The 51,091-nt window shown below is 60.9% G+C and carries 49 protein-coding genes and 2 pseudogenes; 28 read left to right on the forward strand and 23 right to left on the reverse strand.

What is annotated here, in order from left to right; translation table 11 throughout:
- The 7 genes from IVB47_RS27775 to IVB47_RS27810 form a co-directional block, all read left to right on the forward strand.
- Positions 1 to 124 (forward strand): alpha/beta hydrolase (locus IVB47_RS27775; RefSeq protein WP_247466120.1); only part of this gene is annotated, 124 nt, incomplete at its 5' end.
- Entirely contained in the window at positions 125 to 1,285 is a 1,161-nt protein-coding gene (locus IVB47_RS27780) for a PAS domain-containing sensor histidine kinase (RefSeq protein ID WP_247466043.1), read from the forward strand. It abuts the gene before it with no gap.
- Between the two features lie 210 nt (positions 1,286 to 1,495).
- The gene (locus IVB47_RS27785) at positions 1,496 to 1,804 is read left to right on the forward strand and encodes a hypothetical protein (protein ID WP_247466122.1); all 309 of its coding nucleotides are present in this window, start codon (positions 1,496 to 1,498) and stop codon (positions 1,802 to 1,804) included.
- Between the two features lie 149 nt (positions 1,805 to 1,953).
- Positions 1,954 to 2,154, forward strand: coding sequence for a hypothetical protein (locus IVB47_RS27790; protein ID WP_247466045.1), 201 nt, complete (start codon positions 1,954 to 1,956; stop codon positions 2,152 to 2,154).
- Between the two features lie 558 nt (positions 2,155 to 2,712).
- A complete protein-coding gene (locus IVB47_RS35575; protein WP_247466048.1) occupies positions 2,713 to 4,131 on the forward strand; it encodes a PAS domain S-box protein in 1,419 nt (472 codons plus the stop codon).
- The gene (locus IVB47_RS35580; RefSeq protein WP_346730815.1) at positions 4,074 to 4,913 is read left to right on the forward strand and encodes an ATP-binding protein; all 840 of its coding nucleotides are present in this window, start codon (positions 4,074 to 4,076) and stop codon (positions 4,911 to 4,913) included. Before IVB47_RS35575 ends, IVB47_RS35580 begins: the two co-directional genes overlap by 58 nt.
- Before the next feature lie 220 nt (positions 4,914 to 5,133).
- Positions 5,134 to 6,300, forward strand: a complete 1,167-nt coding sequence (locus IVB47_RS27810; protein ID WP_247429187.1) for a histidine kinase dimerization/phosphoacceptor domain -containing protein — start codon at positions 5,134 to 5,136, stop codon at positions 6,298 to 6,300.
- 508 nt (positions 6,301 to 6,808) lie between these two features.
- Here IVB47_RS27810 and IVB47_RS27815 read toward each other — a convergent pair.
- From IVB47_RS27815 to IVB47_RS27825, 3 genes are all read right to left on the reverse strand, one after another.
- Positions 6,809 to 7,549, reverse strand: a complete 741-nt coding sequence (locus IVB47_RS27815; RefSeq protein ID WP_247466053.1) for a Crp/Fnr family transcriptional regulator — start codon at positions 7,547 to 7,549, stop codon at positions 6,809 to 6,811.
- Positions 7,550 to 9,052: 1,503 nt separating this feature from the next.
- On the reverse strand, positions 9,053 to 9,292 hold the full coding sequence (locus tag IVB47_RS27820) for a hypothetical protein (RefSeq protein WP_247466056.1): 240 nt from the start codon (positions 9,290 to 9,292) through the stop codon (positions 9,053 to 9,055).
- On the reverse strand, positions 9,289 to 9,750 hold the full coding sequence (locus tag IVB47_RS27825; RefSeq protein ID WP_247429178.1) for a Crp/Fnr family transcriptional regulator: 462 nt from the start codon (positions 9,748 to 9,750) through the stop codon (positions 9,289 to 9,291). The genes IVB47_RS27820 and IVB47_RS27825 overlap by 4 nt, the downstream gene beginning before the upstream one ends.
- Positions 9,751 to 10,174: 424 nt before the next feature.
- Here IVB47_RS27825 and IVB47_RS27830 point away from each other — a divergent pair, with 424 nt between their 5' ends.
- The 5 genes from IVB47_RS27830 (at position 10,175) to IVB47_RS27850 (ending at position 17,373) form a co-directional block, all read left to right on the forward strand.
- Positions 10,175 to 10,906 carry a Crp/Fnr family transcriptional regulator gene (locus IVB47_RS27830; RefSeq protein ID WP_247466060.1) on the forward strand — a complete coding sequence of 244 codons (732 nt, stop codon included), beginning with the start codon at positions 10,175 to 10,177 and terminating at the stop codon, positions 10,904 to 10,906.
- Between the two features lie 512 nt (positions 10,907 to 11,418).
- Positions 11,419 to 14,847 carry a response regulator gene (locus tag IVB47_RS27835; RefSeq protein ID WP_247466064.1) on the forward strand — a complete coding sequence of 1,143 codons (3,429 nt, stop codon included), beginning with the start codon at positions 11,419 to 11,421 and terminating at the stop codon, positions 14,845 to 14,847.
- Complete coding sequence (locus IVB47_RS27840) at positions 14,844 to 15,683, forward strand: CheR family methyltransferase (RefSeq protein WP_247466067.1); 840 nt, start codon at positions 14,844 to 14,846, stop codon at positions 15,681 to 15,683. The genes IVB47_RS27835 and IVB47_RS27840 overlap by 4 nt, the downstream gene beginning before the upstream one ends.
- On the forward strand, positions 15,680 to 16,258 hold the full coding sequence (locus IVB47_RS27845) for a chemotaxis protein CheB (RefSeq protein WP_247466070.1): 579 nt from the start codon (positions 15,680 to 15,682) through the stop codon (positions 16,256 to 16,258). The genes IVB47_RS27840 and IVB47_RS27845 overlap by 4 nt, the downstream gene beginning before the upstream one ends.
- Positions 16,255 to 17,373: a response regulator gene (locus tag IVB47_RS27850; RefSeq protein ID WP_247466074.1), complete on the forward strand. Its 1,119-nt coding sequence runs from the start codon at positions 16,255 to 16,257 to the stop codon at positions 17,371 to 17,373. The genes IVB47_RS27845 and IVB47_RS27850 overlap by 4 nt, the downstream gene beginning before the upstream one ends.
- Before the next feature lie 239 nt (positions 17,374 to 17,612).
- Here the strand turns inward: IVB47_RS27850 and IVB47_RS27855 are convergent, their stop codons facing one another.
- The gene (locus tag IVB47_RS27855) at positions 17,613 to 18,659 is read right to left on the reverse strand and encodes an HD domain-containing phosphohydrolase (RefSeq protein WP_247466077.1); all 1,047 of its coding nucleotides are present in this window, start codon (positions 18,657 to 18,659) and stop codon (positions 17,613 to 17,615) included.
- Between the two features lie 1,293 nt (positions 18,660 to 19,952).
- On the opposite strand from IVB47_RS27855, the gene IVB47_RS27860 reads away from it, so the two are divergent.
- The 3 genes and pseudogenes from IVB47_RS27860 to IVB47_RS27870 all read left to right on the forward strand — a co-directional run bounded on the left by IVB47_RS27860 (position 19,953) and on the right by IVB47_RS27870 (position 20,821).
- Positions 19,953 to 20,162, forward strand: a complete 210-nt coding sequence (locus IVB47_RS27860; RefSeq protein ID WP_247466080.1) for a hypothetical protein — start codon at positions 19,953 to 19,955, stop codon at positions 20,160 to 20,162.
- A gap of 16 nt (positions 20,163 to 20,178) precedes the next feature.
- Positions 20,179 to 20,578 (forward strand): annotated as a pseudogene (locus tag IVB47_RS27865) (response regulator).
- A gap of 12 nt (positions 20,579 to 20,590) precedes the next feature.
- Positions 20,591 to 20,821 carry a hypothetical protein gene (locus tag IVB47_RS27870; protein WP_247466083.1) on the forward strand — a complete coding sequence of 77 codons (231 nt, stop codon included), beginning with the start codon at positions 20,591 to 20,593 and terminating at the stop codon, positions 20,819 to 20,821.
- A 120-nt stretch (positions 20,822 to 20,941) separates the two neighbouring features.
- On the opposite strand, the gene IVB47_RS27875 is transcribed toward IVB47_RS27870, so the two are convergent.
- Both IVB47_RS27875 and IVB47_RS27880 read right to left on the reverse strand, forming a co-directional pair.
- Entirely contained in the window at positions 20,942 to 21,307 is a 366-nt protein-coding gene (locus IVB47_RS27875) for a response regulator (protein WP_247426242.1), read from the reverse strand.
- Positions 21,300 to 23,483: a PAS domain S-box protein gene (locus tag IVB47_RS27880; protein WP_247466085.1), complete on the reverse strand. Its 2,184-nt coding sequence runs from the start codon at positions 23,481 to 23,483 to the stop codon at positions 21,300 to 21,302. Before IVB47_RS27880 ends, IVB47_RS27875 begins: the two co-directional genes overlap by 8 nt.
- A 696-nt stretch (positions 23,484 to 24,179) precedes the next feature.
- Here IVB47_RS27880 and IVB47_RS27885 point away from each other — a divergent pair.
- The gene (locus IVB47_RS27885) at positions 24,180 to 24,428 is read left to right on the forward strand and encodes a hypothetical protein (protein ID WP_247429031.1); all 249 of its coding nucleotides are present in this window, start codon (positions 24,180 to 24,182) and stop codon (positions 24,426 to 24,428) included.
- Positions 24,429 to 24,459: 31 nt separating this feature from the next.
- On the opposite strand, the gene IVB47_RS27890 is transcribed toward IVB47_RS27885, so the two are convergent.
- From IVB47_RS27890 to IVB47_RS27900, 3 genes are read right to left on the reverse strand one after another with little or no spacing between them, the layout of a single operon-like run.
- On the reverse strand, positions 24,460 to 25,677 hold the full coding sequence (locus IVB47_RS27890) for a cyclopropane-fatty-acyl-phospholipid synthase family protein (protein ID WP_247427401.1): 1,218 nt from the start codon (positions 25,675 to 25,677) through the stop codon (positions 24,460 to 24,462).
- Positions 25,678 to 25,687: 10 nt separating this feature from the next.
- Positions 25,688 to 26,470: a DUF1365 domain-containing protein gene (locus tag IVB47_RS27895; protein ID WP_247427404.1), complete on the reverse strand. Its 783-nt coding sequence runs from the start codon at positions 26,468 to 26,470 to the stop codon at positions 25,688 to 25,690.
- A 3-nt stretch (positions 26,471 to 26,473) separates the two neighbouring features.
- Positions 26,474 to 27,787 (reverse strand): FAD-dependent oxidoreductase, encoded by a 1,314-nt coding sequence (locus IVB47_RS27900; protein WP_247466087.1) that lies wholly within the window; start codon positions 27,785 to 27,787, stop codon positions 26,474 to 26,476.
- A 200-nt stretch (positions 27,788 to 27,987) separates the two neighbouring features.
- Between IVB47_RS27900 and IVB47_RS27905 the strand changes: the two genes are divergently transcribed.
- The 3 genes from IVB47_RS27905 to IVB47_RS27915 all read left to right on the forward strand — a co-directional run bounded on the left by IVB47_RS27905 (position 27,988) and on the right by IVB47_RS27915 (position 29,850).
- Positions 27,988 to 28,794: a DUF1295 domain-containing protein gene (locus IVB47_RS27905; RefSeq protein ID WP_247466090.1), complete on the forward strand. Its 807-nt coding sequence runs from the start codon at positions 27,988 to 27,990 to the stop codon at positions 28,792 to 28,794.
- A 151-nt stretch (positions 28,795 to 28,945) separates the two neighbouring features.
- Positions 28,946 to 29,347, forward strand: coding sequence for a DUF2177 family protein (locus tag IVB47_RS27910; protein ID WP_247466092.1), 402 nt, complete (start codon positions 28,946 to 28,948; stop codon positions 29,345 to 29,347).
- Positions 29,348 to 29,349: 2 nt separating this feature from the next.
- Positions 29,350 to 29,850 (forward strand): TspO/MBR family protein, encoded by a 501-nt coding sequence (locus IVB47_RS27915; RefSeq protein WP_247466093.1) that lies wholly within the window; start codon positions 29,350 to 29,352, stop codon positions 29,848 to 29,850.
- A 53-nt stretch (positions 29,851 to 29,903) separates the two neighbouring features.
- Here IVB47_RS27915 and IVB47_RS27920 read toward each other — a convergent pair whose 3' ends face one another.
- The 6 genes from IVB47_RS27920 to IVB47_RS27945 all read right to left on the reverse strand — a co-directional run bounded on the left by IVB47_RS27920 (position 29,904) and on the right by IVB47_RS27945 (position 34,672).
- Positions 29,904 to 30,206 (reverse strand): hypothetical protein, encoded by a 303-nt coding sequence (locus IVB47_RS27920; RefSeq protein ID WP_247466095.1) that lies wholly within the window; start codon positions 30,204 to 30,206, stop codon positions 29,904 to 29,906.
- A 20-nt stretch (positions 30,207 to 30,226) separates the two neighbouring features.
- Positions 30,227 to 30,808 carry a sigma-70 family RNA polymerase sigma factor gene (locus IVB47_RS27925; protein ID WP_247466097.1) on the reverse strand — a complete coding sequence of 194 codons (582 nt, stop codon included), beginning with the start codon at positions 30,806 to 30,808 and terminating at the stop codon, positions 30,227 to 30,229.
- Positions 30,809 to 30,887: 79 nt separating this feature from the next.
- Complete coding sequence (locus IVB47_RS27930) at positions 30,888 to 31,535, reverse strand: ChrR family anti-sigma-E factor (RefSeq protein WP_247466099.1); 648 nt, start codon at positions 31,533 to 31,535, stop codon at positions 30,888 to 30,890.
- Positions 31,532 to 32,077, reverse strand: coding sequence for a sigma-70 family RNA polymerase sigma factor (locus tag IVB47_RS27935; protein ID WP_247466125.1), 546 nt, complete (start codon positions 32,075 to 32,077; stop codon positions 31,532 to 31,534). Before IVB47_RS27935 ends, IVB47_RS27930 begins: the two co-directional genes overlap by 4 nt.
- 247 nt (positions 32,078 to 32,324) lie before the next feature.
- The gene (locus IVB47_RS27940) at positions 32,325 to 33,467 is read right to left on the reverse strand and encodes a helix-turn-helix transcriptional regulator (RefSeq protein WP_247466102.1); all 1,143 of its coding nucleotides are present in this window, start codon (positions 33,465 to 33,467) and stop codon (positions 32,325 to 32,327) included.
- A gap of 59 nt (positions 33,468 to 33,526) precedes the next feature.
- Complete coding sequence (locus tag IVB47_RS27945) at positions 33,527 to 34,672, reverse strand: helix-turn-helix transcriptional regulator (protein WP_247427446.1); 1,146 nt, start codon at positions 34,670 to 34,672, stop codon at positions 33,527 to 33,529.
- Positions 34,673 to 35,138: 466 nt separating this feature from the next.
- Here IVB47_RS27945 and IVB47_RS27950 point away from each other — a divergent pair, with 466 nt between their 5' ends.
- The 4 genes from IVB47_RS27950 to IVB47_RS27965 all read left to right on the forward strand — a co-directional run bounded on the left by IVB47_RS27950 (position 35,139) and on the right by IVB47_RS27965 (position 38,165).
- Complete coding sequence (locus IVB47_RS27950) at positions 35,139 to 35,318, forward strand: hypothetical protein (RefSeq protein WP_027565700.1); 180 nt, start codon at positions 35,139 to 35,141, stop codon at positions 35,316 to 35,318.
- A gap of 160 nt (positions 35,319 to 35,478) precedes the next feature.
- Positions 35,479 to 36,153: a heme-binding beta-barrel domain-containing protein gene (locus tag IVB47_RS27955; RefSeq protein ID WP_247285716.1), complete on the forward strand. Its 675-nt coding sequence runs from the start codon at positions 35,479 to 35,481 to the stop codon at positions 36,151 to 36,153.
- A 19-nt stretch (positions 36,154 to 36,172) separates the two neighbouring features.
- A complete protein-coding gene (locus IVB47_RS27960) occupies positions 36,173 to 36,883 on the forward strand; it encodes a dihydrofolate reductase family protein (protein ID WP_247466127.1) in 711 nt (236 codons plus the stop codon).
- A gap of 10 nt (positions 36,884 to 36,893) precedes the next feature.
- Complete coding sequence (locus IVB47_RS27965) at positions 36,894 to 38,165, forward strand: NAD(P)/FAD-dependent oxidoreductase (RefSeq protein WP_247466105.1); 1,272 nt, start codon at positions 36,894 to 36,896, stop codon at positions 38,163 to 38,165.
- Between the two features lie 58 nt (positions 38,166 to 38,223).
- Here IVB47_RS27965 and IVB47_RS27970 read toward each other — a convergent pair whose 3' ends face one another.
- Positions 38,224 to 38,544, reverse strand: a complete 321-nt coding sequence (locus tag IVB47_RS27970; protein WP_027565696.1) for a hypothetical protein — start codon at positions 38,542 to 38,544, stop codon at positions 38,224 to 38,226.
- Positions 38,545 to 38,797: 253 nt separating this feature from the next.
- On the reverse strand, positions 38,798 to 39,145 hold the full coding sequence (locus IVB47_RS27975; protein ID WP_027565695.1) for a DUF3088 domain-containing protein: 348 nt from the start codon (positions 39,143 to 39,145) through the stop codon (positions 38,798 to 38,800).
- Between the two features lie 198 nt (positions 39,146 to 39,343).
- On the opposite strand from IVB47_RS27975, the pseudogene IVB47_RS27980 reads away from it, so the two are divergent.
- Positions 39,344 to 40,902: pseudogene (locus tag IVB47_RS27980) on the forward strand (oleate hydratase).
- Positions 40,903 to 40,937: 35 nt separating this feature from the next.
- On the opposite strand, the gene IVB47_RS27985 reads toward IVB47_RS27980, so the two are convergent.
- The 5 genes from IVB47_RS27985 to IVB47_RS28005 all read right to left on the reverse strand — a co-directional run bounded on the left by IVB47_RS27985 (position 40,938) and on the right by IVB47_RS28005 (position 46,841).
- Complete coding sequence (locus IVB47_RS27985) at positions 40,938 to 42,788, reverse strand: sensor histidine kinase (RefSeq protein ID WP_247466108.1); 1,851 nt, start codon at positions 42,786 to 42,788, stop codon at positions 40,938 to 40,940.
- 168 nt (positions 42,789 to 42,956) lie between these two features.
- Positions 42,957 to 43,547 (reverse strand): hypothetical protein, encoded by a 591-nt coding sequence (locus IVB47_RS27990; RefSeq protein WP_247285727.1) that lies wholly within the window; start codon positions 43,545 to 43,547, stop codon positions 42,957 to 42,959.
- 197 nt (positions 43,548 to 43,744) lie between these two features.
- Complete coding sequence (locus IVB47_RS27995; RefSeq protein ID WP_247466110.1) at positions 43,745 to 45,058, reverse strand: tetratricopeptide repeat protein; 1,314 nt, start codon at positions 45,056 to 45,058, stop codon at positions 43,745 to 43,747.
- 13 nt (positions 45,059 to 45,071) lie between these two features.
- Entirely contained in the window at positions 45,072 to 46,082 is a 1,011-nt protein-coding gene (locus IVB47_RS28000; protein WP_247406901.1) for an aldo/keto reductase, read from the reverse strand.
- Positions 46,083 to 46,415: 333 nt separating this feature from the next.
- Positions 46,416 to 46,841, reverse strand: a complete 426-nt coding sequence (locus tag IVB47_RS28005; RefSeq protein WP_027565689.1) for a PaaI family thioesterase — start codon at positions 46,839 to 46,841, stop codon at positions 46,416 to 46,418.
- 68 nt (positions 46,842 to 46,909) lie between these two features.
- Here IVB47_RS28005 and IVB47_RS28010 point away from each other — a divergent pair, with 68 nt between their 5' ends.
- Together IVB47_RS28010 and IVB47_RS28015 are read left to right on the forward strand one after the other, a co-directional pair.
- The gene (locus tag IVB47_RS28010) at positions 46,910 to 47,536 is read left to right on the forward strand and encodes a CoA pyrophosphatase (RefSeq protein ID WP_247466112.1); all 627 of its coding nucleotides are present in this window, start codon (positions 46,910 to 46,912) and stop codon (positions 47,534 to 47,536) included.
- Positions 47,537 to 47,606: 70 nt separating this feature from the next.
- A complete protein-coding gene (locus tag IVB47_RS28015) occupies positions 47,607 to 48,821 on the forward strand; it encodes a hypothetical protein (RefSeq protein WP_247466114.1) in 1,215 nt (404 codons plus the stop codon).
- Between the two features lie 150 nt (positions 48,822 to 48,971).
- On the opposite strand, the gene IVB47_RS28020 is transcribed toward IVB47_RS28015, so the two are convergent.
- Positions 48,972 to 49,274, reverse strand: coding sequence for a hypothetical protein (locus IVB47_RS28020; protein ID WP_247466116.1), 303 nt, complete (start codon positions 49,272 to 49,274; stop codon positions 48,972 to 48,974).
- Between the two features lie 194 nt (positions 49,275 to 49,468).
- Here IVB47_RS28020 and IVB47_RS28025 point away from each other — a divergent pair, with 194 nt between their 5' ends.
- Together IVB47_RS28025 and IVB47_RS28030 are read left to right on the forward strand one after the other, a co-directional pair.
- Positions 49,469 to 49,948 (forward strand): hypothetical protein, encoded by a 480-nt coding sequence (locus IVB47_RS28025; protein WP_247357747.1) that lies wholly within the window; start codon positions 49,469 to 49,471, stop codon positions 49,946 to 49,948.
- A gap of 164 nt (positions 49,949 to 50,112) precedes the next feature.
- Complete coding sequence (locus IVB47_RS28030) at positions 50,113 to 51,060, forward strand: TAXI family TRAP transporter solute-binding subunit (protein ID WP_027565684.1); 948 nt, start codon at positions 50,113 to 50,115, stop codon at positions 51,058 to 51,060.
- The last annotated feature ends 31 nt before the right edge of the window (positions 51,061 to 51,091 follow it).

Here is a 51,091-nt window from a genome sequence, read left to right on the forward strand (position 1 = left end):
GGTGGGTGCGTACGTGCAGCGCAACATCCCGAACAGCAAAATGGTGGTCCTGAAGGCAACCGGCCATTGTCCCAACCTGAGCGCGCCCGAGGAAGTCGTTGCCGCAATCCGAGATTTCGTCTGAGTGAACAACAATCATCCCGCCGATAGCGATTTCGAAGACCTCTACGAAAACGCGCCGTGCGGGTACCTCTCCGTTCGCCCGGACGGCCGCATCGATCGTGCCAATCGGACCCTGGCGGATTGGATGGGCTACCTGCCCGATGACCTGTCCGGGATGCGGCTCAGCGACCTGCTCAACATGGCCGGTCGCATATTCCTGGAGACCCATGTCGCGCCGCTGCTCCGGATGCAGGGTTTCTTCGACGAGTTCGCGCTCGATCTCCTGACCAAAAACGGAACGCGGCTGCCGGCGATCGCCAATGCGCGCGAGCGACGATCCGATGCCGACGCGCTCCTATTCACGCGCCTGACAATCATGCGCGCCACGGATCGGCGGCGCTATGAGCGCGGGCTCATCGACGCCCGCAACGAGAGCGACGAGCTCAAGACCGCTCTGGAGGAGCGTCTGCGACAGGAGCGCGAGAACGCGGAGCTGCGCGAGCAGTTCATCGCCGTCCTCGGCCATGACCTGCGCAATCCCCTCGCGTCGATTGCGGCGGGCGCCAGGCTGATGCTGAAGGCCAAGACGCCGGAGGACGCGCTGCGGCTCGAGGCCATGATGCAGAGCAGCGTCGGCCGAATGGCCAAGATGATCGAGAGCGTCATGGACTTGGCACGAGGCCGCCTTGGCGGAGGCATCTCGCTGTCCAAGTCAATTACGGCGATTGAACCCGTGCTCGACCAGGTCGTCGCCGAATTGACGGCGGCTCATCCGGAGCGCCGCATCGAAGCCAGCTTCGAGGTCGAGACACCGGTCTTCTGCGATCCGGCCCGTATCGCGCAATTGTTCTCGAACCTGCTCGGTAACGCAATCAGCCACGGCGCGCCCGATCAACCAGTGCGGGTCGAAGCTACCGCCAAAGCAGAAATGTTCGAACTCTCGGTGGCCAATGGAGGTGCGGCTATTCCGGAGGAGGCTCGGACGCGCCTATTTCAGCCGTTCTACCGAGGAAAGGCGCACGGCCCTTCTCAAGGGTTGGGACTTGGTCTGTACATCGCGTCTGAAATAGCGAAGGCGCACGGAGGTTCAATCGAAGTCGACTCGACCGACACAGAAACCAAGTTCACCTTGCGGATGCCCCTCGAAGGCGATGGATCCCTCCGGCCGCATTCCGCTCGCTGAGACCAGCGGCCTCCGGCGCGGTGGGCCGTCGATGCGAACGAATTCTACGGCAGCAACCGGCGGGCCTCGTGCATAGGAACACGGGCTGGCTTCTCGGCATCTCTCACTGGGTTTTCGTCCACCCTCCAGATGAACGAGAGTGATTTGGTCAATTTCCATCACCTCAGCCTCTTCCGGCGTCGGGCTTGCCAAACCTTCTACCGAAGCTGTCTGGAGGAGAGGCGGAAAAAGGGCGTGCGCCTGCTCCGCAGCTGGCTCACTGCGCAGCAGCGCGCACAGTTCGATCGGGATGGCTATTTCGAAGTGGTCGGGTGCGACACGGGTACGCGCTATCGCATCCGTCGTGGCACGTCGGCCAATATCCGCGAGGTCGATGCTTCCGGTCGGCTGGGAATGGGATGGTGCTTTGTACCCGCCGGCGAGCTCGTCGAAGGAGACGTGATGCTGGTACAAAAGATTGCCTTGGAGACGAGTGAACTTGAGACGCTGAACATCGCCAAGAACTTCTACGGGTGGTGACGCACGCGGCCCAAGACAATCCCTGCGCCTGCTTTCTCCCAGTCGTGCGCAACCAAAGTTCCGTGTGCACTTGTGTACAAAGCGCCGAATCCTTAAATCACAGTGCAGTACCGACGATCGCGCTACCCGCCAACCGCAGGAGCTGCGCCGTGGCCTACAACAAACCTTTCAATATTGCCGTCATAGGAGCTGGCGCAACAAAGCTGTCGGTGGTCGCTCTCGATCTGGAAAACGCGGAAGCTGCGTGCGACGTTGCCAGGCGGATGGCTGATGCGACTGGACGAACTGTCACCGTTCGCGATGCAGAAGGCGAGGTCCTCGGCATCTTTCCGGGCGCCAAGAAGAACTAGGAACGGCAACGGCACCCGGCGTTTGACGCTCATGCCGAGGTTCTTCTTCGAGTTTGATGAAAGGCGCGCCCCCAAGGACGGGGATGGTGAGGCTGAGGCCTTGGACAAAATCGAGAGCTGTGAACTGCAGCCTCTTGAAGGAAGCGAGGCGGCGAGCACCCAAATCGACGCGCTTGGGGGATCTTCGAGCAGCAGAGAAACACTAATCAATAACGTCACCCAGCCAGCCTCAAAGCCTTAGACCTCCTTTCCGGCTCGTCGCTCGATCATGGCGGGCCAAGCCTCCCGGCCCTTTTCAGTACCTGCCGCGAGTGCGCGGCTCGAGAGAGTTCAACGGGTAAAGGGCTCTCGACGAGGCGCCTCAATGACAAAGCGCCATCTCCGCGGGAAAAATCTCCTGGGTCATGACGAGGCTCGCCAACGTTGCGCTGTGCCGGTAGCGAACACCCCGCTGCAGGCCACATGGGTCCTTCTGGACTCAAATGGAGGGGGCAATCCTTCGACCTGCGGCGATACCGACATGTCGGCGCCAGAAGACTATGGCCCGCTGGGAGGCTCATGACGCGAGATAGCGAACCTCGAAAGCCGGAAATTGCCGCATGGCAGTGGAGGCAAATCGTCAACGGCGCGACCGATACCGCCATCATCACCACCGACCTGCGTGGCCGGGTGACGAGTTGGAACATTGGCGCGTGCAACATTCTCGGCTGGACGGAAGAGGAGATGATCGGCCGCTCCTTGAGCCGCGTCTTTGCGGAGGAGGACCAAGAAGCCCAGCTTAGCCGCGAAATCGCCGACGCGATGAAAAAGGGCAAGGGTGGCGGCGAAGAAGGCTGGCGCCTTCGCAACGATGGCTCACGTTTTTGGGCTGTTGGAGAACTCAGCCCGATCCGGGATAAATCGAATGTCGCAGGATTCATCAAGATCCTGAGGGACCGCACGGCGCAACGCGAGGCCGAAGAAGCCATCCGAGAAGAGCGGCACGCGCTCGAAGTCCTCAATCGCGCCGGTTCGGCTCTGGCCGCCGAGACCGACATCCAGCGCCTGGTCCAAATCGTTACTGACGCCGGCGTCGAACTGACGCGCGCAGAATTCGGCGCCTTCTTCTACAACGTCATCAACAGCGCCGGCGAGAGCTACATGCTCTATACCCTGTCCGGAGCGCCGATAGAGGCATTCTCGAAATTCCCCATGCCGCGAAATACGGAGGTGTTCGCACCGACCTTCCTGGGGCAGGGCATTGTTCGTTCTCACGATATCACAAAGGATCCGCGCTACGGTAAGAACTCGCCCGGCAAAGGGATGCCTGAAGGTCACCTGCCGGTCCGAAGCTATCTCGCCGTCTCCGTCATATCCCGGACGGGTGAAGTGCTCGGTGGTCTTTTTTTCGGGCACGCCCGAACCGGCGTGTTCAACGAACGCTCCGAGCGGGGTCTGTCCGGGCTTGCCGCCGAAGCAGCAGTCGCCATCGACAACGTCCGCCTCTCGCAAGCCATGCACCGAGAAATCGAGGAGCGGAAGCGGGCGCAAGAGGCGCTGGTCGAACTCAACGCCACTCTGGAACGGCAAGTGACGGAGCGGACCGAACAGCTGCGCAAGAATGAGGAGGCCCTGCGACACTCGCAGAAGATGGAGGCCGTGGGCCAACTGACGGGCGGCGTGGCGCACGATTTCAACAATCTGCTGCAGATCATTCTGGGGAATCTGGACACCCTGCAGCGCAATCTGCCGGCTGAATCTGGTCGGCTCCAGCGGGCGGCGAGAAACGCGATAACGGGAGCGCAACGGGCTGCCACGCTAACCCAGCGGCTCCTGGCGTTTTCGCGTCGTCAACCGCTCGATCCCAAGCCGCTCGATGTGAACGCACTTGTCAACGGACTGTCGGACATGATCCATCGACGCTCGGCGAAACGATCGACGTGGAAACTGTCCTCGGTGCAGGGGTGTGGCGAGTCGAAGCCGACCCGGCCGAATTAGAGGCGGCGATCATCAATCTCGCTGTCAACGCCCGCGACGCTATGACGAACGGCGGTCGACTGACGATCGAGACCAGCAATGCGCACATCGACGAGGCGTACGTCGCCGCGCACACCGAAGTCGTGCCGGGCCAGTACGTTGCCATCGCGGTCACGGACACGGGCGTCGGCATGGATTCGAAAACGGTCACTCAGGCTTTCGAGCCCTTTTTCACGACCAAAGCTGTCGGCAAGGGCACCGGACTGGGGCTCAGCCAAGTGTATGGCTTCGTCAAGCAGTCCGGCGGTCACGTCAAGATCTACTCGGAAGTGGGACAGGGAACGACGGTGAAGCTGTACTTGCCGCGGCTCGCGACGCAGGCGGCGGGTGCCGAGCAAGTCGAGTCCAATCCAAGTCCCGAAGCCGCACAGGAAGAGACCGTCCTCGTCCTCGAGGATGACGACGAGGTGAGAGCATATTCGGTCGACAGCCTCCGCGAGCTCGGCTACCGCGTCATCGAGGCCCATGACGGTCCATCTGCCCTGAGGCTGCTCGAGCGCCAGCCTCGGGTCGACCTCCTGTTCACGGATGTCGTTCTGCCCGGCGGCCTGACCGGCGCACAAGTCGCGGCTCAGGCAAAAACGCTGCGGCCCGCGCTCAAAGTGCTCTTTACAACCGGATACGCGCGCAACGCCATCATTCACCATGGCAGGCTCGATAAGGGCGTGCAGTTGATCGTCAAGCCATTCAGCTTCAGCGATCTGGCCACCAAGGTGCGCGATGTGCTGGACAGCTCGGGCTGACGCACTCCGCCGCAGCGAGCAGCAGGTCAATCACTGCATCTGCCGGCAGTAACGGCTCCAGGACAGCCCGAGCGGCGCGTCAATCCCGACAGATCTACCTTCCTACGGGCGACCAAAACCCGGGCAATACCGCAAGCCCGATCGGCCAGAACTCGGCGCGCGTGCGCCGGTTCCTCACGTGCGCATTGGCACTGGGCACTAGGTCCAGAGTTAAACAGCAATGGAAAATCCGTCCGATCCCGCTGAAAGCGAATTGCTGGACAAGCTTCGGCACCATATCCGAATCCTGGTCGAAATCGGCCGGCTTAGCGCGCGCGCCGACCTAAGCCGGTTCCTTGATCAGGTCGTTGTCCAGGTCGCGCGTGCCGTGGAGATATCCCACGTTAAGGTCCTTTGCTATCGACCGCGCGAGGCCGACCTTCTTGCTCTTGCGGGAACTGGATGGAAGGACGGACTGGTTGGTAGCGCCACCTTTTCGGTCGACCTGCGTTCGCCCCCGGGACGGGCGTTCCAGACGGCAGAGCCCGTGACCATCAAGAATGTGGCTGAGCAGGAGGAATACGACTATTCCGAGTGTTTGAAGGAGCACGGCATCGTCTCTCTCACCAACGTACCGATTCTGATTGAGGGTGCGGCGTGGGGTGTATTGGAGGTGGACAGCACTACCCTGCGCGACTTCAGTGAGGACACCACCGATTTTCTCATAGCTGCGGCCGCGATGATAAGTGCAGCAGTACGGCACCACAATGCAGAACCGGACGAAAGAGAACGCTTGATAGCCGCTGCTGCGGAAGCGCAAAGTCGCGAAATTCTGCTTCGCGAAATGCAACATCGCGTCAAGAATAATTTTCAACTGGTTATCGCCGCGATCTCCAATCAGAAACGTCGACGCCCTGCGGAAGATGTTCATCAGGCGCTCGACTACGTCGCAAGCCGCATCAGTGCAATTGCTATTGCCCATGATCAGCTCGCACCTCGACAAGACGGCCGTATCGTCAAACTATCTGACTACATCAGGGCTCTGTGCGGCGCGATACGTCAACAGGCTGACGGCGTCGACGTCGATGTGCAATGTGACGAGCTGGAACTGAGCATCGATAGGGCATTGCCGGTCGGGCTGGTTCTGAATGAGATCGCGATGAATAGCATTAAGCATGCGTTCGGACCGAGCGGGGGGAGAATCAGCGTGAGCTTGGTCGGAGGAATTGGCTATGGCGAGGCGCGCCTGACAGTGGCGGACAACGGGAGGGGTATTCGTGACATCAACGAGCATGGGTCTGGCTTAAAGCTCATCAACTCTCTGGCAAAACAGATTGGCGGGTTAGTTGAGCAAGCAAGCTCTGATTCCGGCACGGTCACCTCGCTTAGATTCCCGTTGATAACCTAATCGATTGCGAGCCATTTGATTGGCTATCTGCGATGTAGCTCCAGCGATGACCGTTGGCTTCAGATCTGCTGACTTCGATCTCTGTGTGGCTGCAAGGAGCTAGCTCCAAGCGCTGCAACGGCGAGACGTCGCGCTAGATGGTCTGTCGCCGGGTTCGCGTCTCGTCGTAGGGGCCACGTCCGCCTGAGCAAAAAAGGCTCCGGCGCCTGAGGGGCTTCTAGAGGAGAAAACTGCCGGGGCTGCTGGCCGTTCAAGCAAGTAGGCCGATGATGGCGAAAACAGAAATGGTCGCACTAAACTCATGTGAATAGCGTGCCGATGGTAGAATTGCTTTAATCGCAGAGAGCTCAGAGCACTAAACTGCCTGTTGCGAAGCCTCGCTTCATTCAACTCAAACGGCTCTTGAGCGTGAGTCTTAGTGCTGCGATCCAGTTTCACGACAATCGAGGTGAAATGCCGCTACGCACCCAATCCGAACCGATGGCGGGTCCTCAAAAGCCGGTTTGGCCTAGGAGTCCTTGTCAATGGCCGAGGGTGGCGTGACCAAGGCATGAAGATAGCCTGGGTCGAAGTCCGCCACATCTTCCAGCTTTTCCCGGTTGAGCAACTGAAAGTGTTGATGCTGCCACTCGATCATTCCTCCTTTCCTGAGCTCTTGGAGGGTCCGGTTCACGTGCACTATCGAAAGCCCGCACGCGTCGGCGACGTTCTGTTGCGTTAAGGGAAGTCGGAAGCAGTCGTTGTCGAGCAGCCCCACGAGCTGCAATCGAGTGGCGAACTCGCAAAGAAGATGAGCGACCCTGCCCAGGGCCTGCCGTGATCCCAAATTTTCGACCCATTCGCGATAGATGGCCGCGTGAATCAACGTCTCTCGCCAGAACGCCTGAATGAAAGCGGGTGAGTCTTTCATGAGCTCCCTCAGATAGGAATGCGGCACAAAGGCGATCTTGGAGCCGCCAACGCTGCAAAGGTCATGATCTACCAGCGGCAATTGCAGCGTATGTACGTCGGGCATGTCGCCCGCCACATAGAACGACGAAATTTGATTACGGTCTCCGATGACCCGTTGGCGCGACAAAAAACCACTGATCACGACCAAACAGCGGCCCGGCCTGTCGCCTTGGCGAACCGCATATTCCCCATGAGCGAGGGAAGTCACGGTATGCGGCATGTGCGCGAGCTTGGCTTGCTCTGGCTCAGCAAGAGACATGACTGCTTGCAGACGTGCAATGAGTTTGCGGTGTGGCAAGCGTGTGCTCCCCCGTTTGCAGGCGGGAGCGCGACGCGTCTCTCAGCCACCGACGCCCACGGATAGAGCCAGATCGGTGATCCCTGATTACGGCATAATATCTTGCGCTTATCCAGTAAATTGTGTCGCCCTCCGAACTCCATCGAGGCGGTCAGGCAGGTTGCCTCGCATTCGAGTCAGCAGAATTGCAGGCGCGATGTCCTGCATTCGTTGCCGTGATTGAACCAAGCAGCGCCAAGCTCAAGGGGCTCTTCATCTTCTGTTTCGGCAACATCCGGCCCTCATGGACTTCGTGAGTGACCGCCAGTTCGGCGTTCCGAGGGCAGCAGCCGCCGCACCAGCCGTTCCCCGCTCCAAAGATCGCCTGGTAGTACAGGCGATGGCATCTTCGACGCTTTCGACCTTGCCTTCCGAATTCCAGATTGTAAGCGCGATATTCAGTCATTTCGATAACATCTGCTGGCTTGTGACACTACTATCGCAGTCTGAACGGATAGTGCTGGGATGCCGGCGCGGCGATGCTCCAAGCTTAACGGGCTGACCGCGTGCGTCTCATCGATCCACAAACGCATCGAACCGCTGGGGCAGCGAAGTCTTGAGCACAGCGGCTTTGCAGTTCGGTGTTCGGCCGATAGATAAGCCGATGAAGAGCTCAAGCCGCGGCTCGAGCAAACGGTGCCGAAGGCTCTCGTTCGATGGAATTCGAGTAGGCCACGCACTACACCGGCGTTGTGAAACTGCCGCTCGTAGCTGTCCGGCCGCGAGGGCCAAACTTGCATGAGTTCCATCTCGCCGTCCCAATCTGAAGGGCGGCTATCGTACCGGTGTCTAGATGCGTCGCGTCCTGCTTCCAACATGGCGCTCTCACCAACATAAATGGCACCGCCCGTGCTTCGCATCCTTGGAGCGACGCGGTAGACCCAACGCCGGAATGACGGAGGCAATCCGGTCCTCGAACCGGGGAAGAGCCATGCCGGCCTGCGAAAACCTGCGGCAAGGACACGACAAGGCCTTTCAGTCGTAATGAGGGAAATACGCATGTCTCGATAGCTTCGAGTGCGAGATCAAGGCGTTGGGGCCGACGTGCAAATTTTCCGGCACGCGGATTCGGTCATGATCTTGAGGCCAGCGAGATCATTTTGCAATCACTGCGCCAGGAGAGACGTTGTCGTCGAGCTTTCCGTTTCGTGAGACGAACGGCAGCCAGATCCCAGCTAAGCCAAGTAAAGCCCAAATCGGATACGTCGCGATTACGCAACCGAACTGTCAAGAGATGAGAGCGAACAACCCTGTCGGACATGCAGCTCGAGAAGTTCACGCAATGCGAAAGACTCGCTCGCCCAGTCGTATCATCCGTCCCAGCTCACAAATGCAGCATCCCGGATCGTGCCGTCTGAGATGTTCCACGCGGCTGCACGTGCTGAGCCAGGAGAGCCGCGGCGCAATCAGAAGGTGCCGTACGACTCATGCTCTCGAATATGCGTGACTCTATCAATCCCAATCTTATGAAGGTCTCCAGCGCGATGCGATGTACTTCTCTGCCTCTGCCAGATCCGGGAAAGTAGGGTGATTCGGTGCGCCAAGCGGGCCAAAAGCGGCTTCGATGAACCAACGACCAGCGAGCTCACCATGTTGCTCAGAGAGGCGTACCAGCACTGCAGCGAGTCGGTCATCCACGAAGGCGAGAAAGCCCTCCTCGTCGTAACCGTTCGCGACGCGCACTGGCTGCAGTTTGAGGCTCACGGTTTGTCCGCTTCGGTCGGGTCGAGATGCAGGTGTTTCGGGTCAAACTCTCCGGCCTCTCTGAGGCCCGACCAGTTCAACACGGCAAGCACCCCTCCGCTGAGGCTAATGAGATCTGCACCTCGAAGTTCCTGGAGTGATCGATTGACGTGAACGGTCGAAAGCCCAGGCGCATCGTCGATTTCAGCCTGGGTCACCGGCGACTCGCATTCTCGTTCGTCCGCGGGATCCACCGCTCGAAGGCGCACGAATATCTCGTAGAGAACGTGAGCGATGCGGGTAGCGGCCGACCGACGGCCCATGCCCAGAATCCATTCGCGAAACACGGCGGCATCGATCAGCGTATTGCGCCAGAACACCTTGGCCACCCGCGGACACATTTGCATCAGGTGTTGCAGCGCTTCGTGCGGAATGAACGCCAACCGCGCATCGGTCAGCGCGCCAAGGTAATGGTCCATGACCTTTAGCTGGAGGCTTTGGAGGTCTGGAATGTCGCCCGGAAAATGGAATGAGAAGATCTGCCGACGCCCCTCGGCGGTGAACTAGTAGCGGCAGAGCAAACCTTGGATAACCAGGCAGCATTCTGACGGCCAGTCCCCTTCTGACGCGACATCGTGATCCGCGTGACCTGCCTGACCCTCAGCGGCAGGCTCAACACGGACCTGATCTCAAGTCCCGTTAGAGGCGCAATGCTGCGCAGCTTCGGAGCAGTGTTTGTGCTCCGGGCCGAGGTTGGTAAGGTCATTCAAAGTGTGGCTCCCATCCGCAGGCGCACGTATGCTTTGCGCCGCGAACTGTTCGGCGCCTGTGATCAGTCGGTAGCAGAAATTTGCCGAATGGGCGCCCTAACATAAGCTGGTTTACGCACTCCGAGGAGGAACAATGGGTTCATCGACATTGGAACCATTCATCCGCAAGCTCGAAATTGGGGCGGAGCTATCGGCTGAGGATCGTCAAAGGCTTAGCCAGCTCACCTTCCAGACAAAAGCGATCGGGTCCCACGAAGACGTCATCAAGGAGGGCGACAGGCCAGACCACGTTCACCTGGTCCTTTCGGGCTTCGCGTGCCGCTACAAAGTCCTGCCCGGCGGTGATCGTCAGATCCTGGCCTGGCTGGTGCCGGGCGACATGTGCGACCTGCATATCTCGATACTGGGCGAGATGGATCATACGATCGGCACGCTATCGCCTTGCCAGATGGCATTCATCCCACGCGACATCATCGAAGAACTTACGTTGGCGGGCGGCACCATCTGCCGCGCGTTATGGTGGGCTACTCTCGTCGACGAAGCGATCTTGCGGGAGTGGCTGGTCGGGCTCGGCCGGCGAACGGCCGATCGGCGCATGGCACATCTATTTTGCGAACTTAATCTGCGGCTCTTGAGTGTCGGGGCGGCGACCGGCGATAGCTTCGATCTTCCGGCGACTCAGGACGAGCTCGGCGACACCTTGGGCCTATCCACCGTGCACGTGAACCGGACATTGCAGCACCTACGTGAGGACAAGTTTCTCACCTTGACGAGCAAACGGCTGACCATCCTGGACCGCCTGCGTCTGGAGGAGTTCGCCGAGTTCGACCCCAATTATCTCCATCTAGACAAGCGCCCCCATTGAACGACTGACGAAGGCAATTCGAGAGAAAGTGCCTCGCCAACAGTAGGCGTCAGGCAAGCGAGGGGCATCTGTGCGACATGGATCAGCTTGCGTACCAGTGAACCTGGCGGCTTAGTCTGTAAACGGGGGCCTACCGGGTCGTCGCTGTAAATGGTTCGTGGCCTGCACCCCGCAAATGCATCAACTATTTCGCCCCGTCACGAAGCGCCAAATCATGAAAGGCTTAATCATGGAGGCCGATCCGAGCGCGCCTTCTGACGGGGTCACCAGCAAGCCTCACGATCACTCCGTCGCGCCATTGCATTTTCCGACCAGCCCGAGCTATATCGGCCCCGGCTGCCTCGCGGACGAACTATCCCGCGCCATGAGCGGAAAGTTTTTGCAAGATAGGACCGGCGAAAGCCGTCGAGAAAGCGGGTGAGCTCGTAGCCACTAGCCGGCGTTTCGCTAGCGAACCAGTCTTTTACGCGATAGAAGTCTTACCATTCCGGTCCGTCCTGCTGAGACAAATCATGAAGAAGGCGTCCGCCCCGAACATTGACAGGGTGAGGTTAGGTCTCGATCCCCTGGTTGCAATAAGCCTGACGGGCGCTGTGCTCTTCTTCCTGATCAGCGGAGCCGTTGCCTCCTTCAACCTCGAAGCGTTGCGAGAGGGCAATCAAAAAATCACTCAGTCGCACAGGGCAATCATCGCGCTCGATGAGTTGCTAATAGGCATGCAAGACGCGGAAACGGGCCAACGCGGATTTATCATCACCAACAACGAAGATTATCTTGTTCCCTATAACTCGGCTCTGACGGCAATTCCGACGAAGCTGGATGAAGTCCGCGCATTGGTCATCGATGATCCCGCCCAGAAGCAAAGGCTCATATTTCTCAAAGCTCATGTCGATGCGAAACTCATAGAGCTCAAGAGAGCCATCGACCTTAGGCGCGCCCAAAGCCTTGAAGCGGCGATAGCAGCCGTGAACTCCAATCGGGGCAAGATCGAGATGGACGCGATCCGAGCTCAAATCGCGGGCATGGCCGGAGAAGAAGCGAGACTGCGCGCGGCCCGCCGCACAGAAATGACGGCTGCTCAAAATACGGCCCTTGTCAGCGGTCTCCTGTCCGGGCTCCTCGGCATTCTCCTGACGGGCATGATAGCCTTCTTAGTTCGCAGAGCGACGCTTGCTCGGCGTCGCGAGGAATGGTTGCAATCCGGTCTAATGGGATTGGCCAGGGCGATCATGGGGGATCAACCAGTCGGCCATCTTGGTAACAGCATCCTAGATTACCTCGCTGGCTATCTCGGCGCGGTAGCCGGCGCCGTGTTCGTTGGATCTGGCGAAATTTTCCGGCGTACGGCGACATATGCAGTCCCGGAGGACGCGGTCATTACCACGCAGTTTAAGCTAAGAGAGGGTTTACTCGGCCAAGCTGCTGCCGAGGGTCGAACTGTGTTGATCGGCGAGATCCCCGATGGCTATCTCTCATTCGGTTCCGCTCTGGGTCGGGCCAAGCCAAGCTATCTCGTCGTCTTTCCTGGAATGAACGACGGAGTTGTGAACTCAGTGATCGAGCTCGGCTTTCTGCGCCCTGTCGACGAGAGCGCTCTTGCTCTCCTGGAGCAAGCCTCCACTGCGGTCGCGATAGCTGTCCGCTCTGCAAATTATCGTGCCGAATTACAGAGCCTTCTCGAGGAAACGCAGCGTCAATCCGAGGAGCTACAGACGCAAAGCGAAGAGCTGCGCGTTTCGAACGAAGAATTGGAGGAGCAGAGCCGTGCTTTGAAAGAGTCTCAGTCACGGCTCGAACAGCAGCAGGTCGAACTTGAGCAGACAAATTCACAACTTGAGGAGCAGACGCAGCAACTCGAGATGCAGCGCAACGATCTAGAGCGAGCAAACGCTTCCGTTCATTTGAAGGCTCGAGAGCTGGAGCAGGCGAGCCGATACAAGTCGGACTTTCTTGCCAACATGTCTCATGAGCTGCGAACGCCCCTCAATTCTTCGCTGATCCTTGCGAAACTGCTGGCCGACAACCGAGAGGGAAACTTGACCGATGAGCAGGTCAAGTATGCGGAGACCATCCAATCCTCTGGGAATGATCTGCTGAGCCTAATCAACGATATTCTGGATCTTTCAAAAATCGAGGCAGGCCATGTGCAAATCCGGCCTGACACCATAGCGGTGGATCGTCTGACCAATAATATTCGAAAGATATTTGAGCCGGTGGCTAAGCAGAAGAAATTGGATTTCGTACTGGAAGTCGCGCCGGGAAGCCCCGCGAGCATCGAGACGGATGGCCAGCGGCTTGAGCAGGTGCTCAAGAATCTGCTGTCAAATGCTTTCAAGTTCACTGAGTCTGGCCGCGTGGGCGTCGTAATACGACCAGCCGGTGACGGCAATATCGTTTTCGCGGTGTCGGATACTGGGATTGGGATTGCCGAGGAGCAGCAGGAAAGCGTGTTCGAGGCGTTCCACCAAGCCGACGGCACAATCAGCCGGAGATTCGGCGGGACGGGTCTTGGCCTATCCATCTCGAGGCAGCTCGTCCGCTTGTTGGGCGGCTCCATTCACCTTAAGAGCCAGCAAGGACAGGGTAGCACGTTCTCGATAACAATTCCCCAGACCTACGATCCTGCACGGGTCGCGCCGCGCGACGCCCCGCCACACAACACGCTTGCAGCTGTTGTTACTCCCGCCGAACCAACCAGGGCACCAAGGCGTAGCAGCAAAGTTGCTGACGATCGGGACGCGCCTTCCGACGGCAAGAAGGTCCTGTTGGTGATTGAGGACGATGAGACATTCGCCGCCATTCTACGTGACCTGTCTCGCGAAAGTGGGTTTAGATGCCTGGTCAGCGACACCGCGGAAGAGGCGCTGGAAATGGCTAGGCTGTACAAGCCTAGTGCTGTCGTTCTCGATGTCGGCCTCCCCGATCAATCTGGTCTTGCCGTCCTCGATCGTTTGAAGCGGGACGAACAGATGCGGCACATCCCGATTCACGTTGTCTCTGCAGCCGACCACGCTGAAACTGCTCTTACGCTTGGTGCTGTCGGGTTTCTTGGCAAGCCGGTTAGGCGGGAGGACTTGATCGACGTTCTACAAAAGCTTGAGGCCAAGCTTTCGCAGCGAGTGCATCGCATTCTCATCGTTGAAGACGACGCGGTACAACGCGACGCAGTCGCCAAGTTACTTACCTCCCATAATGTCGAAACCGTCACAGCAGGCACTGCAGCCGACTGCTTGCGGCTTCTTAAGGAAGAGACCTTTGACTGTATGGTTCTGGATCTTTCACTGCCTGACGCCTCAGGCTATTCCCTTCTCGAAACATTGAGCAGTGAGAGCGCTTACTCTTTTCCACCGGTGATCGTCTATACGGGCCGCGAACTCACAGCTGACGATGAACAGCGGCTGCGTCGCTACTCCAAGTCGATCATCATAAAGGGCGCGAAGTCTCCCGAGCGGTTAATCGATGAGGTTAGCCTATTTCTGCACCAGGTGGTGTCAAACCTGCCGGACGAGCAGCAGAAGATGATCCGTCAGGCGAGGAGTCGCGATGCGATGCTTGAGGGTAGGCGTATTCTCGTGGTCGAAGACGACGTCCGGAACGTCTATGCGCTGACGAACATACTCGAACCTCGTGGTGCGACCATCGATATCGCGCGGAACGGTCGAGAGGCCATAGAGGCGCTCAATAAAGCTGCGAAACAACCCGGTTCGGCAATCGACCTCGTTTTGATGGACGTAATGATGCCGGTCATGGATGGGCTGGCGGCAACGAAGGAAATCCGCAGCAACCCGGATTGGAGGAAGCTTCCGATCATTGCTTTGACAGCGAAAGCGATGCCTGACGATCAGCAGCGCTGCATCGACGCCGGTGCCAACGACTACATGGCCAAACCGCTTGACGTCGAGAAGCTCCTCTCTCTCGTGCGTGTTTGGATGCCGCGGTGAGCAGTAGTCCAATTCCCGAGAAGATTGAAGATATCGAGATCAGGCTCCTTCTCGATGCCCTGTATTTCAAGTATCACTACGATTTTCGAAATTATGCGATGGCTTCAATCAAGCGACGCCTCAAGCAGGCTCGTGAGCAGCTCGGCTTCAAAACATTCTCCGCAATGCAAGAAAGCCTCTTGCACGAACCATTGATGTTGCCACGCATTCTCGGCTATCTCACGGTTCAAGTCAGCGAAATGTTTCGCGATCCAAGTTATTTCCGAGCCATTCGGGAAAATGTGATCCCGCACCTTCGCACTTATCCGTCGCTAAAGGTTTGGATTGCGGGCTGCAGTAACGGGGAAGAGTTATATTCGTTCGCCATTCTCTTTTGCGAAGAAGGGCTCTTGGAGCGTACGCTATTCTATGCCACGGACATCAACGAAGATGCATTGCATGCCGCAGAGGCGGGAATCTTCGGACTCGACCGCATTCAGCTCTTCACTGAAAACCACCGGAAATCAGGCGGCCACTCTTCATTGTCCGATTACTATCAGGCGGCATACGGTAGGGCCTCCTTCGACAAGAAGCTGCGTCAAAGGGTCGTCTTCTCTGACCATAGCTTGGTGACCGACTCCGCTTTTGCTGAGGTGCAACTGATCTCCTGTCGGAATGTTTTAATATATTTCGATCGAGATTTGCAGGATCGTGCCCTTGGCCTCTTTAAGGACTCGCTGGCGCGAAAAGGCTTTCTCGGACTTGGCGCCAAGGAAAGCCTTCGCTTCTCGAAGCATTCCGGAGCCTTCACAGACTTTGTGCGCGAGGAAAAAATCTATCAGAGGCGACGGGAATGATGGAGGAGAAATCCGATGCCATAGTCATTGGAGCGTCAGCGGGCGCCCTTGAAGCGTTATCCGTTCTGCTCATGGCACTGCCTGCCGAGTTCAGTCTACCCTTGATGGTGGTGGTACACCTGCCGCCCGACAGGCGAAGCGTTCTAGCCGAACTCCTTCAGCAAAAGTGCCGGATTTCCGTTCGTGAAGCCGAGGACAAGGAGCCGGTCAGTGGAGGGACTGTGTACCTCGCGCCACCAGACTATCATCTCCTGGTCGAGCCGGATAAAACTCTAGCTCTCTCCAGCGACGAGCCTGTCCTCTTTTCAAGGCCTTCAATCGACGTCCTGTTCGAAAGTGCAGCCGATGCGTATGGATCCGCCTTGATTGCCATTGTTCTTACCGGCGCAAACTCGGATGGCGCCAAGGGAATGTGCGCGGTTGTTGCAGTTGACGGCATTGCCATCGTTCAGAACCCGGAGAGCGCGTTCGCTTCGACGATGCCGAGAAGCGCGCTTGAACTCACCCCAAGTGCGCGGGTCATGACCCTCGATGCGATTGCAGCTTATTTGCGAGAAGTGGGAGTTTCAACGTGAGCCCCGTGAAGTTCTTGTTGGTCGACGATCTGGAGGAGAATCTGCTTTCGCTAGGCGCGCTCCTTCAGCGTGATGGCCTCATTCTAGTGAAGGCACGCTCGGCGGATCAAGCGCTTGAGCTCCTGCTCGAGCATGATTTCGCATTAGCGCTGATTGATGTGCAGATGCCTGGCATGAACGGCTTTGAGTTGGCTGAGCTGATGCGTGGAAATGAGCGCACCCGCCGAATTCCAATCATTTTTGTGACAGCCGGCAGCGCCGACGGTCAACGTCGGTTCCATGGCTATGAAGCTGGTGCCGTCGACTTCATTCAGAAGCCGATTGAGACCGATATTCTGCGCTCTAAAGCGGAGGTGTTCTTCCAGCTTTATCGCCAGTGGCAACAGATCGCCGCACAGAGGGACGAAATCAAACTTCAAGCTCGAGCTCTCGAAGAAGCGGGCCGTCGCAAAGATGAATCCCTTATAAGCCTCACGCACGACATCAGCCTGCAGAAGAATGCCCGTGCGCAGCAAGACGTGCTGCTGAAGGAGATCAATCATCGTATCAAGAATCTTTTCAGCGTCACTGCAGGATTGATTGCTCTAAGCGCACAATCGGCCACAACAGTCGAAGAGCTTGCGATGGATCTCCGGTCCAGACTGCTAGCACTGTCTCGTGCGCATGATTTGACCCTGCCGGATCTGAGCAGTGGCGGTACAGCTAAAGCCGCCACTTCCGTCAGAGCGTTGCTCAGTGCGATCTTGGCTCCTCACGAGGATGAGCAAGCGTCTCGTATCGCCATCAGTGGATCGGACGCTCCGCTTTCAGGTAACGCATTGACATCTCTTGCGCTGCTACTTCACGAACTTACGACGAATGCGGCGAAGTATGGCGCTCTGTGTTTCCCAGATGGCCGACTCATCATTGCGATTGAGGCAACGCAAGAGCTGTTTCGGTTGAAATGGGAGGAAAGCGGGTCTACGCCGATGGCCGAGGTCGCGTCGCGCGAAGGGTTTGGAACAGTCCTCGAGAAAGCCGCTCTCAACGGGTTGGGCGGGCACATATCCAGACATTGGAGGAATAATGGGCTCTCTTTGTTTCTCGAGATCCCCCTGGCGAACCTTGCGACATGATCAGGACGGAAGGCGTATGCGGTGCGGCTTCACCGTTCAGGAGATCAATCGGCTCGTCCGCTATCGTGATGGGCGCGGAGAACGAAGTAATGGAACGGTTAATCGCCGTTCTGCGCCCGCCAAGTCATGACACCGAGAGAAAGGCTCCTCTCGGGCAGCAGATTAAGGGCTCCATCATAGTAGATGCTGCGCAATTTTCAGCAGGGAAGTAGCCGACCTTCTATGTATCGAAAGTCGCGCTAACGATGGAGCGCGACCGGACGAAATGCGTCGACCAATGGTTTCTCTAACCTGCCCTTCATCGAGCGGAGAACATCGTATGCATTGTCACGCGGCATTGGCTGCTTGTAAGCCCGCTGCTCGATGAGTGCAGCAAAGATGTCGGAAATTGTCAGCATCCTCACAATGTCGGCAATGCTATCTCCGCACAGACCATCCGGATAGCCGCTGCCATCAAGATATTCGTGGTGGTGGCGAACCGCATCGAGAATTTCGGTCGTGATATCTCGTGTGCTTTTAAGCGCTTCGTATCCCACTTCCGGGTGTGTCTCGATCAATGCACGCTCCAAGTCATCGAGTTTGCCTGGCTTGTCTAAGATCGCTAATGGAACGCGCGCTTTCCCGATATCGTGGAACATCGCAGCCGTGTGTAGACGTTCGATGTCAAGCGGTTTCATGCCTAGGCTTAAGCCGAAGTCGACGGCGATGCCCGTGACCAGCAGACAGTGTTGGTAAGTACCCTCGTGGTGGCGACGAACTGTGTTGAGCCAATCGGTAAGCCCGTGTTCAGCAATGCTTTGCGCAATCGCTTCCCCGGCTTGCCTGACGTTCCGAAGATCGGTAGGCCCTCCACTAAGAACAGCCGAGAACATCGAGGCGATGCTGGCGGCGCCCTCAGACGCTGCGTCCGCTGGCCAGGCGTGAGATTGATCGGTTAAAGGTCGCGCCGACTGCCCGGGAGAGAGATGCCAAAGCAAGAGTGCTGGCTCGACAGGCTTGAACAAGACGTGCGTTGCGCCAAGCGCCAATGCCTGCACTTGACAGAGCCGTGTGCGTTGGTCGACCAGGAAGATACGGATAGGAATATGGGAAAGTCGGTTTGAGAGCGCTTTCAGATCGAGAATGTTTTTCGGGACTCGTAAATCGGCATCAATGACTATCACGTCGAAGCTTTTGCCAACCAGACCGAGTTGGCTTAGAAGTTCGCATTCGACGTGCTTATGTTCAAGCAGTTTGCCTAGTTTGTGAAGTTTCTCTGGCGTTTCAGCGATGACGTGAACCAGCATCTCAGCGATCGTCCGGGGTGATGCGATGGTGGTCCTCCGAGCAAGCTCTGCATCACTCTGCCAAGTTGGAGCTGCGGGAAGTTAGTTGAATTGTTCTGCTAACAGATCATCGAATGGCAGCGTTTCAGTTCAGAGTTAAGGATCCTTGACAGGATCCGCCTGTACTCTGGCCATAATGCTGCATCCTGCGCTTCAATCGTTGCTACGGCACTAACAAAGCCCTCCGCAGAGATGCAGACAGACGCTCACGAAAGATTATCCATCTTGCTAAGGGCTAGAGATAGATCGCCGTAGCTGGCGCGACGCGCTTACTCTACGCCCCGTCAAAGCACTTGGTCGTCACCCTCTATTTACCAGACGAATGAGGGCCGGGCGCCGTCCAAGCTCAGTCTCAACTGACTCACGACGGACCGAAGAATCCCAAGTGTCCGGATTTCGGGAACAACAGTCCGGTACCCGGCCTAGGAGTCGTACAAGCTGGTAGAGGAGCGTAGCGTTAGGACATGGGCCAACTGACAGGTTGTGTCTCGACTCCGACGAAGCTCTCTTGCCTCACCATCTGCTGTCAATGGCGGGGTCTTGCGAGGTCTGGCTGTCTGCCGTACTTCTGGACGGCCTCCGGGTAAGCAACCGGGCTGGAGGAAGGGCCGTGAGCTCGGGCCTATGCAGTGCTTGCCCCGGCTCTGAGGAAGCCCAAACGGTTAACGTCCGCGCTTCCGTGAACCGTTGTCGCCGCTTTGCGATAGTGCACGCTGACGATCCGAGCGATCCAGTGTTGTCTGCCCAGTGACGCAGAACGAGTACTGAGCATCAGGCGTGCCAAACATGAAGCGGATCCTTGAGAAGTGTCGCTGTTTTGCCCGAAGTGTTTCGGATGCTCGACGTCAGCTTGAGGTCTGCAGCGATGGCTTTTGAAATCGGCAGTCACATCGCGTTTACCTCAATTTCCCGAAAGGGCCTGTTCGCGCAAAAACCGTCCCAAACGATCTCCAGTGAGCAGCAGCAGGGCGCTTTTGAAGCACCTCGCGCGTCTCGCGGCATATCCAGAACGGACTATCGTAAGGGAAGAAAGTGCCCAGAAGGTAGGCCTCCAGAGCGGAAGCCCTGCAGTCCGCACGATACTAGGCTGCCGCTCCATCGCGACCAGGTTGCCGGCGATCCGGACATTCGGCCCGTGGCCCCGAGACGGGATCTAGGGCGAAGGAGCGCTCGCCGCTAGAGCCCGAAGTTGACGGTGCCCGGCCTTCAGTTCCATATTATCGGCATTCCAAACTAAGCCCCTGAGGAAGCAGGATGACGCTGTCGGATCGCCGGAAGTCGAATATGGAAGTCGTGTTGGAAGAGACGTGCCGGGAGCTTCCGAGCGGCGGCGATCATGAGAGCCGCAAGCTAATTGCCGAACAGCTTCTCGCAGCTGCCGAAGCCGGGCACATCACATTTAATGAGCTACGGGCCGCTGCGCTCCGAGCATTTCCTGGTGCAGCAAAACTGGCGCGTTCATAGGGCTTGGAGTTGGCTCATGGCCTCGGTATTTCTGGTAGAGGATGAAGCACTTATTCAGATGATGATAGCCGATATGCTGGCAGAGCTAGGCCCACTCGGTTGTGGCCGAAGCCGGTGATCTGGTCTCCGCCCTAGAGCACGCCAATACCATCGATTTCGATTTTGCTGTGCTGGACGTCTTGCTTGGCCGCACCAGTAGTGAGCCAGTTGCCCAAGTTCTCGCACAACGCAACGTTCCGTTCGTTTTCGCGAGCGGGTATGGCACCGACGGAGTACCTGCCCGATTTCAGGAGCGACCGCTCCTCACCAAGCCTTTTCAAATGATCAACTCAATGGGTGTATCGCCAACCTGTTGGATCGAACCTGAAGGCGGAACGGCGAACACGCCCAGAAGTTACGGAAGTACCTGTAAATAGAGGTCATTCGTGATGCCGCGCTACTATTTCAATGTTACTCACGAACACACGGAGATTGACCGCGTCGGCGAGGAGTTGCCGGACAAACGTGCAGCCTGGAAAGAGGCGACTGTGATGGCCGGTCAGACATTGCAGGGCATTGACGGAAAGCTGGCGCCTGGGCGGGAGTGGCGGATGGAAGTTACAGACGAATTCCGAAAAACGCTCTTCATCCTGCACATCAACGCCGAAAAACCTGAGTGACGGTCGTAGATTGGTATCAGAGGAGCGGCCGGTTTTGATGAACCCTCGAAGCTTACCCTCGCAGCAAGGCGTTGTAAGGAACGGTTTGGAGCTTGCCATTACGAGGATGCTTCGGACGGCCTAGGGAGGCGGCAGAAGCGTTCGCAATTTATCGCTCAGCTGGTCGACGGAGAAGGGCTTCCCGATGGCGGGGGCATTCCTGAACTCCTCCTCGAGGGCAGGCCCGCCGTAGCCAGTGCTGAAGAGAAAAGGAATACTCCGCTCGCGCAGGATCCGAGCTGCCGGGAAGACAAGCTCTCCAGCCAGATTTACATCAAGGAGCGCGACATCGATGGATGCGGTCGTCGCAAGTTGGCACGCCTTTTTCAGATGGGCAGCCGAGGCCACGACCTTCAACCCCAATTCCTCGAGCATGTCTTCGATCATGAGCGCCACCAACCCTTCGTCTTCGACGAGGAGAACCCTGGCGCCCGACATGTCAGCCATTAGATGCTGGGACCTTAACGGGGAATGCAATGCTGCAGCTTGTGCCCTCCGGCTCGAAGACCAATTCGAAATCCCCGGCGAGGTCATGTTCTATGCAGCGCTCCATCAACCGTGTCCCGAATCCTCGCCGCTTGGGCGGCACAACAAGGGGGCCCCCGCGTTCACGCCACGCGCATTCGAGCACGCCTTGCGATCGTTCACCCTCGTTGACGCTCCAGGTGAGTGAGACGGAACCACCCGGCGCGGAGAGTGCGCCGTATTTGGCGGCATTGGTCAAAAGCTCGTTGAGTACCATGGTAACACTCAGGGCCGTACGCGGGTCCAGATCGACGTGCGGCCCGCTTGCCACCACGCGCCCGCCCGACACCGGAGCAACGATATCGTGGACCAGCTTTTCGAAAGGGGCGTCTTGCCAATTTCGCGTCGTGAGAAGGTCATGCGCGCGAGCCAGCGCAAGCAGCCTTCCCGTGAAGGTCGGCAGAAACTCTTCCAGATCGGCAGCATGACGGGCAGTCTGGCTCGCGAGAGACTGCACCGTGGCGAGCGTGTTTTTCACGCGGTGGTTCAATTCGTCGATGAGAATCTTTTGGGCATTCTCTGCCTGCTTGCGCTCACTAATATCAACGAGCATGTTAATGGCGCCGACCAATTTTCCCTCCGAGTCACGCAGCGGGGTCGGATAGGGAATGAACGGCACACGTCTGCCGTCCGGACGCTCGGCAACAGCCTCGGCACCGCGAACCGGGCGATTCTCGCGTAGAGCCACAGCCATCGGACATTCATTGTGCGGAAGGGGTGAGCCGTCCGGCCAGTAAAGTTTCCAGGTTACGCACCATTCGTCGCCGGGCTGGGGGGTTCTGCCGGCCATTTCGGCCGCGGCCCGATTGAAAAAATTGATGCGACCCTCAGCATCAGTCGTGTAGATTGCGGCGGGCAATGCCTCAAGGAGATCGCGCATGCGCTGCTCGCCTTCGCGCAAGCGATCCTCCAACTGTTTGGCGGTGGTGACGTCCTGGGCAACACGGACGCCGTAAAGGAAGCGGCCATCCGAATCGCGCACCGACGAACTGAAAATATCAAGATGGCGCATGGAGCCGTCAGGTCGCAATACGCGCTTGCGGGTGGTGTAATTCTCGATGTCGCCATGGACTTGCCGCGCATACAGCTCAGCGTCATCCGCCTGATCATCCGGATCGGTGTAATCCAGGAAGGTCATTCCAAGCAATTGGTCGCGCGAACGCCCGGTAATGCGGCATATGGAATCATTCACGCGCAAGAAGCGCCCGTTCTCGTCTGTCTCGGAGATGCCGACGCTCGCAGCCTCATAGGTCGCTGCGAGACGGGCTTCACTGGCTCGTCGAGCCTCTTCGGCAGCATGGAGCTTGGAGACGTCGATGGTGAAGCAGCGTGTATTAACGAACTTGCCATCGACGAAGCGGCTGTTCGATGTAATCAGCACATGCTTCACCGACCCATCGCGGGCCCGCAGCCGGGCGGGATAGCGATCGAGCGGTTCGCCGCATGAAAGGCGCTGTAGGATGTCACCGATCACCGGAGCGTCGGCATGAAACTCCGCGATGTGGCGGCCGATGTACTCCTCGGGTCTGTACCCGAGCAGCTCTAGTTCGGCTTTGTTAGCTCGGAGAATAATGCCCTCGCCGCTGACGATATGAAGGCCTACGGCGCCATTCTCGAAGAAGTCCTCCAGGTCCTGCTTCGTCCGGTGGACTTCCTCCTCGATCTGCTTGCGTCCCGTGATGTCCTGGAAGCAGTTGATCGCGCCCTGGATCCGGCCGGATCGGTCGCGCAAGGCCCGAATGTTAACCAAAGCGGTGAAGCGAGAGCCGTCCGGTCGCGCCATGATGACTTCGGCATTGCGCGTAGGCGCGCCCATCTGGATGGCCGTAGCCATGGGGCAGTCGCTGTGGGCAAGCGGGGTTCCATCCAGGAGATAAAGCTGATGGGAGCCGCAGAAACGCTCCTTCTTAGCCGGGTCGGGGGTTCGGCCCCACAGTTCAACTGCCTCAGTGTTGTAGGTGACGAGCAAGCCTTCTGCATCGCAGAGGTAGACCGCGCCAGGAATAGCGTCGAGTGCCGCATGACCGGCCGCGACCAGCGCGTCGAACTCCGTCGACTGACGACGAGCAGAGACCGGAAAATCCTCAATATTGGACATGAAGGCATCTCTCGGGGCGAGAGGAGCGAAGGCCACCAACGCCGGCCAACTGTTCAAAAAGGGAGATGGGGCGGACTCCCCCGCTGGGCCGCCGAACAAGCCCCAACGTCTCGTGCATCAGATGGTTCCCTAATACCATACCAAAAGCGGCTTTGCGATAGCTACGCATCGTTATCGGCCCGTGAGCCTTGCTACTGGCACGAATAAAGCATGGGCGTCACGGCAGAGGCCGACCCGCGGTACGTTGAAGCGAGTTGCTCGCGAATTCGAGAACCCTATCCGCGGGAGAGTTCCCGCGGCGCGGAGCGCTGGCCCGCTAGCTAATTAGACGGGTCTCGGCTCGCCTGGCATAACGTGAAAGAAGCTCTGATGAAACAACCTGGTGCTTGCGGCTGGTCAGCAGACCGCTGGACGTAGCATGGACGCCAGCACAGCCGGGTGGTACAAAGCAGCTAAGAAGCGAGTCGATAAGTAGTTGATTTTGCTGTGACCTTATGGCGGCGGGCCCAATCCGCCCCTGGGCACCATTCCGCTCTCCACGGGCAACACTTCCCTAGCGCCAGCCTGGACCAGCCGGCTCGCGCGGCAATCCATTCCGGAACTAGATCGCGCCCGCCCCATTGCTGGCACTCTGCTTGCTCAGCCAGGACCAAAGTCTGGCCTTGGAAGAGAGGCCGTTTCAGGTTGAGGCAAGTGATGCAGGAAATGTCCCGTTCTGGTGCTGCCGGCGAACTCCGGCTCGATGCGTTGGTCGCCGATTTGTGGTGGCGCGTTCGGCTCATCAACACCGACATTCTCGAGGAAGAGGCGAGAGCAGGGGTGTTTGACCCGTTTCAGCCGACATACCCGCTTCTTGCGCTCAATCTTCGCGCGCGACGCGACAATTTGGTCTCGACGATCGGCGTGCTCGAGCAGCGTGCGCGATCAGCGTCGGAAGCGGCTTGAGGGTTCGTTCACATCGGAAACGTCAGCGACGTCAGCTTCGGCGCGCGAATACCAGCTGACGGACGTCGATCTTTTCGGCCCTGAAACCTGCCTCGCAGTAGCACAAATAATATTCCCACAGCCGTCGGAACGGCTCGTCGAACCCGAGTGAGGTCAGGTCCGTCCAGGCATGGCCGAAGCTCGTTCGCCAGACCGCGAGCGTCTTGGCGTAGTCCTGTCCAAAGACCCGCTCGCGGATCAGAGGCATCTGCGCGCGTTCGCCGAGCGAGCGCAGGACATTCGGCGAAGGCAGCATCCCGCCCGGAAAAATGTATCTCTGGATGAAGTCCACGCGCCGCCGGTAGCTGTCAAAGAGCTCGTCGCGGACGGTGATCGCCTGGATGCCGGCAAGACCGCCCGGCTTGAGCCGTTGATGCAGTTGATTGAAGTATGTCGGCCAGAACGGCTCGCCGACGGCTTCGATCATCTCGATCGAGGCGATACGGTCGAACTGCCCGTCCTGATCGCGATAGTCCTGCAACCGGACCTCGACTTTTTCGCCGAGCCCGGCTTCGTGGATTCGCCGGCTGGCGAATGCGTGCTGCTCCTTGCTGATGGTGAGCGCCAAGACCTTGGCGCCGCAAGTTTTGGCGGCATATTCGGCGAAGCCGCCCCAGCCGCACCCGATCTCGAGCAGGGTATGGCCGGGCCGTAGCTCGATCGCCTTCGCCAGTTGTTCGTATTTGTGCCGTTGAGCGGCGAGCAGGTCGGTCGCATCGGGCGAGAACAATGCCGACGAGTAGGTCATGCTCGGATCGAGCCAGGCCGCAAAGAATTCGTTGCCGAGATCATAATGGGCGTGGATATTCAGCCGCGATCCCAGTCGCGTGTTTCGGCGCAACCGATGCAGCGCGCGCCGGCAAAGCCGGACCAGTGCATTGCCGGCGAAGGCGCTGTCGACCAGATCGTCGTTCAGACAGAACACGTAAAGCAGCTGGGAGAGATCCGGTGTGCTCCAATCGCCTCGAATGTAAGCCTCGGCCATGCCGATATCGCCGCCCAACACCAGGCTTCGCGCGAAGGCGTAGCTGTTGAGCTCGATGGTCGCCGACGGCCCCGGATGCGTTCCCCGCAACACCACCGTTCTGCCGTCGGGAAGGCGAACATCTACGGTGCCGAGCTTGAGCCGCGAGGCGAGCCGCAGCGCGAGCCGCGCGAGCAAGGGAACGTCATCGAAACGAGCAGTCTGGTGAGTGGCTGCGAGGTCCATGGCTTCACATTCAGCGTTGGTTCGGACGGGGAACGTAGGGAACATTTTTCAGCCAAAGCCGGATCGCTTCCCAATGGATGGCCGCGACGACCTTGAAGGTGAGAAGTGGCAGGGTGACGAGCGTCGCCAACAGCGAGCGACTGGTCAGCGGGCGACGTTGCCCGGAGAATGCAGCCGTAAATATCACGCCATGCTCATCGGTCTGCACGATTCTGACCTTCACTTGCTGGTCGGGCGGAGCAATGCTGAAGCGATACCGCGTTTGCATTTCCATGAAGGGCGAGACGTAGAACTCCTTCGCCTGACATTGTCGTATGGCACCGCCGGCAGCAGCGTCCCCCACCGGAAGGATGTAGGAATGGATTTCGCCAAAAGTGTTGCGGACTTCGTAGATCAGCAGCGCAAGATTGCCGCAGCTGCCATAGCAGAAGTAGATCGAAAGCGGATTGAATACGTAGCCGAAGAGCCGCGGATAGCACAAAAGGAGGATGCGCCCTCCCGACAGATCGATATCGCGTTGTTCGGCCAGGCGTCGCACATGGTTGCTCAAGGATGCGCCGTCACGCTTGCCGTGATCGGATTCGTGGAAGCTGAAGACCGACGCGCGATTGATGCCGAACAGGCGAGACTGGCGATCCGCTTCATCAAGCCGGTCGAGGTCGATGAGCAGGTTCATGACCCGGTAAGCGAACCTGTGGCGCACGGGTCGCATGCGGGCGTGCATCACCCTGCCCAGGTAGAGCGCGGCCGCAGATGACGTCGCCGTTCGTTCTGGGGCACCCGGTTGCAACATGTTCTACTCAGCAGCCTGCGCCAGCAACGCGCCGGACTGCCGCCACGGCACCGCACTGCCAAGTGCCTCGGCAACGGCGATGCCGGAGCGCAGGCCATCCTCATGGAATCCGTAGCCGGTCCACGCGCCGCAAAACCAGGTGCGGCGGCGTCCCTGGATTTCGGGGAGATTCCTCTGCGCGGCGAACGCGCTTGCGTCATATTGCGGATGCGCGAATGTGAACTTGCCGAAGGTGAGATGAGGCGCCGGCTCAAAAGGCGGATTGAGACTGACGAATAGCGGCTTGCTGTCGTCGATGCCTTGCAGCCGGTTCATCCAGTAAGTCACCGCGATGTCGTTCTGGGCAGGCGTTTCACGACGCCAGCGCAAGAAGTTCCAGGACGCCCATGCATTGCGGCGTTTCGGCATGAGTTTGATGTCGCGGTGCAGATAGGCCGTGTTTGGAGCGTAACGGATCGCGCCGAGAATCGATCTCTCGCGTGGGTCGGCATCCGACAGCATCGCCAGGGCCTGATCGCTGTGACAGGCCATCACGACAGCGTCGTAGGCTTCCTGATGGCCGTGACTGTCGCCGATCGTCACCCCACGTTCGGTTCGATGGATCGACGTCACCGCGCAGCCAAGCCGGATGCTGGCCTCGAACCTGGCCGTGAGCTTCTCGACATAGCGCCGGCTGCCGCCCTGGACGGTCCGCCAGAGCGGCCGATCCAGATGCAACAGCCGGTGATTGTCGAAAAAGGCGATGAAGTTTTCCGCGGGAAAGGCGAGGATCTCGGCCGAGGGCGACGACCAGATGGCGGCCCCCATCGGTCCCAGATAGTCGCTGAACAGGCGGGGGCTGAACGCTTGCTCGCGCAGATATTCGCCGAGTGTGAGGTTCTGGAGCCGGCCAGCCCGCAAGTCGGAGACGCTTTCCTTGTTGAAGCGGCGGACCTCCGCCAGCATGCGAAAATACGAGGGGGAGAAGAGGTTACGCGGCTGGGCAAACAGGCCGGAGGCGACCTGCAGGAAGGTCTCGCCGCCGCCCCGCCACTCGAATCGGCCATGGTCAGCCGACATCGCGAAGCTCATGCATGTCTCCTCGGTCTTCACGCCCAGGTGCGCGAACAGAGACGTCAATTCCGGGTAGTTCGGCTCGTTGAACACGATGAAGCCGATGTCGACGTCGATCTCTTCGCCATCGTAGTCAACGCGCACTGTATGACTGTGTCCACCCGGTCGCAATTCGCGCTCGTAGACGGTCACGGCATGACGTTCGGACAGGAGCCACGCGGCGGCATTGCCGGCAATTCCCGTCCCGATCACCGCCAAACGCATGCTTTATCGCCCCCAATACCACCAGCGACGGCCGGAACATCCGGTTTCGGGCCAATGTCGTCCGCCGCCCGGCTCAGGACAGCTCCAATAGCTGACCTGTCCACCCGCGCTTGAGGAAACGTTCCAGCGGACAGCGTGGATCACCCGCGAAACCGGGGCACGGGACGGACGTAAGGATCCGAGTTTGGGTATGGTGAGGCATGGATTTCCTGCAAATACTGATCGTCGCCGGCATCGCGCTTGCGCTTTCGCTGTTGATGGGGCTGGCCTGGATCGTTCAGCAGCGAACCGGCAATTCCGGGTGGGTCGATACGATCTGGACCTACTCCGTCGGCCTGGTTGGGGCGGTGGCGGCCCTTTTGCCATTCGGCGAGGCTCTGCAAGTGCGTCAGATGCTCGTAGGCGGGCTCGTGCTGCTTTGGTCGGTGAGGCTCGGGACGCATATCGCCCGGCGCGCCGCAGCGGGTATCGACGATCCGCGATATGCAAGCTACGCGCAGGAATGGGGCTCACAGGCGCCGCTTCGCATGTTTGCTTTCCTGCAGTCGCAGGCCTTCGCCTCGGTGCCGCTGCCATTCGCGGTCTTCCTGGCTGCACACGCTCCACGGGGCGCCCTGGGCGTTCAGGACTATGCGGGCGCCGCCATCATGCTTGCGGCCGTCGCAGGCGAGGCGATCGCCGACGAGCAATTGCGAAGCTTCAAGCGCAACAAGGCAAACGCGGGCCTGGTCTGCAACATCGGGCTTTGGCGCTGGTCGCGTCATCCGAATTATTTCTTCGAATGGCTCGGATGGCTCGCCTATCCGATGATCGCGCTGTCGCCGGGCTACGCATGGGGCTGGGCGAGCCTGATCGCGCCGGCGATCATGTACTGGATACTCGTGCACGTGACCGGAATACCCCCGCTCGAAGTCCAGATGCTTCGATCCCGCGGCCGCCGGTATCGGGACTATCAGGCACGCACCAGCGCTTTCTTTCCACGGCCGCCCAAGAAGGTGCCGGAATGATCGGAGTTCCGGCCGCACGATCTGGTTCAAGGGCGTGACAGGGTTGTGCGGCAAGGCGGAACGACCGCGCCGCGTGATCCAGCGAGGGCTTCACGTCGTTTACAGCCGATGCCTTTGTTAAACCGGTTGCGACACCGGAGGGAGACCGGACATGAGCCTGCTTTTCACATATCTGTGGGTGGCTGCGACCTTCGTTGCGCTCGACATGATCTGGCTCAAGACCATGGTCGAGAGACTTTACCGGCCGGTGCTGGGCGACATGTTGCGGTCGCAGCCCGACCTCGCCGCCGCTGCAGTGTTTTATCTGGCGTATCCCGTCGGCCTGATCTGGTTTGCGGTGCTGCCGGCTCAGCAGGATGGCGGCGCGCTGCGTGCCTTCATGTCCGGCGTGATGCTGGGCTGCTTCACCTATGCGACCTACGATCTGACCAACCAGGCCACGCTGAGGAATTGGTCGACGGCGCTCACTCTCGCGGACGTGGGCTGGGGATCCGTCCTCGCCGGTGTCAGCGCCTGGACCGGATTTCTCGTCGCTCAAAAAATAGCGCATTGATCATGGACGGGACGCACAACGGGGCGCTGCGGCACGATGGCGACCGTAAGCGCGGCAGATGGTACCGATGCGCCGGTTTCCTGTTTCTGGTTCCTGCTGCGGGGATTCTGATCGGGGTCCTAAACCGTCCGGGAGCGTGGTACGCGGCGCTCAACAAGCCATCTTTCAATCCGCCGGATGCGGTGTTCGCACCGGTCTGGACGGCCCTGTTCCTGATGATCGCCGTGGCGGGATTCCGCACCTTCGAGGCGGAGCCGCGCGGAACGACGATGAGAATATGGGGCCTGCAGATGATCCTGAATTTTGCATGGTCTCCCATTTTCTTTTCGCTTCATCGCATGGACGTGGCGCTCGGCGTCATTGTTGCGCTGTTTGCTGTGATCCTTGCCTTTGTCTGGCGTCAATGGGCGAACGATCGGCTGGCAGCGGCGCTTTTCATTCCCTACGCCGGCTGGGTGGGTTTTGCGACCTTGCTGAACATCTCGCTGCTCCGCCTCAATTAGGATCGGCGCGCAGAACTGACTTCACGCGTCGAACGGACGAGCGTGGCGCCGAATCAGGGATCCGTCGCTCCATCGCACTCGTCAAAGGCCTCTCTGGTCGCCGCGATCTTGTCGGAGAGCGATGTGAATGCGATCTGGACACTCCGCTTGGCATCGTCGTCAAGCACGAGGTGCGCAAGATCGACCAGTCGATCGCCGAAGCGCTCCATGACACCGAGCAAATGATCGAGATCTTCCGCGGGCTGGTTGGCCGCCAGACAGTCGACCTCTCTCACCATCTGCTCGAGTCTCGCAACGGAGGACACAAGCGGATCCTGGTGTCCACGGATGGGGAATTCGATGATCTCTGCGGCCACGCGCGGGTTCCTTGCGTGCTTCAGGCTGCAGCCGATGCGGCAAGGCAGTCCTTGCGTACCGCCAGAAGGGTTCGGTGCAACCAGGTCTTGATGGTGCCGACCGGCACACCGAAGCGCCGCGACAAGCTCGCACGGCTCTCACCCTCGAGATAGGCCAGCGCCACCAGCCTGCGGCGGTCTTCCGGCAAACGAGCCAGCACGCTGCGTGCGATCGGTTCGGCGCGGGCGTAGTCGAAATCGTCGTTCGCCGGCTGGTCAGCACTTGTCGGAACCAGCAGCGCCTCGTCCAGCTCGTGAGTCGGCAGTCTTCTGATCCGCAGATGGTCGATGGCGGTATTCCGCGCGATGGCGGACATCCAGGTCATCGCCGAAGCACGGTCGCCGTCGAACCGACCCGCGTTGCGCCAGATCTTCAGATAGGCTTCCTGAAGAATGTCCTCGATGTCGTGGGGCGGAGTTCCGACGGCGAGCGCAGTCCTGCGCAGCCTGCTCCGCGTCAGCATGTGCAGCGCTGCGAAGGCTTGTGCGTCGCCCGCCGAAACGCATGCCAACAATTCGGGCAATGTTTCGCTCTGCGCCTGCGTCAGGCTTAAGCCGGCCATGACCTGTCTCCCTTGCGTTTCCTTCGAAACGCTCCGGGCGCGCGTTCGGATCACCCGGCGGAAGAAGGAGGCGAGCGGATCAAAGCCGCACGAATGGCCCGATCAGCCTGCCAAGCAGGCCGTTCATGCGCAGGTCGCCCGTCATTGCGACAAGGCAAACACATGGGCCCTCGTCGCCCACCAAAGGTCGATGGTCGATCTCGTCGTCGCCATAGTCGAAATCACCCGGACCAAACCGGCCGCCCTGGTGGCTGAAGCTGCCCTCGAGCACGAGGGTCAATTCGGTTCCGGTGTGCGTGTGTTCGAGCATGCGCGTCCCCGGCGCGGAGCGAAGCAGAAATGCCCGCGCCGTGCCCGATCCGGACAACTCGATCGGTCGCATGCTCAGACCCGGAGCGATGCGCCTGCGCTTGCCGATGCGGTAGTTTCGCAGCGCCGCCGGAATATCCTGCTCGCTGCCGCGAGCGGCCTCCGCAGTCCGCGCCGCTCGCTCTTCAGGAGCGTCGTGAATGCGCGACATCACCTGCTCGAACGCATCCGATGCGACCGGCACCGGCTCGACATCTTCAAGAGCCAAGCCGCCAAGTTGCTCGATGGCCTGCGCGAAACGGCCGCACCGAGCGCAACCCGCAACGTGCACCCCCACCACCAATTGATGGGCTTCTTCCAACCTGCCGGCCGCAAAGTCGGCCAGAAGATCTTCCGGTGGATGATGGCTGATCGTCATGCTTCTTCGTCCAATATGTCTCTCAGGCGGTTCATCGCCAGCCTGATCCGCGACTTCACCGTTCCGAGCGGAATGCCGAGCAGGCTCGCGATTTCCGGGTGCGGCCTCTCCTCGATGAACGACAATCTCACCACCATGGATTGCTCCATCGAGAGCTGCCTGACGGCCGAATTGATCCGCGCCGCGTCCTGCACGCGGGACATAACGGCGTCCGCGGGTTCCGCAGGATCCGGCGTCTCGGGAAGCTCAGAGGTGCCCCGCAGGCGGTCTGCCCGCGCTCTGCTGCGGAACAAATCGATGCGCAAATTGCGCGCGATGGTGAATATCCATGCCGCTGCCCCGGCCGTCGTAGGATCGAACTGGCCTGCCTTCCGCCAGACGGCGATCAGGGTATTTTGAGCAATCTCCTCCGCCTCGTCCGAACTGCACCCGGCCTTCAGCATCAGTCCCTTGATGCGCGGCGCGAAATGCTCGAACAGGCGCTTGAAGGCCTCCTGGTCTCCGGCCGAGGCGACGCGTCCGATCAGATCAGCCCAATCCACCTTTGTGTTCGGCCCTTTGTTCGCGCCAGTCGACAGCCGCGCTTCGATCCTCCGGGGAAAACCAGCCTTCGCCCGGAATGGCGCATCTAAAGCTCGGATAGCAGCGATCATAGCGCCTCGACAAGCGACCTGTGGGTCTGGGAACGAACGAGGACTGGCCTTGGATCACCGCGGAATGATCATTCGACGGTTCCGGGGCCGTCCGCGCCCAGGTCCGGCCGACCGTGCGCCGTCTCGCCCCCGCGCCTTACACCGGGAACGTCAGCGATTTCGCGAGCCTGACCAGATCGACCTGGCGCCGGCAGCCCGTCTTTTCGAAGACGTGAATGAGATGGCTCTTCACAGTGCTGACGGAAACGCCGAGCAAGGCCGAGATCGCGTCTCGCGTGTGTCCCTCGCAGATGAGCTCGAAGATGCGAATCTCGGCCGGCGTCAGGTCATAGAGCTGGTTGAGCGCATCGTGAGGCAATCGCGGCGGCCCGGAGGCGGACGTCACGAACACGGCGGCAGCGGCGCTCTGGATCAGACCGGATCGGGTATGGCTGCGTCGCAGCGGCAGAACGTGGATGACAAGAGGGTCACCGCCTTGGCGGGGGATCGGGATGCCGATGCCTTTTTGCCCGAGCGTCGCCTCGTCCTTTGCCGCCTGCGCGACGGCTGATTGCAATGCGGCCGTGGTCGCCGCAGATTGAACCGCGATCCGGCCATGCCTTGTCACGATCGGATCGCCGGCCGCGAGCATCGCCGCGGCTGCGGCGTTGGTGTGAACGATGTTCGAATCCTCGTCGGCCAGGACGACGCCGACCGTCAGGGCCTCCACCGTCGCGGTGAATGTGTTGGCTTCCACCGTCTTCATGTCGAACAGATTGCTGATCGTCACGGCGCGGCGGATGTGAGGCGCCAGAAGGCGCAATCCGTCGACCTGCGCATCGTCAATGCGGCCTGCCGACTCATGCTGGCTGAATATCGCATTTCCAACCATCGTCCTGTCGCGTACGAGGCCGACGGCAACGGCGTCGAACAAGCCCTTGGGCAGGGCCCATTCGCGATAATAGCGGTTGCTGGAAATGACGTCCGGCCGGACCGCCTGGGATTGAACGATCGGCTCGCCGAGCGGGTATTGCCGAATGCGCTCGGCGCCGCCCCAGAGCTCGATGATATCGGGGCCGTAGCCGACCCCGTTCTGGGCCATCTGGGCCAGGTCGGACCCGGACACCGCGTTGACGACGGCCTTCATGTTGGTGAGGCTGGCGACCGAGAGCGCGCCGGTGGCAAAGCCGAACTCGGCGCAAATCTCATCCAGAACGGCGGTCCAGCGTTCAGGCGCGATCACACAATCGTAGACCGCGCCGATGAGGTCAGAGAACTTCTCGACCGAAGGCTGCTGCATTCCAAACCACTCACTTCAAAATCACTGGACGACGGAGCGTACCGTCACCCCGAGCTTCCCTACACCGGAAACGTCAGCGACCTTGCCAGCCTGACCAGGTCGACTTGGCGCCGGCAACCTGTCTTTTCGAAGACGTGCAAGAGGTGACTTTTCACGGTGCTGACCGACACTCCGAGTTGCGACGAGATCGCGTCGCGTGTCTGTCCATCGCAGATGAGCTCGAAGATGCGAATTTCGGCTGGCGTCAGATCGTAGAGCTGGATGAGAGCATCGTGAGGCAGTTGCGGCGGACCGGAGGCCGATGCCACGAACAGGGCGGCGGCGGCGCGCTGGACCAGGCCGGCCCGCATGTGGCCGCGCCGCAGCGGCAGAACGTGAATGACGAGAGGATCTCCGCTCGAGCGGGGGATTGGGATGCTGATGCCTTTTTGGCCGAGTGCCGCCTCGTCCTTTGCTGCTTGCGCGATGGCCGATTGCAACGTGCTGGTGGTGGTCGCCGATTGAACGGCGATCCGGCCATGTCGAGCCAGAAGTGGATCGTTTGCCGCGAGCATGGCTGTGGCTGCGGCATTGGTGTGAACGATCTTCGAATCGTCGTCCGTCAGAACGACTCCGACCGTCAGGGCCTCCACTGTCGCGGTGAATGTCGCGGCTTCCACGGTCTTCATGTCGAACAGATTGCTGATGATCACGGCGCGGCGGATGTGAGGTGCGAGAACGCGCAATCCGCTAACCTGCGCATCGTCAATGGCCCCGTCCGACTGATGCTGACTGAATGTCGCATTGCCGATCATTGTTTTTTCGCGAACGAGGGCGACGCCGACGGCGTCGAACAAGCCCTTGGGGAGAGCCCATTCCAGGTGATAGCGATTGCCGAGGACTATTTCCTCCGGGACCGCTTGGGATCGAATGATCGGTTCTCCAAGCGGATATTGCCGGATGCGCTCAACGCCGCCCCAGAGTTCGACGATATCAGGCGCATACTCGATGCTGGTCTGGGCCATCGTCTGGACAGGGTCGGTCCCGGAGGCGGCATTGACTCCGATCCTCATGTTCGTGAGGCTATATGCCGATAGCACGGCGGTCGCGAAGCCGAGCTCCGTGCGAATCTCGTTTAGAACGCCCGTCCAGCGTTCCGGTGCGATCACGCAGTCGTAGATCGCGCCGATGAGGTCCGAGAACTTCTCGACCGAAGCCTGCTGCATTCCAAACCACTCACTTGAAAATAACGGACGTCACGTGAACGCTAGTTTAGGAGTGGCTTCATCGCCTATGGTGTATTTCACAATCCTGAGGCCGTGATCCTATCACCGTGATTCCGTGGCGCAAACGGGAACACCGAACACAAATGCTTATGGCCTGATTAAAACTGCGGCAGACGCGACGTTGATTGCAAACCAGCAGGGCGTATCAAGTATGCTGGGATTCGACGATGCAATGAGATTGGGTGCGAGATGTCCTCGTCTCGGGGCCGCGGAGGCCCGTCCGCCGGACGTAGACGAATCATAATAGATCGTGAGGTCGCCGTCCGCCTCTCCTGCGATTGGACGATGGCACGGCTGACAGCGCATCGATCATCGCCGGGTGATCGACGACACATATCATTCGAGCTGATCAATCTAGCTTGGTGTCAGGTGGCTCGCAGTGATCCACCAAGCAAAGGCAAAACTCATGCGCAACTACATCCTCGTGGCTCTTGCAGCGATTGCACTGGCGAACGTGATGACGCCTTCGAACGCGACGACCATCGTCCGCGACCATCGCGACCCGCCCGTCGTGCGCGACCATCGCGATCAACCCATCGTCCGGGATCACCGGACTCACCCCGAGGTCCGCGACCACCGCCACTAAGCATCCTGGCGACGGAGCCGAACTGAGGAGGTTCGGCTCCGTTTCGCATCATGGATCGTCTGCGCGTGGCGCCTACGTCCATTCGCGATTGTGAGGCTTGAGACCGAGCCACGCCGGCGCTCTCATGCTATTGCTGCCTCGCAACGACGCGAGGACACCCATGCTCCCCCTTCCCGCCGATATCTTCACCGAGCCCGAGGACGTCTCGCCCGACGGCCTTGCCAATCTCGGCCCGCTCCGCCGTCTCGCCGGTGTCTGGCAGGCCGACAAGGGTATCGACATCAATCCGAAGGCGGAAGGGCCGGAGCGGCGGACCTTCATCGAGCGCATCCGGATGGACCCGATCGATCCCCAGGCCAACGGCCCGCAGCTGCTCTATGGGCTGCGCTATCACATCCATATCAACACGCCTGAGGAGGACATCACCTTCCATGACCAGGTCGGCTATTGGTTGTGGGAGCCCGCGACGGGGTTGATCATGCAGACGCTGGCGATCCCGCGTGGGCAGGTGCTGCTGGCGTCGGGCAAGGCCGGGCCGGACGACAAGGAGATCTCTGTCACGGCCAAGCGCGGCGACACCGCTTACGGGATCTGCTCGACTGATTTTCTGGAACAAGCGTTCCGCACCGACGCTTACCGCTGCGACATCACCTTCAACGACGACGGCAGTTGGACCTATCTGATCCAGACCGAGTTGTTCGTGCGCGGCGCGCCGTTCAACCATCGCGACACCAACACGCTCAAACTCGTCGCGCCGCCAAAGCTCAATCCCCTCGCGGTGATCGTGAACGATCGCGCCACGGGGAGTGAGAAGGGCAATGAGCCGGCCGCCTGAGCGCGGCCCGGAGATGCGCATGAAGCCTTACGTCATCTGTCTGATGCATTCGAGTCTGGACGGCCGCACCCATCCGAGCCGCTGGCGCCCGAAGGGACCAGGATCGGACTGGTTCGAGAAGATCCACGACGAGCTCGGCGGCGATGCCTGGGTGATCGGCCGCGTCACCGGCTCGGAGTTCGCCAAGCGCGAGCCTTATCCGGCGACGACGGACGCGAAATTTCCGCGCGAAAACTGGTTCGCGCGACGTGACGCGAAAACCTTTGGCGTCGTGCTCGATGCGAAGGGCAAGATCGGCTGGGGCCGTTCCGATATCGGCGGCGATCCGATCGTCGTCGTGCTGACCGAGAGCGTCTCCGATTCGCATCTCGCCGGGCTCCGCGGCGAGGGCGTGTCCTATATCTTTGCCGGCAAGTCCGAGATCGACCTCGCACTGACGGTGGACATTCTCAACCGCGAGCTCGGCGTGAAGCGCCTGCTGGTGGAGGGCGGGGGCGTCGCCAACGGCGCGTTCCTGCGTGCGCGCCTGATCGACGAGTTCAACCTGATCCTCAGTCCCGCGATCGATGGCGCCAGGGGCGCGCCCTTCGTGTTCGATTCCACGGACTCCGAGGGCGACCGGCGTGCACCGCTGACTGCGATGAGGCTGGAGAGCACGCGGGATCTCGGCGGCGGTGTCCTGCTGCTACGCTATCTGATCCAGAACGATCCGCAGGCCGTGGGCGAGTAACAGCACCGCCATGTCCGTAACATCAGAGCATATCGTCATCGTCGGTGCCGGCGCGGCCGGTCTGATGGCGGCGCGCGAGCTGGCGCGCGCGGGCAAGACAGTGACGATCCTGGAGGCGCGCGAGCGCTGCGGCGGCCGTATTCACCCGCTGCCAGCTTCGGAGTTCGGCTACCCCGCCGATGGTGGCGCCGAATTCGTCCACGGCGAGGCGCCGGTCACGCGCGCGTTACTGCGTGAGGCCGGGTTGTCCCTTCAGGAGATCGAAGGCGAGCGGTGGGGCTTTGACGGCGCAGACATCGTGCGCGAGGATCGCCACGATCCGCATGAGGCTGAGCTGCACGCCGTGGTTCGGGAATTGAACGACGACCTCACCGTCGCCGATTTCCTGCGCCGGCATTTTGCCGGCGATGAGCACGCGCGGCTGCGCCATGCGATCGAGCGAATGGTCGAGGGCTACGATGCGGCCGATCCCGAGCGCGCTTCGACGCTGGCGCTGCGCGAGGAATGGATGGCTGGCGGGCACTCTCCGCAGGCGCGGGTCAAGGGCGGCTATGGTGCGATGATCGAGTTCCTGACGGCCGAGTGCCGCAAGCTTGGCGTGATTTTTCGCTTCGGCTGCGTGGTGTCGGCGATCGAGGAGGAGGGCGGCGCGCTCGCCGCTCGCTGTGTCGGCGGCGGGGTACATGGCTGCGATCGCGTGATCCTCACTGTTCCGTTGCCGTTGCTGCGCGAGATCGCGCTCCCGGAGAGCGCGCGCTTGAAGGCGGCGTCTACCGACGACATCGGCTTCGGTAACGTAATAAAAATCCTGCTGCACTTCAGGCGGCCATGGTGGCGCGAGCGCAAGGAAGAGCTTGCGGACATGAGCTTCCTTTTGACCGACCAGGCCATCCCGGTGTGGTGGACGCAATATCCGAACCGGCATCCCGTGCTGACCGGATGGTTCGGCGGCCCGCGCACGGCAGCGCTGACGCAGCTCGACCCGCAAGCGCTGATCGATGCCGGGCTCGTTTCGCTTGCGACCGCCTTCGGCCTCTCGCGCGAGGATCTCGCGCGCGAGCTCATCGCGGCCGTTGCGACAAACTGGGCGCACGATCCCTACGCCCGCGGCGCCTATTCCTGGGCGACGCCGCGAACGCGCGAGGCGCAAACGATCCTCGCGCGCGCCGACGGGCCGGTGCTGTTCTCCGGCGAGGCGCTCTATCGCGGAGCCGACATGGGCACGGTCGAAGCGGCGCTGGCGAGCGGCCAACAGACGGCGGGGATGATCTTGCGGGGATAGGCTGACGAGCAAAAAAAGGCCCGCATTTCGCGGGCCTTTCGTGTTGCTGCCTCTCGTCTTACCAGCGACTGCCGCCGAAGCCGAACGTCACGCTGGGACCGCCGCCGCCATAATATCCGTACGGTCCGCCGCCGTAATATCCGTGGTGCCGTGGATAATAGCCGTAGCTTCGGTAGTGCGGACGATGAAATCCGTGATGGTGGTGAGGACGCCAGTGATGGCGATGGCCGTGATGGTGGTGCCTGTGCTGCGCGCTGATGTCGGTTGATTGGGCGGCTGGCGCGTTCTGTTTCGCGCTTGAATGATTGGCCGCGTTCGCCGCGGATCCGCCTGCAAGCGCCGCAGCACCGACGGCCATCGCGACAAAGAGATACTTCATGTCATCACTCCAGTTGAATGTCGTGTGACAACACATGGTCAGCCGGCGCGTTCCGGCCAGTGCGGGCGTCGAAACGACGCAGTTTCATCGGCGCCCGATTCGCGCGGCTGCGTGCGTCTCGTGAGATTTATTGTCGCATCACCAGCGTCGATCGCAACCCTGCCATCACTCTGCCGCGAATGACGCAATCACGTATCGGTGGCGACGAATTCGCCGTTCAGATTCGACACGTCATCGCGCGAGCGCTCTCCCCTCACGGATGCGGATCGGGAAAGCTGTGACGTTCGGAGAGTGCGCCCAGGATGGCGTCCTTGTCGGCAATGAACGCGCGGCCCTGATGGCTGCCGGTCTGGTGCGGCGAGGTCGCTCCAACCGCCAGCACGAGCAGCGGCAACGACTGGTTCTCCTCGCCAGCCAGCGCGATCACGGCGTGCCGCGGGCGTGGCCACGCGATGCGCTCGACGTCGAGCTTGTCGGCGAGCTGCGGAAACGAGACCAGCAAGCCCTCGATCAGCGCGCAATGCCAGCAATAGAAACGGCGTCCAGGAAAGGCCGGGTCCTCGAAACCAGGTCGCAGCAGAAACAGGCGATCGCGCGTCATGGGTCGCTCCGAGGCACGGCCGCAATGTCAAGACGTGATTCGATGATGTCGCGAAAGGACGCCATGCCGGCGCTGATCAGTCAATCGCTCAACTCAACGTGATCCTCACGCGCGTTGCGCTTGATCCAGCGCAACTCCGGCCAGTGTCTCGCCATGCAATGTCGCCGCGACAATTCGAATTGCGGATCGAGGCAAGACATGAAGGCGTATTTCATCGGTGGCGGCGTTGGATCGCTCGCGGGCGCGGCGTTCCTGGTTCGTGACGCGCAGCTGCCGGGGCGGGACATCGTGATCTACGAGGCGCAGCCGTTGGTCGGCGGCAGCCTCGACGGCGCGCTGCTCGCGAACGGCGCTTATTCGCTGCGCGGCGGACGGATGCTCACGACCGATCACTACGAATGCACCTGGGACCTGCTGTCGACCATTCCCTCGCTCGAACATCCCGGCCTCAGCGTGCGCGAGGAAACCGTCGCGTTCAACACCGAGAACCCCGCGCATTCGCGAGCGCGGCTGGTCGATCGCAACCGCTTCAAGCTCGATGTCTCGCATATGGGATTTTCAGGGCGCGACCGGCTCGAGTTGCTGCGGCTCACGGAGGCCTCGGAGCAGACGCTCGGCAACAGCCGCATCACCGACTGGCTGTCGCCCAAATTCTTCGAATCAAATTTCTGGTACATGTGGCAGACCACTTTCGCCTTCCAGCCCTGGCACAGCGCGGTCGAGCTGAAACGCTATCTGATCGCTTCATGAACGAGTTCCCGCGCATCGAGACTCTCGCTGGCGTCAAGCGCACCGTCTACAACCAGTATGACGCGATCGTGCGGCCGCTTGCCGACTGGCTCAAGGGGCGGGGCGTTCAGTTCGTGCGCGGCACTGCCGTCACCGACATGGCGATCGAGAGCGAGGACGGACGCTTGCGGGTGCGCCAGCTCGTACTCGACCGCGACGGCCGCACCGCCAATGTCCAGCTCGAGGACGGCGATCTCGTGTTCTTTCAGAACGGCTCGATGACGGACGCCTCGAGCCTGGGCTCGATGACCGAGCCGGCTCCGCGCCTGACCAAGTCCGACAGCCGGGCTTGGGCCCTGTGGGAGAAAATCGCGAAGGACCGTCCAGAATTCGGCAAGCCGTCCGCGTTCAACGCGTCGATCCCGGAATCCTATTGGCAGTCATTCACTGTCACCTGCCGCGATCCGCGCTTCTTCGACAAGATGGAGGCGTTCTCCGGCAACAAGGCCGGCACCGGCGGTCTCGTCACGTTCAGGGACTCCAATTGGCTGATGTCGGTGGTGCTGTATCATCAGCCGCATTTCGCCGGACAGCCGAACAACGTGCAGGTGTTCTGGGGCTATGCACTGCATCCCGACCGCGTCGGCAATTTCGTGGCCAAGCCGATGTCCGATTGCGGCGGCGCCGACATCCTGAAGGAGCTTTGCGGTCACCTGAATTTCGACCCTGCCGTGTTCGAGGATGCGATCTGCGTTCCCTGTCGCATGCCCTACATCACCAGCATGTTCATGCCGCGCACCGCTGACGACCGGCCGCTGCCGGTGCCCAGGAATTCCGTCAATCTCGCCTTCGTCAGCCAGTTCCTCGAAATCCCCGATGACGTCGTGTTCACCGTCGAATATTCGGTGCGCGCGGCGCAGATGGCGGTCTATCAGCTGATGAAGATCGATCGCCCGGTGCCGCCGGTGACGCGGCACGACAAATCGCTTGCGGTGATCTTCGCGACGCTGGAAAAGGCGTTCACGTGACGGGCGGAGCGACTTGAACGGCAGAGGGCCTCGACTTACGACCGTGCCACAGCCAGCGGCAGGCTGATATGAAAGACGGCGCCTCCCGTCGGCGCGTTCTCGGCCCAGATGCGCCCGCCATGTGCCTCGATGATCGTGCGCGTGATCGAGAGGCCGATGCCCATTCCCTGCGTCTTGGTTGTGAAAAACGGCTTGAAGATTTCGGTTACCTTTTCTGTGCAGATGCCGTCGCCGGCATCTGCGATCGAGATCATGGCCTGATTGTTCGCAAGGCTGGTTCGACCGACGATGCGTCGCCGATCCTCCGGCAGATCGGCCACCGCTTCGATGGCATTCATGACCAGGTTCAGAATAGCCTGCTGGAGCTGCACTTTGTCGGCAGTTACGCGAATATCCAAGGACGATCGATCCGTCGCGAGCGCAACGTCGTAGGTCAGGGCCTGAATGGACAGGAACCTAAACACATCGCTGACCGTCGCGTTGAGGTCGAGCTCGATCCGCTCTGTGCGGGCCCTCTTCAAAAATGAGCGCACCTGAACGACGATCTCGTTAGCGCGCTTATCGTCTCGGCGAATGTCACCCAGTATCTCGCTGATCACGCCGAGGTCAGGTGCCGGTGTCTGCAACACCTGCTCGGCGGTCTCAGCATTGATCAGAATGGCGGCGAGCGGCTGGCTCAGCTCATGCGCGATCGTGGCGGACATCTCGCCCGCGGTCGCAAGGCGATTCATGTGGGCTAGCTCCGACATGCGTTGGCGTGCCTCGACCTCCGCCTGGAATCGCAGCCTGCGCTCGCGCAGGAGGATGCCGATCATCATCGCCTGCACCAGCACCACGCCGGCGCTGATCATGACACGCCAGTAGTACTGCTCCCAGAAGCTCGGTTCTCGGAAACGCACCTCGCTTCCGGGAGGCAGATGGGCTTCGTCCACATTCCAGAGCTTGAGCTGTCGCCAGTCGAAGATCGGCTTCACGTTATCCCCGGCAACGGGCGGGATGTTCGACGGCGATTCGCCGCCGAGAATCCGCATTGCCAACTGGCCGGCTTCCTGTCCGATGGCTTCGGGCAGCAGCAGGAAGCCGCCAACCCCGGTTCGCCCGAGAAATGTGTCGGAGGTGATAATGATCGGGCGGTTCGCGCGCTCGGCGACGCGCGCAAGCGCCGCGGCCGGCAAATAGTGGGTGCCTTCGCCGTCGGAATACATCGCCGAGGTCAGAATCGCAGAACGAGGGGGCAAGGAGCCGACCCGTTCGCGCACCTCCCGCAGCACCATGCCGGACAGATCGATGATTTCGAGACCCGGCATCGTGGTCGCGAATTCCTGTTTCCAGTGGCCATATATCAGCGGATTTTTCCATGCATCGCCAACGAGGACGACGCCAGTCAAGTCGGGAACGACCGCGCGTGCCGCAGTCAGTATCTGCGCCGGAGACACCTTGGCAAAGATGACGGTCGTGCCGGGCAGGAACAGCGCGCGCGTCTCGGGCAGATCGGGCACGAAGCCGTAAACCACGGGGGCGGCGGGCCAGATGTCGTGCTTGCGCGCCTGAAGGAATTTCGCCGACGCGACGCCGATCGAGACGATGATGTCGATCGGCCGATGCGCGTATTTGGTCTTGAGATGACCGACCAGGCTCTCCTCGTAGTCCGGTCCCGGGAAACGGGCGAGATCGAGGCTTTCGCCGTAGATCACGGTGTGGATCTGCCCATTTTCCTTCGCAGCCGTGCGGATACCGGCGAAAATCTCCGAATAGAATGGCGAACGAAAGTCGGCGTCTTCCAGCACCAGGATAGAGCGCTGCCCCGGACTGTCGGCTGCAGGGCATTCATGTGCCAGGATTGCGAACAGGCAGGCGATCAGGAGCCGTTTGATCGCGATGACCATCCTCATTGCTGACTCTGTGCCTGGCCTGTGTTTGCAACGGGCGCCTCCTCGGTGAGGACGCATCCGAGCATACCTGCCGGTTCCGAAGTTTCAACGAAAGGATTTGATCCGGCTGTGCCGCGCAGGCGGCGGTTCACCTGGCCCCGCATGCAGAGCGAAGAAGGACCGCTATTTGAACGGATCCTGGATCGACGGCGCCGACTGCCTGATGCGACGCACGCTCACGGGCGTGCCGTCGGAGACGAACAGCAGTTCGTAGCGACGGCCTTCGCTGTCGGTGGCAGAGCAGGTGACGTCAGTCACCTTCTTGGCGGCGAAATTGCCGGTCTGGCGGCAGAGGCCGGTGGAGGTCTGCTCGGCCGGCACCGGCAGGCCGTCGACCTTGGGACGGTCCTTGGAGTTGAGCAGCATGCGGTCGATCGGCAGCTCATAGGAGTTGTCGTCGGCGCGCTTGCCGTTCTCGCCGGAGAACGACACGACGTGATTCTCGTCGGCGGGATCGTCGACCGCGACCGTGAAATTGACCCGGCCCCTGTCGCCGTGGGCGTAGGCCACCGTCTTGCAGGCGAAGGTGCGGCCGGCGACCTTCAACGTCTTGCAGTGGCCGGACATCAGCGCCAGCAAATCGATAAAGGCGGTCTGCTGCCCGGGTGGATTGTTGACGGGAATCGGCGCGGAAGACTCGGCAAAACAAGGGCTTGCCAAGAGGACGAAGGTGGGGACGAGGGCGACAGCGAGGATGGGTCGGCAGAGGCGCATCGGAAGGCTCACATGCCAGGGAACCACGGAAAAGTTCCGTCCGACAACCAGCGAACCGCAAATTGGTTGCGATCCCGTTTGCTCAGCCAAGTCCGTCTGAAATACCACCGCGCCACCCCAACGGCGATTCGCCCAGATCGCCCAACCCATTCCCGGCCGGCACTTGCCGCTCGGCCGGTGTTTTTTTCGTGGCGGGGCTATCCCATCGCCGCCTGCCAGCGCGTATCGCGCAGGGACGGGCGGCGGTGCAGGCGGGCGTCGAGCAGCGCGCGGGCGCGGGGCAGGTCGCCGCTGCGCATCAGGGCAACGACAAAAGTGTCCTCGATCAACTCGCGCTGGGCGTGGCTGCCGCCGAGACGCACGACCTCACCGAGAATCGGCGTGAGCGTTTGCACGCATGCCGCGTAGTCCTCGTTGGCAAAGGCCGCCAGTGCGCGGCAGACCGCGGGCACCACGGGACCGGCCGGAAGCTTGCCATCGGCGAGCCTTTGCTCGATGGCGGCAAGACGTGTGGCGAGCGCCTCGCGATTTTGCGTCGCAGCCGCGAACAGCGCCATGTGGATATCGGCGAAGGGCAGGCTCGATTTCGGAAACAGTTTTTGCGCGGCGCCGTCGGCTTCGAGCCAGAGCGCTCTCGGCACGGCGTGGCCGTAAGCCGACAGGCGCCAGAGCAGTGACGCACCGTCAGTGACGAGATTGAGCGGTGGCGCCTGCGTGGCGTTTGGCTGCAGCACGTCGGCATAGATCGCGAGCGCCCGCGCGGCATCGCCATGCTCCAGCGCGCCGAGCGCCTGATGCCAGCGGATGTGGCCGTGCAAGATTCCGGCGCGATGGTAAGAGGGGATCCAGTCGTCGACGAGCCGGTCGGCCGCTTCGATCGAACCGTCCTCGAACATCGCATGCAGCACGGCGTGCGCGGCATGGGCATTCTGCCGGCGCAGGTCGAAGCCGCGCTCGGTGACGCCGCGGCCGCGACCGACATTGCCGTTCTCGGTCATCGCCCAGCCGTACATAGTGAGGAACCACCAATCCTCGCCATAGTGATGCGCGACGCGCTCGCACAGCTCCTGCCGCGCGCGGTCGTGATCGGCCATGCCGGAGAACGCGTACAGGCCGAACGCGCCGAGCGGCAGCGACAGCACCAATGCGTCGCGCGGCCACGCCTCGACGTGCGTCATCGTTGCCGCGATCGCCTCGGGCAGCCGGCCCTCGATTGCGAGCGCCAGCGTTTCGACATGCGAGCGCTCGCGTTCCGTGCCGCGTTTCGCCACGAGCTCGCGCGCGAGCGCCGCCTTCTGCCGAGCCAGATCGCCTTGCTGATAGAAGCCATGCACGCGGGCGCGGGCGATATGGGGGAGCGCAAAATCCGGATCGAGCGCAATCGCGCGCTCCAGCGTTTCCGCCGTGCCGGTCCAGCCCGCGAGCATGAGGTCGACGCCCTCGCGATAAGCGGATGCCGCCTCTGGCGAAGAGGTGGAGAGCGGCAGGCCGTAGCGATCTTCGAGGGCCATTCCTGTCTCCGGCTCAGGCCGTCCGCGCGCGGCGTCCTTCGATCGGATAGGCCGGGTCGTTGTAGCCCGGCGTCGAGGGATGACCCGGCACGACCAGTCTGTCGATCAGCGCCTCGTCCTCGGCAGTGAAGCGATAGTCGAGCGCGCCGGTGTAGCCTTCCCATTGCTCCTCGGTGCGCGGACCGGCAACGATCGAGGAGACAAAAGCGGAGTTCAGCACCCAGGCGACCGCAAACTGGCCTGCGGTGATGCCCTTTTTCTCGGCGTGGGCCTTGATCTCCTGCGCCAGCTGGAGCGATTCCGGCCGCCATTCGGTCTGCATCATGCGCGTATCGTTGCGGCCTGCGCGGGTCTCCTTGTCGGGAGCCGCGTCGGGCTTGTATTTGCCGGTCAGCACGCCGCGCGCCAGCGGGCTGTAGGGCACGATGCCGAGGCCGTAATAGGAGCAGGCCGGGAAGTGCTCGACTTCGGGCATGCGATTCATGGCGTTGTAATAGGGTTGGCTCACAGCGGGACGGTCGATGCCGAGCCGGTCGCAGATGTTGCAGATTTCGGCGACGCGCCAGGCGCGGTAGTTCGAGACGCCGAAATAGCGCACCTTGCCGGCGCGGATCAGGTCGCCCATCGCGCGCACCGTCTCCTCCAGGGGCGTAGAATGGTCTTCCTTGTGCAGATAATAGATGTCGATGTGGTCGGTGCCGAGCCGCTTCAGGCTCTCATCCGCCGCTTGCAACACCCAGCGGCGGGACAGGCCGACACGGTTGGGATCCTCGCCCATGGGGTTCGCAAGTTTCGTCGCGAGCACCCAGGCGTGACGGTTGTTGCCGATGGCGCGTCCCACGACCTCTTCGGATGCGCCCTTCGAATAGGCGTCCGCGGTGTCGATGAAGTTGATGCCGGCCTCGTGCGCCTTCGCGATGATCCGCTTCGATGTCGCTTCATCGGTCGGCCCGCCGAACATCATCGTGCCCAAGCAGATCGGCGACACTTTGAGGCCGCTGCGGCCGAGTTGGCGGTATTGCATGGGGCGCGTCCTTGCTGCTTTTTCGGGCGACAGCATAGCCGTCTCACTCCGTCATTGCGAGCGCAGCGAAGCACCGTCATTGCGAGCGCAGCGAAGCAATCCAGCTATTTCCGCGGCACGGATTCTGGATTGCCTACCGCCGCAGACGCATCTCTGGACTGCTTCGCTGCGCTCGCAATGACGGAGTGGCGGAGATGCTTGCTACGCTCTCAGCTGTCATCGCCCGGCTTGACCGGGCGATCCAGTATTCCGAGAGGGCTGTAGTTTAATCGAGAAGCCGCGGCGTACTGGATTCCCCGCCTGCGCGGGGAATGACAGCGGTGGGTATCGCTCCTACCCCGGCCCCTTCAAAATCTTGAACACACCATTTGCCATCACCACGCAACGATCGTCCACCGTCACCTCGGTGCTCATGAAGATCAGGCTGCGCGTCGCGCGCACCACGCGCGGGCGGGAGATCAGGATGTCGCCGATCTGGCCAGCTTCGACGAAATGGGTGTCGAGCTGCACCGTCGCCATGAACTCCTTGCCGGAGACGTAGCGGGCGGTCATGCCGCAGGTACGGTCCGCGAACGTCATCATCACGCCGCCCTGGACCATGCCGCGGCGATTGTGGTGCTTGTCCTCGGTCGCGAGTGCGAATTCGTATTGGCCGTCGATCTTGCGCTCCCACAGCGGGCCGATCAGATGCATGAAACCCGTGGTCTCCAGAATGGTCCAGCCTTCTGCCTTCAGCCGTGCGGCTGTCTTATTGGTCATGTCGTCCATTCCTGAGCGGGTCGTGCGATTTCATTTCATCGGGGCCGGACGTGGTGTAGTCAAGCATCATGAGACCGTTCGACGATGCCACACGGCGGAATATCGCGGCCGCCTGCGCGGCCTTCACGCGGCTGCCGGAGGACGAAGCGCCGGCGGCGTTGAAGCGCGCCGCGGTGGCAGTTGCGCTGACTGCGGCCAGCGAGAGCGATGAGACGGCGTTGCTGCTCACGCTGCGCGCATCGCATCTGCGCGCCCATCGCGGTCAATGGGCCTTGCCCGGTGGACGCTGCGATGCCGGCGAGACGCCGGTCGAGGCGGCGCTGCGCGAACTCGACGAGGAGCTAGGCCTCCACCTCACCAGCGCGGAGGTGCTCGGCACGCTCGATGATTATCCGACCCGCTCGGGCTATCTGATCACGCCAGTCGTGGTCTGGGCCGCCGATAGTGCCGCGATCAAACCAAACCCGGACGAGGTCGCCTCCGTCCATCGCATCGCGCTTGCGACGGTCGAGCGCTCCGACGCTTTCGATTTCGTCGCGATCCCCGAGAGCACGCGCCGTGTGATCCGCTTTCATCATCAGTCGAGCCTGATCCACGCACCGACGGCGGCCCTGATCTACCAGTTCCGCGAGGTGCTGGCGGGGCGGCACACCCGCGTCACCGAGCTGGAACAGCCGGTATTCGCCTGGAAGTGACGCGAGGGGCGAAAACGAGGTAAACGACGTGTTAACGTGACGGTTACCGGATGCCTGCTAAGAGGGCAGCATGCATCAATCGATTCGAAATGCCGTGAGACTGGTTCCACTCGCGCTCGTCCTGCTCGCGCCTGCCGCGCGCGGTGGCGAATCCGACGCGCTGCCGCCGGCCGTCCGCAATGCCAAAGCCCAGCTGTTGTCGCAATTTTTCGCGCAAGGCGGTGCGTCGCCCGCCGTGCTGGAATATCGCCGCAAGCTGCAGGAGTATCAGGCGGCGCGTGCGGCCTTCGACGAGGAAGCCGGCGCCTATTGGAGCCAGATCTCCGAGAAGCGGAAAGGTCGCAACGCCAAGCGGCGCAGCGGGCAGCAGATCACGCTCGACGATTACGTGCTGGAGCATCCGCCGCTTTATAACGGGCCGAAACGGCCAGTGAATCCGGAGCCGGAGGAAACCCCGGACCGCCCGACGAAAAAGCCGATCCCCGTGGTCGCCGATCTGCTGCGCGCGGCGCAGGAACTCTACCAGTTCACGCCGCAGCGGCCGTCCAACGAAGTCGAATTCAAGCGCGTCTATGCACGCTACGCGCTGGCCTCGGGGCTGACGCGCGAGCAGGCGGTGCGGGTCTATGCGTTCGAGACCGGCGGCACCGGCAGTTATGACGTGCAGGCGGGAATCGAGCATGGCGGCAAGCGCGCCATTTCGACCGCGATGGGCTACAACCAGCTGCTGACGACCAACAGCGTCGAGCTGCTGGCCGAGCAAGGCCATGAGTTCATCCGCGCGCTCTCCGATAAGGTCGCGCGGACCTCCGGCCCGGCGCGCCAGTCGCTCGAGCACAAGCTCACCATTCTCAAGAAAATGGTGGCGCACGCCAAATCGGTGCCCGACACTTGGTCGGAGCACGAGAAGATCGGCAACACCGCGCAGGGCTGGGCCATGCATGCCATGGTGCTCGACATCGATATCGGGCCGATGCTGCAGACCCACAAGCTGCTGACGTCGGTGCTGTTCGCGCGCGCCAAGGGCTATAGCCGCCCGCTCAGCGCGGCCGAGCTCGAGATGATGAACCTCACCGGCGACGGCACCGGCCTCGACATGGTGACGATGCCGCAGGCGATGCGCGAGCAGGTGCCGACGTCGAACTTCTTCCAGCGCGGCGGCTACGAGCGCAACCCGGTCGCGATCCGCCACAACACGGTGGCGAAGCTGCTGGCGGTGACGGACACGAGGATGGACAGCAACAGCAACAATGCTGGCGCGCGGGAGCTCGCGGGGGCGTTTTAGGCGGCGGTAGCTGTCATGCCACGCGCAGGCGGGGCATCCAGTACGCTGCGGCGTTTCGGTTTAAGCACAACCGCCTCTGGAATACTGGATCGTCCGCCTTCGCGGACGATGACACCGAGTGTGGCGGCGCTGTCGCCCGCCGTCCCGTCCCTACTGATCCGACCCGAACTTGAACTTGCCGTCGCCTTCCAGATACGGGCCGCTGCGCATGTAGAGCTGGCCGTTGTGGCCGATGAAGAACAGCGTGCCTTTCGGTACCTTCTTGGCGCCCTTCAGAAGTTCACCGGCATTGCTGGTGCCCATCTTGTAGGAAAAGGTCTTGCCGTCCTTGTCATAGGCGTAGCCGGTGTCGGGCTTGAGCTCCCAAGGTGTCGCAGCGGTCTGCGCCAATGCGGGCGCAGCAAACGCGCCGAGCAAGGCCGTCACCAAAAAGATCTTTGTTGAAATTGCCATCACCCTATCCTCCCCATCGAGGCGCCCGGCTTGAACAAATCACGAACGATGCATCCGGGTCAATTTGCGAAAGCGCCGCAGCGCATCACGTCTTGCCCAGCAGTTTGTGATTTTCCCTTCGTCCCCGCGCGACTATGTTCCGCTTTCCGTCTAGAACGCAATTCGACAAAAACATTGGGTAGGGGATGATTCGAATGAACCTTGTCATTAAAGCTTGCTGGGCCGCCGGCCTGTTGCTGACGGCGCTCACGCCGGCCGCCCGGGCCGATGATTACCAGCTCAGCCACAACCAGCGGATTTCGTGCAGCCGTGGCCTGGCCCCGGGCAAGCTGAACACCGCGACCTGCAAGTCCTACACTTATCTCTTCAACACCAAGACCTCGGAATATTTCCGTTGCCAGGTCTCGCTGGCGCTGACCCGCGACAACAAGGAAGTCATCAACGTCCAGACCGACGGCGCCTGCACCAAGAAGCCGCGCATCTTCGAGACCGATGGCCATTACGATTTCGACGCCACCGAGACCGAGCCTCCGAACACCAATTCGTTCTTCGGCCCCGGCGGCTACTCGGTCTGGGCTGCCGACGTCAGCGCGCAGAAGGTGCGCGGCTGCATCATCATCTCCTCGGGCCTCGGCTCCGACATCTCCAAATGCCTGGACATGACCTTCCAGTGAGGGGGCTGTCCAGACTTGGCTGCGCCACCTCGCCGCACCCGCCGAGTTCCCCAAAAATCGAGCCAGCACAGCCATTTACCGCAGTCCTGTTTTGACTTTTGGATGGGTTGACCCGCTCCCTTCATCCGGCCAACTTCCCGGCCGGTTTGGGGAGTGGAAAGATCATGAAACGGACGATTTTCGGCGTGGCCGCAGCTCTTGCGCTGGCGGCCTCCGCGCCTTGCGCGCAGGCGCAATCCTTCATCAACGTGCTGACCGGCGGCACCTCCGGCGTCTACTATCCGCTCGGGGTCGCGATCGGGAAGATCTACGGCGACAAGATTCCGAACGTGAAGACGCAGGTGCAGGCCACCAAGGCGTCAGTCGAGAATCTGATCCTGCTCCAGCAGGGCCGCGGCGAGATCGCGTTCACGCTGGGCGACTCGCTGAAAGCGGCCTGGGACGGTGACGAGGAGGCGGGCTTCAAGTCCAAGCTCGACAAGCTCAGGACCATCGGCGCGATCTATCCGAACTACATCCAGATCGTCGCGACCGCCGAGAGCGGCATCAAGACGCTGGCGGACCTCAAGGGCAAGAGCCTGTCGGTCGGCGCGCCGAAATCGGGCACGGAGCTCAATTCGCGCGCGATCCTGGCAGCGGCCGGCATGAGCTACAAGGATCTCGGCAAGGTGGAGTATCTGCCGTTTGCCGAATCCGTCGATCTCATGAAGAACCGCCAGCTCGGCGCGACGCTGCAATCGGCCGGCCTCGGCGTGGCCTCGCTGAAGGATCTGTCGACCTCGAGCCCGATCACGGTGGTGTCGGTGCCGAAGGAGACCGTCGACAAGATCGGCCTGCCCTTCATCGCGGCGACCATTCCCGCCAACACCTACACCGGGCAGGACAAGGACGTGCCGACCGCCGCCGTGGTCAACTACCTCGTCACCAGCTCGGCGGTGTCGGACGATCTCGCCTACCAGATGACAAAACTGGTCTACGAGTCGCTGCCCGAGCTCGCCAACGCGCATGCGGCCGGCAAGGAGATCAAGCTCGAGACGGCCGCCAGCGGCAGCCCGGTTCCGCTGCACCCCGGCGCGATCCGCTATTACAAGGAAAAAGGGCTGATCAAGTAATCAGCTTTCGTTATCGGGCGTCATGGCCGGG

This window comes from Bradyrhizobium sp. 62, from assembly GCF_023073035.1.
GTDB lineage: Bacteria > Pseudomonadota > Alphaproteobacteria > Rhizobiales > Xanthobacteraceae > Bradyrhizobium.

Bases quoted from the DNA above. Each gene is read 5' to 3' on its own strand.
- IVB47_RS28005 (WP_027565689.1), bottom strand. From the start codon at position 46,841: ATGACCAATAAGACAGCCGCACGGCTGAAGGCAGAAGGCTGGACCATT.
- IVB47_RS28015 (WP_247466114.1), top strand. From the start codon at position 47,607: ATGCATCAATCGATTCGAAATGCCGTGAGACTGGTTCCACTCGCGCTC.
- IVB47_RS27875 (WP_247426242.1), bottom strand. From the start codon at position 21,307: ATGGCTGACATGTCGGGCGCCAGGGTTCTCCTCGTCGAAGACGAAGGG.
- IVB47_RS35575 (WP_247466048.1), top strand. From the start codon at position 2,713: ATGACGCGAGATAGCGAACCTCGAAAGCCGGAAATTGCCGCATGGCAG.
- IVB47_RS27825 (WP_247429178.1), bottom strand. From the start codon at position 9,750: ATGGACCATTACCTTGGCGCGCTGACCGATGCGCGGTTGGCGTTCATT.
- IVB47_RS27990 (WP_247285727.1), bottom strand. From the start codon at position 43,547: ATGCGCCTCTGCCGACCCATCCTCGCTGTCGCCCTCGTCCCCACCTTC.
- IVB47_RS27915 (WP_247466093.1), top strand. From the start codon at position 29,350: ATGGACGGGACGCACAACGGGGCGCTGCGGCACGATGGCGACCGTAAG.
- IVB47_RS27845 (WP_247466070.1), top strand. From the start codon at position 15,680: ATGATGGAGGAGAAATCCGATGCCATAGTCATTGGAGCGTCAGCGGGC.
- IVB47_RS27810 (WP_247429187.1), top strand. From the start codon at position 5,134: ATGGAAAATCCGTCCGATCCCGCTGAAAGCGAATTGCTGGACAAGCTT.
- IVB47_RS28025 (WP_247357747.1), top strand. From the start codon at position 49,469: ATGAACCTTGTCATTAAAGCTTGCTGGGCCGCCGGCCTGTTGCTGACG.
- IVB47_RS27895 (WP_247427404.1), bottom strand. From the start codon at position 26,470: ATGTTGCAACCGGGTGCCCCAGAACGAACGGCGACGTCATCTGCGGCC.
- IVB47_RS27910 (WP_247466092.1), top strand. From the start codon at position 28,946: ATGAGCCTGCTTTTCACATATCTGTGGGTGGCTGCGACCTTCGTTGCG.
- IVB47_RS27900 (WP_247466087.1), bottom strand. From the start codon at position 27,787: ATGCGTTTGGCGGTGATCGGGACGGGAATTGCCGGCAATGCCGCCGCG.
- IVB47_RS27925 (WP_247466097.1), bottom strand. From the start codon at position 30,808: ATGGCCGGCTTAAGCCTGACGCAGGCGCAGAGCGAAACATTGCCCGAA.
- IVB47_RS27885 (WP_247429031.1), top strand. From the start codon at position 24,180: ATGCAGGAAATGTCCCGTTCTGGTGCTGCCGGCGAACTCCGGCTCGAT.
- IVB47_RS27960 (WP_247466127.1), top strand. From the start codon at position 36,173: ATGAAGCCTTACGTCATCTGTCTGATGCATTCGAGTCTGGACGGCCGC.
- IVB47_RS27905 (WP_247466090.1), top strand. From the start codon at position 27,988: ATGGATTTCCTGCAAATACTGATCGTCGCCGGCATCGCGCTTGCGCTT.
- IVB47_RS28020 (WP_247466116.1), bottom strand. From the start codon at position 49,274: ATGGCAATTTCAACAAAGATCTTTTTGGTGACGGCCTTGCTCGGCGCG.
- IVB47_RS27970 (WP_027565696.1), bottom strand. From the start codon at position 38,544: ATGAAGTATCTCTTTGTCGCGATGGCCGTCGGTGCTGCGGCGCTTGCA.
- IVB47_RS28010 (WP_247466112.1), top strand. From the start codon at position 46,910: ATGAGACCGTTCGACGATGCCACACGGCGGAATATCGCGGCCGCCTGC.
- IVB47_RS27860 (WP_247466080.1), top strand. From the start codon at position 19,953: ATGACGCTGTCGGATCGCCGGAAGTCGAATATGGAAGTCGTGTTGGAA.
- IVB47_RS27870 (WP_247466083.1), top strand. From the start codon at position 20,591: ATGCCGCGCTACTATTTCAATGTTACTCACGAACACACGGAGATTGAC.
- IVB47_RS27880 (WP_247466085.1), bottom strand. From the start codon at position 23,483: ATGTCCAATATTGAGGATTTTCCGGTCTCTGCTCGTCGTCAGTCGACG.
- IVB47_RS27955 (WP_247285716.1), top strand. From the start codon at position 35,479: ATGCTCCCCCTTCCCGCCGATATCTTCACCGAGCCCGAGGACGTCTCG.
- IVB47_RS27985 (WP_247466108.1), bottom strand. From the start codon at position 42,788: ATGGTCATCGCGATCAAACGGCTCCTGATCGCCTGCCTGTTCGCAATC.
- IVB47_RS27890 (WP_247427401.1), bottom strand. From the start codon at position 25,677: ATGGACCTCGCAGCCACTCACCAGACTGCTCGTTTCGATGACGTTCCC.
- IVB47_RS27830 (WP_247466060.1), top strand. From the start codon at position 10,175: ATGGGTTCATCGACATTGGAACCATTCATCCGCAAGCTCGAAATTGGG.
- IVB47_RS27965 (WP_247466105.1), top strand. From the start codon at position 36,894: ATGTCCGTAACATCAGAGCATATCGTCATCGTCGGTGCCGGCGCGGCC.
- IVB47_RS27940 (WP_247466102.1), bottom strand. From the start codon at position 33,467: ATGCAGCAGCCTTCGGTCGAGAAGTTCTCTGACCTCATCGGCGCGGTC.
- IVB47_RS27995 (WP_247466110.1), bottom strand. From the start codon at position 45,058: ATGGCCCTCGAAGATCGCTACGGCCTGCCGCTCTCCACCTCTTCGCCA.
- IVB47_RS28030 (WP_027565684.1), top strand. From the start codon at position 50,113: ATGAAACGGACGATTTTCGGCGTGGCCGCAGCTCTTGCGCTGGCGGCC.
- IVB47_RS27930 (WP_247466099.1), bottom strand. From the start codon at position 31,535: ATGACGATCAGCCATCATCCACCGGAAGATCTTCTGGCCGACTTTGCG.
- IVB47_RS28000 (WP_247406901.1), bottom strand. From the start codon at position 46,082: ATGCAATACCGCCAACTCGGCCGCAGCGGCCTCAAAGTGTCGCCGATC.
- IVB47_RS27950 (WP_027565700.1), top strand. From the start codon at position 35,139: ATGCGCAACTACATCCTCGTGGCTCTTGCAGCGATTGCACTGGCGAAC.
- IVB47_RS27855 (WP_247466077.1), bottom strand. From the start codon at position 18,659: ATGCTGGTTCACGTCATCGCTGAAACGCCAGAGAAACTTCACAAACTA.
- IVB47_RS27835 (WP_247466064.1), top strand. From the start codon at position 11,419: ATGAAGAAGGCGTCCGCCCCGAACATTGACAGGGTGAGGTTAGGTCTC.
- IVB47_RS27945 (WP_247427446.1), bottom strand. From the start codon at position 34,672: ATGCAGCAGGCTTCGGTCGAGAAGTTCTCGGACCTCATCGGCGCGATC.
- IVB47_RS27975 (WP_027565695.1), bottom strand. From the start codon at position 39,145: ATGACGCGCGATCGCCTGTTTCTGCTGCGACCTGGTTTCGAGGACCCG.